This is a genomic window from Chitinolyticbacter albus, from assembly GCF_024437655.1.
GTDB lineage: Bacteria > Pseudomonadota > Gammaproteobacteria > Burkholderiales > Chitinibacteraceae > Chitinolyticbacter > Chitinolyticbacter albus.
The window spans coordinates 165724-220561 of sequence record NZ_JANBVF010000006.1 but is presented as its reverse complement, the minus strand read 5'-3'; the positions used below and the strand labels follow the sequence as shown (position 1 = coordinate 220561).

The 54838-nt window shown below is 61.3% G+C and carries 63 protein-coding genes (2 of these 63 running past the window's edge); 40 read left to right on the top strand and 23 right to left on the bottom strand.

Going from position 1 to position 54838, the window contains the following annotated elements; genetic code table 11:
* The 12 genes from rfbB to cysC all read left to right on the top strand — a co-directional run.
* A protein-coding gene (gene rfbB / locus NLI84_RS05670) for a dTDP-glucose 4,6-dehydratase (RefSeq protein ID WP_255988791.1) crosses the window boundary here: on the top strand, positions 1-904 show its 3' portion. 155 nt of this gene lie to the left of the window's left edge; only the last 904 of its 1059 coding nucleotides appear in the window; the start codon falls outside the window, past its left edge; it ends in the stop codon at positions 902-904.
* A 2-nt stretch (positions 905-906) separates the two neighbouring features.
* Entirely contained in the window at positions 907-1812 is a 906-nt protein-coding gene (gene rfbD, locus NLI84_RS05665; protein ID WP_255988790.1) for a dTDP-4-dehydrorhamnose reductase, read from the top strand.
* On the top strand, positions 1802-2686 hold the full coding sequence (gene rfbA / locus NLI84_RS05660; RefSeq protein WP_255988789.1) for a glucose-1-phosphate thymidylyltransferase RfbA: 885 nt from the start codon (positions 1802-1804) through the stop codon (positions 2684-2686). Before rfbD ends, rfbA begins: the two co-directional genes overlap by 11 nt.
* Positions 2686-3231: a dTDP-4-dehydrorhamnose 3,5-epimerase gene (rfbC, locus tag NLI84_RS05655; protein ID WP_255988788.1), complete on the top strand. Its 546-nt coding sequence runs from the start codon at positions 2686-2688 to the stop codon at positions 3229-3231. Before rfbA ends, rfbC begins: the two co-directional genes overlap by 1 nt.
* A 16-nt stretch (positions 3232-3247) precedes the next feature.
* Positions 3248-4375, top strand: coding sequence for a DegT/DnrJ/EryC1/StrS family aminotransferase (locus NLI84_RS05650; protein ID WP_255988786.1), 1128 nt, complete (start codon positions 3248-3250; stop codon positions 4373-4375).
* Positions 4372-4869, top strand: coding sequence for a GNAT family N-acetyltransferase (locus tag NLI84_RS05645; RefSeq protein ID WP_255988785.1), 498 nt, complete (start codon positions 4372-4374; stop codon positions 4867-4869). The genes NLI84_RS05650 and NLI84_RS05645 overlap by 4 nt, the downstream gene beginning before the upstream one ends.
* Before the next feature lie 70 nt (positions 4870-4939).
* Positions 4940-5662, top strand: coding sequence for an ABC transporter permease (locus NLI84_RS05640; RefSeq protein WP_373316895.1), 723 nt, complete (start codon positions 4940-4942; stop codon positions 5660-5662).
* Positions 5659-6390, top strand: a complete 732-nt coding sequence (locus NLI84_RS05635) for an ABC transporter ATP-binding protein (RefSeq protein WP_255988782.1) — start codon at positions 5659-5661, stop codon at positions 6388-6390. Before NLI84_RS05640 ends, NLI84_RS05635 begins: the two co-directional genes overlap by 4 nt.
* Before the next feature lie 3 nt (positions 6391-6393).
* Positions 6394-8958 (top strand): glycosyltransferase, encoded by a 2565-nt coding sequence (locus NLI84_RS05630; protein ID WP_255988780.1) that lies wholly within the window; start codon positions 6394-6396, stop codon positions 8956-8958.
* An 18-nt stretch (positions 8959-8976) separates the two neighbouring features.
* Positions 8977-10164, top strand: a complete 1188-nt coding sequence (locus NLI84_RS05625) for a glycosyltransferase family 4 protein (RefSeq protein ID WP_255988873.1) — start codon at positions 8977-8979, stop codon at positions 10162-10164.
* A gap of 46 nt (positions 10165-10210) precedes the next feature.
* On the top strand, positions 10211-11074 hold the full coding sequence (locus NLI84_RS05620; protein WP_255988779.1) for a glycosyltransferase family 2 protein: 864 nt from the start codon (positions 10211-10213) through the stop codon (positions 11072-11074).
* Positions 11075-11168: 94 nt separating this feature from the next.
* On the top strand, positions 11169-12452 hold the full coding sequence (gene cysC / locus NLI84_RS05615; protein ID WP_255988778.1) for an adenylyl-sulfate kinase: 1284 nt from the start codon (positions 11169-11171) through the stop codon (positions 12450-12452).
* Between the two features lie 27 nt (positions 12453-12479).
* Here cysC and NLI84_RS05610 read toward each other — a convergent pair whose 3' ends face one another.
* On the bottom strand, positions 12480-13535 hold the full coding sequence (locus NLI84_RS05610) for an acyltransferase family protein (RefSeq protein ID WP_255988776.1): 1056 nt from the start codon (positions 13533-13535) through the stop codon (positions 12480-12482).
* A gap of 278 nt (positions 13536-13813) precedes the next feature.
* Positions 13814-14653, bottom strand: a complete 840-nt coding sequence (gene kdsA, locus NLI84_RS05605; RefSeq protein WP_255988774.1) for a 3-deoxy-8-phosphooctulonate synthase — start codon at positions 14651-14653, stop codon at positions 13814-13816.
* Positions 14654-14922: 269 nt separating this feature from the next.
* Between kdsA and NLI84_RS05600 the strand changes: the two genes are divergently transcribed.
* The 13 genes from NLI84_RS05600 (at position 14923) to NLI84_RS05540 (ending at position 27446) form a co-directional block, all read left to right on the top strand.
* A complete protein-coding gene (locus tag NLI84_RS05600; protein ID WP_255988773.1) occupies positions 14923-15903 on the top strand; it encodes an NAD-dependent 4,6-dehydratase LegB in 981 nt (326 codons plus the stop codon).
* Positions 15904-15914: 11 nt separating this feature from the next.
* Positions 15915-17063 carry a LegC family aminotransferase gene (locus NLI84_RS05595; RefSeq protein WP_255988771.1) on the top strand — a complete coding sequence of 383 codons (1149 nt, stop codon included), beginning with the start codon at positions 15915-15917 and terminating at the stop codon, positions 17061-17063.
* Positions 17060-17731 carry an acetyltransferase gene (locus tag NLI84_RS05590; protein ID WP_255988770.1) on the top strand — a complete coding sequence of 224 codons (672 nt, stop codon included), beginning with the start codon at positions 17060-17062 and terminating at the stop codon, positions 17729-17731. Before NLI84_RS05595 ends, NLI84_RS05590 begins: the two co-directional genes overlap by 4 nt.
* A 108-nt stretch (positions 17732-17839) precedes the next feature.
* On the top strand, positions 17840-18856 hold the full coding sequence (neuB, locus tag NLI84_RS05585) for an N-acetylneuraminate synthase (protein WP_255988769.1): 1017 nt from the start codon (positions 17840-17842) through the stop codon (positions 18854-18856).
* Positions 18850-20016, top strand: a complete 1167-nt coding sequence (gene neuC, locus NLI84_RS05580) for a UDP-N-acetylglucosamine 2-epimerase (protein WP_255988767.1) — start codon at positions 18850-18852, stop codon at positions 20014-20016. Before neuB ends, neuC begins: the two co-directional genes overlap by 7 nt.
* A 13-nt stretch (positions 20017-20029) precedes the next feature.
* A complete protein-coding gene (locus tag NLI84_RS05575) occupies positions 20030-21088 on the top strand; it encodes a nucleotidyltransferase family protein (protein WP_255988765.1) in 1059 nt (352 codons plus the stop codon).
* Entirely contained in the window at positions 21081-21782 is a 702-nt protein-coding gene (locus tag NLI84_RS05570) for an acylneuraminate cytidylyltransferase family protein (RefSeq protein WP_255988764.1), read from the top strand. Before NLI84_RS05575 ends, NLI84_RS05570 begins: the two co-directional genes overlap by 8 nt.
* Positions 21779-23041, top strand: coding sequence for a lipopolysaccharide biosynthesis protein (locus NLI84_RS05565; protein ID WP_255988763.1), 1263 nt, complete (start codon positions 21779-21781; stop codon positions 23039-23041). The genes NLI84_RS05570 and NLI84_RS05565 overlap by 4 nt, the downstream gene beginning before the upstream one ends.
* Positions 23038-23979: a glycosyltransferase family 52 gene (locus NLI84_RS05560; protein WP_255988762.1), complete on the top strand. Its 942-nt coding sequence runs from the start codon at positions 23038-23040 to the stop codon at positions 23977-23979. The genes NLI84_RS05565 and NLI84_RS05560 overlap by 4 nt, the downstream gene beginning before the upstream one ends.
* Positions 23976-24749, top strand: coding sequence for a glycosyltransferase family 25 protein (locus tag NLI84_RS05555; RefSeq protein WP_255988760.1), 774 nt, complete (start codon positions 23976-23978; stop codon positions 24747-24749). The genes NLI84_RS05560 and NLI84_RS05555 overlap by 4 nt, the downstream gene beginning before the upstream one ends.
* Positions 24746-25501, top strand: a complete 756-nt coding sequence (locus tag NLI84_RS05550; RefSeq protein ID WP_255988758.1) for a glycosyltransferase — start codon at positions 24746-24748, stop codon at positions 25499-25501. The genes NLI84_RS05555 and NLI84_RS05550 overlap by 4 nt, the downstream gene beginning before the upstream one ends.
* A gap of 4 nt (positions 25502-25505) precedes the next feature.
* A complete protein-coding gene (locus tag NLI84_RS05545) occupies positions 25506-26303 on the top strand; it encodes a glycosyltransferase family 2 protein (RefSeq protein WP_255988757.1) in 798 nt (265 codons plus the stop codon).
* A gap of 3 nt (positions 26304-26306) precedes the next feature.
* Positions 26307-27446, top strand: coding sequence for an MraY family glycosyltransferase (locus NLI84_RS05540; protein ID WP_255988756.1), 1140 nt, complete (start codon positions 26307-26309; stop codon positions 27444-27446).
* Here the strand turns inward: NLI84_RS05540 and NLI84_RS05535 are convergent.
* The 8 genes from NLI84_RS05535 to NLI84_RS05500 form a co-directional block, all read right to left on the bottom strand.
* Entirely contained in the window at positions 27443-27898 is a 456-nt protein-coding gene (locus NLI84_RS05535) for an acyl-CoA thioesterase (RefSeq protein ID WP_255988755.1), read from the bottom strand. The two genes, NLI84_RS05540 and NLI84_RS05535, sit on opposite strands and share 4 nt — an antisense overlap.
* Before the next feature lie 86 nt (positions 27899-27984).
* Positions 27985-28956: a lipoyl synthase gene (lipA, locus tag NLI84_RS05530; protein ID WP_255988753.1), complete on the bottom strand. Its 972-nt coding sequence runs from the start codon at positions 28954-28956 to the stop codon at positions 27985-27987.
* A gap of 37 nt (positions 28957-28993) precedes the next feature.
* Positions 28994-29650, bottom strand: coding sequence for a lipoyl(octanoyl) transferase LipB (gene lipB / locus NLI84_RS05525; RefSeq protein ID WP_255988872.1), 657 nt, complete (start codon positions 29648-29650; stop codon positions 28994-28996).
* Between the two features lie 39 nt (positions 29651-29689).
* Positions 29690-30010, bottom strand: a complete 321-nt coding sequence (locus tag NLI84_RS05520) for a DUF493 domain-containing protein (protein ID WP_255988752.1) — start codon at positions 30008-30010, stop codon at positions 29690-29692.
* Positions 30007-30876, bottom strand: coding sequence for an aminotransferase class IV (locus NLI84_RS05515; protein WP_255988751.1), 870 nt, complete (start codon positions 30874-30876; stop codon positions 30007-30009). Before NLI84_RS05515 ends, NLI84_RS05520 begins: the two co-directional genes overlap by 4 nt.
* A gap of 5 nt (positions 30877-30881) precedes the next feature.
* A complete protein-coding gene (locus NLI84_RS05510) occupies positions 30882-31127 on the bottom strand; it encodes a DUF1272 domain-containing protein (RefSeq protein WP_255988749.1) in 246 nt (81 codons plus the stop codon).
* 180 nt (positions 31128-31307) lie between these two features.
* On the bottom strand, positions 31308-32444 hold the full coding sequence (locus NLI84_RS05505; RefSeq protein ID WP_255988748.1) for a D-alanyl-D-alanine carboxypeptidase family protein: 1137 nt from the start codon (positions 32442-32444) through the stop codon (positions 31308-31310).
* A gap of 95 nt (positions 32445-32539) precedes the next feature.
* The gene (locus NLI84_RS05500) at positions 32540-33385 is read right to left on the bottom strand and encodes a PhzF family phenazine biosynthesis protein (RefSeq protein WP_255988747.1); all 846 of its coding nucleotides are present in this window, start codon (positions 33383-33385) and stop codon (positions 32540-32542) included.
* Between the two features lie 381 nt (positions 33386-33766).
* Between NLI84_RS05500 and pcnB the strand changes: the two genes are divergently transcribed.
* From pcnB to panC, 6 genes are all read left to right on the top strand, one after another.
* Positions 33767-35101 (top strand): polynucleotide adenylyltransferase PcnB, encoded by a 1335-nt coding sequence (gene pcnB / locus NLI84_RS05495; protein WP_284699831.1) that lies wholly within the window; start codon positions 33767-33769, stop codon positions 35099-35101.
* Positions 35088-35594 (top strand): 2-amino-4-hydroxy-6-hydroxymethyldihydropteridine diphosphokinase, encoded by a 507-nt coding sequence (gene folK, locus NLI84_RS05490; RefSeq protein ID WP_308445819.1) that lies wholly within the window; start codon positions 35088-35090, stop codon positions 35592-35594. The genes pcnB and folK overlap by 14 nt, the downstream gene beginning before the upstream one ends.
* A gap of 67 nt (positions 35595-35661) precedes the next feature.
* Complete coding sequence (panB, locus tag NLI84_RS05485) at positions 35662-36453, top strand: 3-methyl-2-oxobutanoate hydroxymethyltransferase (RefSeq protein ID WP_255988741.1); 792 nt, start codon at positions 35662-35664, stop codon at positions 36451-36453.
* Positions 36453-37064, top strand: coding sequence for an HD domain-containing protein (locus NLI84_RS05480; RefSeq protein ID WP_255988739.1), 612 nt, complete (start codon positions 36453-36455; stop codon positions 37062-37064). The genes panB and NLI84_RS05480 overlap by 1 nt, the downstream gene beginning before the upstream one ends.
* Positions 37064-37651 (top strand): transglutaminase-like domain-containing protein, encoded by a 588-nt coding sequence (locus NLI84_RS05475; RefSeq protein ID WP_255988869.1) that lies wholly within the window; start codon positions 37064-37066, stop codon positions 37649-37651. Before NLI84_RS05480 ends, NLI84_RS05475 begins: the two co-directional genes overlap by 1 nt.
* An 8-nt stretch (positions 37652-37659) precedes the next feature.
* Positions 37660-38499, top strand: coding sequence for a pantoate--beta-alanine ligase (gene panC, locus NLI84_RS05470; protein WP_255988737.1), 840 nt, complete (start codon positions 37660-37662; stop codon positions 38497-38499).
* 19 nt (positions 38500-38518) lie between these two features.
* Here the strand turns inward: panC and NLI84_RS05465 are convergent, their stop codons facing one another.
* The 4 genes from NLI84_RS05465 to NLI84_RS05450 all read right to left on the bottom strand — a co-directional run bounded on the left by NLI84_RS05465 (position 38519) and on the right by NLI84_RS05450 (position 42120).
* Positions 38519-40045, bottom strand: coding sequence for a sensor domain-containing diguanylate cyclase (locus NLI84_RS05465; protein ID WP_255988735.1), 1527 nt, complete (start codon positions 40043-40045; stop codon positions 38519-38521).
* Positions 40046-40257: 212 nt separating this feature from the next.
* Positions 40258-40872: a LysE family translocator gene (locus NLI84_RS05460; protein WP_255988729.1), complete on the bottom strand. Its 615-nt coding sequence runs from the start codon at positions 40870-40872 to the stop codon at positions 40258-40260.
* 200 nt (positions 40873-41072) lie between these two features.
* Complete coding sequence (locus NLI84_RS05455) at positions 41073-41624, bottom strand: 2OG-Fe(II) oxygenase (RefSeq protein ID WP_255988728.1); 552 nt, start codon at positions 41622-41624, stop codon at positions 41073-41075.
* Between the two features lie 115 nt (positions 41625-41739).
* The gene (locus NLI84_RS05450) at positions 41740-42120 is read right to left on the bottom strand and encodes a Rid family detoxifying hydrolase (RefSeq protein WP_255988726.1); all 381 of its coding nucleotides are present in this window, start codon (positions 42118-42120) and stop codon (positions 41740-41742) included.
* Positions 42121-42317: 197 nt separating this feature from the next.
* On the opposite strand from NLI84_RS05450, the gene NLI84_RS05445 reads away from it, so the two are divergent.
* The 4 genes from NLI84_RS05445 (at position 42318) to NLI84_RS05430 (ending at position 44042) form a co-directional block, all read left to right on the top strand.
* Positions 42318-42530, top strand: a complete 213-nt coding sequence (locus NLI84_RS05445; RefSeq protein ID WP_255988725.1) for a CsbD family protein — start codon at positions 42318-42320, stop codon at positions 42528-42530.
* Positions 42531-42603: 73 nt separating this feature from the next.
* Positions 42604-43131 (top strand): hypothetical protein, encoded by a 528-nt coding sequence (locus NLI84_RS05440; protein ID WP_255988723.1) that lies wholly within the window; start codon positions 42604-42606, stop codon positions 43129-43131.
* Between the two features lie 180 nt (positions 43132-43311).
* Entirely contained in the window at positions 43312-43446 is a 135-nt protein-coding gene (locus NLI84_RS05435; RefSeq protein ID WP_255988722.1) for an entericidin A/B family lipoprotein, read from the top strand.
* A 56-nt stretch (positions 43447-43502) separates the two neighbouring features.
* Positions 43503-44042 (top strand): hypothetical protein, encoded by a 540-nt coding sequence (locus NLI84_RS05430; RefSeq protein ID WP_255988720.1) that lies wholly within the window; start codon positions 43503-43505, stop codon positions 44040-44042.
* On the opposite strand, the gene NLI84_RS05425 is transcribed toward NLI84_RS05430, so the two are convergent.
* Positions 44039-45475, bottom strand: a complete 1437-nt coding sequence (locus NLI84_RS05425) for a CHASE3 domain-containing protein (protein ID WP_255988718.1) — start codon at positions 45473-45475, stop codon at positions 44039-44041. The genes NLI84_RS05430 and NLI84_RS05425 overlap by 4 nt on opposite strands.
* 161 nt (positions 45476-45636) lie before the next feature.
* Here NLI84_RS05425 and NLI84_RS05420 point away from each other — a divergent pair, with 161 nt between their 5' ends.
* The 4 genes from NLI84_RS05420 (at position 45637) to NLI84_RS05405 (ending at position 48998) form a co-directional block, all read left to right on the top strand.
* Positions 45637-46182, top strand: a complete 546-nt coding sequence (locus NLI84_RS05420; RefSeq protein WP_255988717.1) for a ferritin-like domain-containing protein — start codon at positions 45637-45639, stop codon at positions 46180-46182.
* A 20-nt stretch (positions 46183-46202) separates the two neighbouring features.
* On the top strand, positions 46203-46841 hold the full coding sequence (locus NLI84_RS05415; RefSeq protein ID WP_255988716.1) for a response regulator: 639 nt from the start codon (positions 46203-46205) through the stop codon (positions 46839-46841).
* 79 nt (positions 46842-46920) lie between these two features.
* Positions 46921-47346, top strand: coding sequence for a response regulator (locus tag NLI84_RS05410; protein WP_255988715.1), 426 nt, complete (start codon positions 46921-46923; stop codon positions 47344-47346).
* A gap of 14 nt (positions 47347-47360) precedes the next feature.
* Positions 47361-48998 carry a PAS domain-containing sensor histidine kinase gene (locus NLI84_RS05405; protein ID WP_255988714.1) on the top strand — a complete coding sequence of 546 codons (1638 nt, stop codon included), beginning with the start codon at positions 47361-47363 and terminating at the stop codon, positions 48996-48998.
* Between the two features lie 19 nt (positions 48999-49017).
* Here NLI84_RS05405 and NLI84_RS05400 read toward each other — a convergent pair whose 3' ends face one another.
* The 3 genes from NLI84_RS05400 to NLI84_RS05390 are packed head-to-tail and all read right to left on the bottom strand — an operon-like array spanning position 49018 to position 49869.
* Entirely contained in the window at positions 49018-49209 is a 192-nt protein-coding gene (locus NLI84_RS05400) for a hypothetical protein (RefSeq protein ID WP_255988712.1), read from the bottom strand.
* 10 nt (positions 49210-49219) lie between these two features.
* Positions 49220-49660, bottom strand: a complete 441-nt coding sequence (locus NLI84_RS05395; RefSeq protein ID WP_255988710.1) for a BON domain-containing protein — start codon at positions 49658-49660, stop codon at positions 49220-49222.
* Positions 49661-49689: 29 nt separating this feature from the next.
* Positions 49690-49869 (bottom strand): hypothetical protein, encoded by a 180-nt coding sequence (locus NLI84_RS05390; RefSeq protein WP_255988709.1) that lies wholly within the window; start codon positions 49867-49869, stop codon positions 49690-49692.
* Between the two features lie 193 nt (positions 49870-50062).
* On the opposite strand from NLI84_RS05390, the gene NLI84_RS05385 reads away from it, so the two are divergent.
* Positions 50063-50983, top strand: coding sequence for a YihY/virulence factor BrkB family protein (locus NLI84_RS05385; protein ID WP_255988708.1), 921 nt, complete (start codon positions 50063-50065; stop codon positions 50981-50983).
* Positions 50984-50989: 6 nt separating this feature from the next.
* Here the strand turns inward: NLI84_RS05385 and NLI84_RS05380 are convergent, their stop codons facing one another.
* The 5 genes from NLI84_RS05380 to NLI84_RS05360 form a co-directional block, all read right to left on the bottom strand.
* On the bottom strand, positions 50990-53008 hold the full coding sequence (locus NLI84_RS05380) for an AsmA family protein (protein ID WP_255988706.1): 2019 nt from the start codon (positions 53006-53008) through the stop codon (positions 50990-50992).
* 25 nt (positions 53009-53033) lie between these two features.
* Complete coding sequence (locus NLI84_RS05375; RefSeq protein ID WP_255988705.1) at positions 53034-53192, bottom strand: DUF3309 family protein; 159 nt, start codon at positions 53190-53192, stop codon at positions 53034-53036.
* Between the two features lie 35 nt (positions 53193-53227).
* Positions 53228-53518 (bottom strand): hypothetical protein, encoded by a 291-nt coding sequence (locus NLI84_RS05370; protein ID WP_255988704.1) that lies wholly within the window; start codon positions 53516-53518, stop codon positions 53228-53230.
* 87 nt (positions 53519-53605) lie between these two features.
* Positions 53606-54814: a hybrid sensor histidine kinase/response regulator gene (locus NLI84_RS05365; RefSeq protein WP_255988702.1), complete on the bottom strand. Its 1209-nt coding sequence runs from the start codon at positions 54812-54814 to the stop codon at positions 53606-53608.
* Positions 54811-54838, bottom strand: partial view of a chemotaxis protein CheB gene (locus NLI84_RS05360; RefSeq protein WP_255988701.1) — the 3' end only. Its footprint extends 563 nt past the window's final position; 28 of the gene's 591 nt are visible here — the last part of the coding sequence; its start codon lies beyond the right edge, outside the window — the gene reads right to left on this strand; it ends in the stop codon at positions 54811-54813. Before NLI84_RS05360 ends, NLI84_RS05365 begins: the two co-directional genes overlap by 4 nt.

Here is a 54838-nt window from a genome sequence, read left to right as displayed (position 1 = left end):
ATTTGTGCGGGGTGATATTGGAGAGCGTGAGCTGGTCAGCCGCCTGCTGGCCGACTACAAGCCAAGAGCCGTGATCAACTTCGCGGCTGAATCGCATGTCGACCGTTCCATTCACGGTCCAGGCGACTTCATTCAGACCAATGTAATGGGTACATTCAATCTGCTTGAGGCGACGCGCCATTACTGGAACGATTTATCTGTAGTGGACAAGGCGAGATTCCGTTTTCTGCATGTCTCGACCGACGAGGTATATGGCACCTTGGCTGCAGATGACGCCCCATTTGCCGAAACCAACGCCTACGAGCCCAATAGCCCATATTCAGCTTCCAAGGCAGCGTCTGACCATCTGGTTCGCGCTTGGCACCATACCTATGGCCTGCCGGTATTGACGACCAATTGCTCGAACAATTATGGCCCTTACCACTTCCCCGAGAAGCTGATTCCGCTGGTGATTCTTAACGCGCTCGCTGGCAAGCCGCTGCCTATCTATGGCGACGGCCAGCAGATTCGCGACTGGCTCTATGTGAAAGACCATTGCAGTGCGATTCGCCGTGTGCTTGAGTCGGGCTCGATCGGGGAAACCTACAACGTGGGGGGCTGGAACGAGAAGGCTAACCTCGAAGTCGTCCATACAATTTGCGCGCTGCTCGACGAGTTGCAACCTCGTGTCGATCGAAAGTCGTACTCTGAGCAAATTACTTTTGTCCAGGATAGGCCAGGCCACGACCGCCGCTATGCGATCGATGCGCGCAAGCTCGAGCGGGAATTGGGTTGGAAACCGGCCGAGACTTTTGAAACCGGCATTCGTAAGACGATAGAGTGGTATTTAGCCAGCCACGACTGGATCCAGAATGTAACTTCCGGTGCATATCGGGATTGGTTGTCTAAGCAGTACGGAGCATAGCAGTGAGTCCTGTATTTCTGATAACTGGAGCAGACGGGCAACTGGGGCTTGAATTGGCTCGTGCCCTTGCGCCATATGGGAAGGTTTGGGCACTCGGAAGGTCTGAATGCGATCTTGCCGACGCCAGCAAGTTAAATGCAACATTGGAAAATATACGGCCTGATTTTGTGTTCAATGCGGCTGCATTTACAGCGGTAGATCTTGCGGAGTCGCAGCAGGTGGCGGCGTATCGCGTCAATGCGGCGGCTCCTGCAGAAATTGCAGATTGGGCCGAAAAAAACAATGCCATATTGCTTCATTATTCCACTGATTACGTTTTTGATGGGAAATCAACGACGCCTTACCTGGAAACAAGCCCGACGCATGCACTTTCAATTTACGGGGATAGTAAATTAAAGGGTGAGTTGGCTGTTTTGGATCGATCTGCCAAGGCCTTTGTGCTCAGGACGAGCTGGATGCATTCCCCACATGGGCACAACTTTCTCAAGACCATGCTGCGGCTGATGTCTGACAGAGAAAGTATAAATGTCGTTGCGGATCAATATGGGATACCGACGGCAGCTTCTCTGGTTGCGAATCTCTCAGCACTGGTTGTACAGCGTTGCCTTCAAAAAGACGATGTTGAATTCGGCTTGTATCACGTTTCCTCGTCGGGGCTGTCAACTTGGCACGAATATGCAAGGCAGATCCTCCTTCTCGGAAAAAAATACAATCTGCCGTTACTTTGTAAGGCCGATGGCGTGAAGGCAATTCCTGGTTCGGAATATCCGCTTCCAGCCAAGCGCCCTGCTTATTCTGCGCTGAACTCCGCGAAGTTTGAGAAAGCTTTTGGTGTGTATATGCCCCCTTGGTTGGAAGAGGTAGAACAAACTGTGCGAATAATTGCGGAGGCACATTATGAAAAATAGGAAGGGGATTATTCTTGCCGGTGGTTCCGGTACACGGCTGTATCCCGCCACGATCGCGGTTAGTAAGCAATTGCTGCCGATATACGATAAGCCGATGATCTATTACCCATTGAGCACGCTAATGCTTGCGGGAATTCGCGAAATCCTGATCATCTCCACGCCGCAGGACACGCCGCGCTTTGAGCAGCTGCTAGGCGATGGTAGCCAGTGGGGCGTTTCGTTGCGGTATGCGGTGCAGCCGAGTCCAGATGGCTTGGCACAGGCGTTCATCATCGGAGAAGACTTCGTCGGCGATGACAACGTCGCGCTGGTGCTTGGCGACAATATTTTCTACGGGCACGATTTCGCCGAGCTGCTGCAGGATGCCTCCGTCCGGCAATCGGGTGCCAGTGTATTTGCCTACCACGTCCATGACCCAGAACGTTACGGTGTGGTCGAATTCGATGAGAATGGCCGAGCATTGTCGATCGAAGAAAAACCGGCCCAGCCCAAATCCAACTATGCAGTGACCGGGCTGTATTTCTACGATAACGACGTCGTCGAAATCGCGAAAAGCATCAAACCATCATCACGGGGTGAACTGGAAATTACGGACGTCAATGGCGAGTATTTGCGGCGCGGCGCGCTTGATGTCAAAACGATGGGGCGTGGATATGCATGGCTAGACACAGGCACGCACGAGTCGATGCTTGAAGCCAGCTTGTTCATCCAGACTATTGAACAACGTCAAGGGTTGAAGGTCTGTAGCCCTGAGGAAATTGCCTATCGCAGTGGATGGATTGATGCTGCGCAGGTCGTAAAATTGGCGCAGCCCCTTAGAAAAAACGGTTACGGTAAATATCTGCTCAACATGCTTGAAGGAAAGGTTTTTTAATGAAAGTCATCGATACCGCCATTCCCGATGTGAAAATCATCGAGCCGCAGGTTTTCGGTGACGAGCGTGGATTTTTTATGGAGAGCTTTAACCAAAGCAAATTTGAATCCGCAGTGAGCGGGCCAGTAAATTTTGTACAGGATAATCATTCCAAGTCAGCTCATGGAGTGCTACGCGGATTGCATTATCAAATACAACGTCCCCAAGGCAAGCTGGTCCGTGTAGTTGAGGGGCGTGTTTTTGATGTGGCCGTAGACATGCGTTTGTCATCGGCTTCGTTTGGAAAGTGGGTTGGTGTAGAGCTTAGCGCGGAAAACAAGCGTCAGCTATGGATTCCAGAAGGGTTTGCACACGGGTTTGTCGTGCTGAGCGAATCGGCGGAATTTCTATACAAAACCACTGATTATTGGTTTTCAGAGCACGAGCGATCTTTGCTTTGGTGCGATGAGAAACTGGCCATTAAATGGCCGCTGTCCATTTCGCCTATATTGTCCGTTAAAGATGAAGCCGCGCCGGGTTTTGATGCGGCCGAGAAATTTGCTTAAATATCAGGGAAGAATCATGGCTATTCAATTGTTTGTGCCGAATTTTCGAGTTGAAGAATGTCTTGAGCAAGTCCGCGAGTGCTTGGAAAAAGGCTGGACAGGGCTGGGATTCAAGACGCAGCAGATCGAAGAGGAATGGAAGGTATACACAGGGCTGCCATACGCCCATTTCCTTGCTTCGAACACAGTCGGCCTGCATCTGGCCTTTCATATGTTCAAAACAAAATATGGCTGGAATGATGGGGATGAGGTGATTACCACGCCCCTTACATTCGTATCTACCAACCACGCCATCATGTATGAAGGGCTTACCCCGGTATTTGCGGATGTGGATGAATCCCTATGCCTTGATCCCGCGGACGTGGAGCGCAAGATTACCGCTAAAACACGTGCTGTGATATTTGTCGGGCTTGGGGGTAATGTGGGGCAATACGACAAGATTCGCGAGCTGTGCGAGAGACATGGAATCAAACTGATTCTGGATGCCGCGCATATGGCCGGATCGCGTAACCATGGCAAGCATGTTGGGCATGACGCCGATGTGGCCATTTTCAGCTTTCAAGCTGTAAAGAATATGCCGACTGCCGATTCGGGGATGATTTGTTTTCGCGAAGAAGAAGATGATGCCCGCGCTCGCAAGCTATGCTGGCTTGGCATCAATAAAGATACCTTTGCACGGACTACGACCCAAGGCGCGTACAAATGGATGTACGACGTTGAAGAAGTGGGTTTCAAGTATCACGGTAATTCGATCATGGCGGGCTTGGCTCTTGTTTCCCTGAAATACCTCGATCGGGACAACGCATACCGCCGTCAACTGGCCAGCTGGTACGAAGAGCGGTTGGAGGGTGTTGATCAGATCAAGCTCGTTCCGATGACCAAGGGCTGCGAGTCGTCGCGTCACCTGTTCCAGGTCCGCATCAAGAATCGTGATCAAGTCATGATGGCGCTGCATGAGCACGGGATTTTTCCCGGTGTTCATTATCGCGATAACACCGAATACCGTATGTATGAATATGGCAAAGGAACCTGCCCCAGATCAGCAGCAGCCAGCAGCGAAATCCTTTCCATGCCTATGCATATGGGAGTAACACGCGCCGATGTCGATACAATCTGCGATTTGCTTATCCGCTACATAGCATGACAAAGCCCACCCTTAGCTACAAAGCGAAGGGTGTGCGCTTGCGCCCCCTTCGCGACGACGATCTTGAATTCACCTTGGCCTGGCGCAATCGCGAAGGTGTGCGCCAGTGCTTTATCTATTCGGATTTAATTACGCTGCCTCAGCATTTGCGTTGGTTTGAGCAATATACGCTTAAATCCGATGATTGCGTTCTGATCGCAGAAACGGCAAACGGTGAAAGGATAGGGCAGCTTGCCATTTATGATATCGACGTTCAGAAAAAGACTGCGGAGATCGGGCGTTTTGTCGTTGCCCCTGAATTTGCTGGCCAGGGCCTTATGCGTAGCGCGATAGAGGCGCTCTGTGTTTTGGCAAAAGAATCACTGGAGCTGAACGAACTCTATCTCGAAGTGCTGCCCACGAATGCCAGCGCCTTGGGCCTTTATTTACGTTTAGGTTTCCAGGCGGGCGCTTCGGATGCGGATAAAATCAAAATGACAAAATCGCTTATCTAAATGAAAGGTATTTCAAGTGTCTGAGTATTGGAATGCACTAAAATTGTGGCGGGTTTGGCTACATATGGGCTTGCAGGACGTTAAAACTCGTTTCCAGCGATCATTGTTAGGCCCGTTGTGGATATTTCTGAATTTAGGGTTGATGATGCTGGCGATTGGGCTGATTTTTGGTCGGCTTTTTCATCAGCCCATGGCTGAATTCTTGCCTTTCCTCTCCCTTGGGTTGGTGATTTGGGGAACGATAGGCGCCTCTCTTGGCGAAGGGGCAATCACCTTCGTTGGTGCCGAAGGCTATATAAAACAATTTCCGTTCCCGAAAGCGGTTTATATATTTCGCGCATTGGTATCGATGCATGTTGTTTTCCTGACGGGATTGATTATCTATTTTTTTGTGGCACTTAGTTATGGCAAATTTAACCTATTGGGGATTGTTTTTTCGCTGCCTGGGGTCTTGTTTTTTGTCCTGACAAATTTTGCCCACGTTGTAATTTGCGCGCACCTCGGGGCCAAATTTAGAGATGTGCCTCACATGATTTCGGCAGCATTCCAGGTGTTGTTTTATGTCACGCCCGTGATGTATACGGTTGAGATGCTTAAATCCAGGCACCTGGATTTCATCTATTTGTTCAATCCATTTTATTACATGATCGAGATCATCAGAAGGCCCATGTTGCAAGGTGTTATGCCCGGCTGGGATGTTTATCTGCCAGCTCTCGGTTACGCTGTTTTTGTCCTGGCGTTTGCTGCATTTATCGTTAAAAAATTGTCCAATAGGATCGTGTACGTTCTATGAATGATATTGGAATAAGCTTGCGCGATGCGGGTGTCCGTTTTGAGATAGACTCGGCGGGCGAGAGTTTAAAGTCGAAAATACTGTCGCTTGGTAGAAATAAAAGTGAGGCGCGCTATGTCGATGCGCTTTCAAATATTGATATCGAAATCAAGCATGGGGAAAGGGTGGGCTTGATTGGTTTAAATGGCGCCGGGAAAAGCACCTTGCTGAAAGTTATGGCAAGAATTTACCCCGTAACCAGTGGAAACGCCGAAACCCACGGTCACGTATGCCCTATGTTCGAGTTTGCGACCGGTTTTGAAATGAACCAATCGGGCTGGGATAACATCCGGATTCGCGGCATGTTGTTGGGTATGACGCCCGACGAAATTGAAGAGAAGCTGCCTGAGATTGGGGCGTTTACTGAATTGGGGGAGTTTCTGGACTATCCAGTGCGAACTTATTCTGCCGGGATGTTCATCCGTTTGGCATTCGCGGTTTCCACCTCTATAAACCCGGAGATACTGCTTCTGGATGAGGTGATGGGGGCGGGGGATATAAATTTCGCCCAGAAAGCAAAAATAAGAATGAGTGAGTTCATGCGCCAGGGCAAAATTCTGGTTTTCACCAGTCACTCCATGGACTTGATCAGGGATTTTTGCGAAAGGACGATATGGATCAACAAAGGACGCATCATGATCGATGCACCTACTGATATTGCAATTTCACAATATTTGAAGAATTCCTAAACCATGAAAATACGTGATCTGATTGCTGATACGATTTGGACTCCCGGTTTGGACTACGACGTTGAAAGGCCGGTGGATATCAGTGTTTTGCTGCCAACCTTCAGAAGGGCCCAGAGCGGTCTCTTTCAGAAGGCTGTCGAATCGGTATTGAATCAATCACACGAAAATATCGAACTAATCATTATTGATGATGCAAGTACCGATGGCACGGCTGCGATCATAGAGAAGTTCATGAAGGCAGATGGCAGGATCAGCTGCCTTCGACATGCCGCGAATATCGGGCTGCCCGCAGTGTCTGAATATGAAGGCTTGATTCGCGCTCGCGGGAAATATATTGCCTTTGCGTTCGATGATGACTTTTTTTATCCAGATGCCTTGCAGGAGTTGTTCCAGAGTGCAGAGGCCAGCCCTGGGTGCCTGGTTTACGGCTATGTAGAGATGCATGTGCAAGAGCCAAGATCGCCCCTGAAATATAAAATGAGGCTAGGCCAGGATGCGGATCAAAGAAGCATCGATGGTGGCAATTTCATACCGAATAATGCAGTGTTGATGCCTAGGCATATTATTGACCATGTGGGATTTTATGATCCGCATATTCTAATGACCAGGCAGTGCGATTGGGATTTGTGGCGTCGCGTTGCCCAATACTACAAGCTGAAATTTGTTCCTGTCGCCGTTGGGGAGGTGTCTGGGCCCGCGACGAATGACTCTCTGGGCAAGACCTATTTGATAGACACATGGTCTTCCGAGACGTGGATGCGCTCTTGCCGGCTTGAGTCATTGCGCTTGGAGAATTTCGAGAATTATGACGTATTTAGCTCTCCGGATGGCTTGCCCGGCTTGACCTCCGACACGATTCAAGAAATGGCTTCGCTGCATGCGAAGAAAAGAGGCTGGAAGAGTGTAGAGGCAGGTCCAAGGCGCGAAGAAAATAAGAGCGTACTGGTGATAAGTGCTTCATATGATGCGTCCACAGCCCTCAGCTTTGATTATCTCAAGATTGAAGATAGGCGGCGAGTGCGTGTAATCACGAAAGATTGGCCTATTTCAGAACTTGCTAGGGCATCCTGCCTGGTCGTGGTTCGGTCAATAGAAAACTATCGTGAATGGATAGATTGTGCCAAGTTGTTGGGCATTCCCGTTTTCTTGTTCGTGGATGATAATTTCACGGAGCTGCAAAATGAAATTAAAATTCTTGAGGACTGGTCTTTAGATCATCTCAGGAAAGAGTTGAAGTCATTTGCTGGCGTGCTGACATCTACCACCCGGCTGCAACAATATTATTTGGAGCATTTGCTTCATAAGAATGTCTATTTATACAGTCCTACCGTGCACGATTCGGGTTTGCCGCACCCCGTCGGCGGCAACGAGCCACAAGAGTATTTTACGGTGGGCATCATGGCGGGTAGCCACCGGTTCCAATCGCTCAGAAGTTCAATTATCCCGGCATTGAATCATCTAGCTGAAGAAGTCGGCGCTATCCGGGTGGTGATTTGTGGAATTTCCGCTGAGCAAGCAGAAATATTTTTTGCTGATTGCCCCGATTCGCTTGAGATCATCTCCGTGCCCTTTGTGAATGGCTGGCGCCAGGCGATGATCGGGCTTTCGAACTATCGACCCGATGTTGTAGTGCATCCACATAGTGATTCCGTCAATTCTCCCTACAAGGCGGATACCGTTGCGGTGACTGCCTGGATGGTGAACGCGGCATTGGTCGTTTCTGATGTCAGCCCTTATTCCGAGATGGCTAAATCCGGAAATACCATTCTTGTTGATCGATACGACAAACCGCTGGGATGGTATGAGGCAATAGCGGGCGCTTATCACCAGCCTGACCGGCTTGAAAGCATCAGGGCTGCGAATGTGCAGTACTGCTCTAGAACATACAGCGGCGAGGCGGCTGGCAATGTGATTACCAAGATGCTCGCTGATGTCGACAATCTGTCGTGGCTTTTGCTTGAAACCAGATATAAGTCCGTCAGCTGGTGGTTGTCGACGCGTAACCTCGGGCTTGGCGCACAAGCGGTGCCACTGGATATGGCGAATGAAGTGGCTGCCTTGCGCGGGGTGCTCAAGAATTCAAGACGATTCCGGATTTTCAGAAGGAACGGCCTTGGTTTGTGGCCCGACGTTTCGGCCGGATTTGACGCATTGAAAGCCTATGTGAAACGTTTATATAAGAATGAAGCAATGTCGCTGGAGCTCGGCGAAACGATACACGGTGGCAATTACGCGGAATATGCAGTCGATCTCGATATGGCTGTAGTGGATTCAATCGATGTGGCGTTTTCCACCGTGGCCGGGGCGGATGGGTATGTCGGGGTTGAAATGGTCTCACCATCAGGGGAGATTTTGCGACACGAAATCTGTGCGATTGGAAATATCGGGCCAGGCGGCCCCGCGCGTTTTGATATGAGCAAATTGGCAGTCCGGGAGCAAGGAAAGCATTTGTTGCGTGTTTTTGCTAAGTCTACTTATCCAGTTTATGGTTATGAACTGGTGAAGTATTCCATTTTCGGCTTTAAGCGGAAATCCATATGCCCCTTTTTCTGCGTCAACTACTGTTAGCATACTGGCGTGGATTTGATGCTGAAAATACAGATGATGGTCGAGGCCGATATTGCCACGACACAGTTGCTGGAGCGGGTTTTAATGGAATGCGCAAGCTACGGGCTGAGCTATAAAAAAACCTATATCAATGGCCAGAAAAAGGCACGGCTCGATGACGATGCCCTGCCTTTGTTTGTGCGCAATGCGGATCCGATTGCGGCCAGCCTGTGTAAATGCCTCAAGCAGAACGGCTGGCCATACTGCTACTATCTGGATGATAACTTCTGGGAGATTTCCGGCGATACGGCGCTTGCTCGTTACTATCAGGATGCGTCGATCCGGCGCTCACTTGGCTATATTGTACAAAATGCAGCCTTGGTACTTGTCAATTCCGAGCAACTGGCAAAATATATCCGGAACAAGTTTGGCTGCGTTGTTCAATATTTGCCGCCCATGTTTGATTTTTCCTTATTGAATGGGGTGCAACCTTACGCTGGCGATGAAGTTCGCATCGGCTTTGCCGGGAGCTCTTCCAGGGTGGCCGATCTGGAAGTGCTTGCTCCATTGGTAGGGCCCATATTGGAAAAATTTCCCGAAGTGGTATTTGAATTTGCTGGGGCCATGCCAGCTTCAGTTGGCACTTCGGACCGAGTCCGGTTTTTCAGCTATGTGGGCAATTATCAGGAATTTATCAAATTCCAATACGCCAGGGGATGGAAAATCGGTTTGGCGCCGCTTGTTGCAGATGGCTCCAACGGGTTCAAGACAAATAATAAATTCAGAGAGTATGCGGCGTGCGGTATTGTCGGTATTTATTCTGATTCGCCATCGTATCGCGATAGCGTCAAGCACCTGGATAATGGATTTGTCGTCGCTTCCTATTCCGCGCCGGCGTGGATGGCGGCGATTGAGTGTTTGTTGAACAATCCCGAACTTAGGGAGAACATGGCGGCGAAGGCCTTTCAGTACGTATCCGCCCATTATGCTTTGAGCGTTATCACAAAGGACTGGGTCGCGGCTTTAATGTCGTTCTCCCCAAAAATAGCTGAACTGAAATCGGGGGGAGTGAATCCCGGATGGATTTCTGCCTGGAGCTACGTTCAGTCGCATGTTTTGACGTACTGGTTGTTGACGCAGCAGGCTCGTACCGAGGGTGGATGGCGTTTGGTGCTAAAGAAAATATTGTTCTTGTTAAAAAAACGCCTGGCCCATGCAAGAGAGTAGCTGTTCCCATTTCAATGGCGTTGTAGATCGGCTCGGGATCGTGGTTGTGGCTTATTATCCCGATGCCGAGGTGCTCAATCGCGCGTTGAAAATGTCCACTTGGGTGGATGATGTGGTGGTGGTCGATAACACGCCTGGCGGATCGCCATTGTTTTCAGGCCCGCCGCCCTTGAATGTTCGCTATATCTTGAATATGAATAATGCCGGCATTGCTGCTGCCCTGAATCAGGGAGTGGAGAAGCTGTTTTCTCTCGGTTGCGCTTTTGCTTTTTTGTTTGACCAAGATAGTGAGCCAGACGAGCTTTTTTTTCAATCGATAAAGAGTGGCTTTGCTCGGGCTGGAAAAGTGAGCGACAAAACAGCACAAATGGCGCCGGCCTATTTTGACCTGAGAATGCAACAAATTGCCCCTTTTATTCGTGTCGAAGGGTTACGAGTTCGACGCATTGCGGCAGCGGGCGATGAGCTCATTTGTGCAGATTACGTCATTACTTCAGGGGCTTGTGTCAGTAAGGCAGCCTGGAAAGCTATCGGCCCAATGGATGAGAGCCTGTTTATAGACTGTGTTGATATCGAGTGGGGGCTAAGAGCCAAGGCTAAAGGTTGGCAAACATATGCATTGCCTTCTGTCGTGATGCGCCACTGCCTGGGTGAAGAGCCGCTGCAGGTGTTTGGGAGGAAATTCCCCCTGCATACGCCATTGCGGCATTATTATTTCTTCAGAAATACGGTTGCCCTTTTAAAGCGTGGCTATATACCAGTTGGGTGGAAGGTTGTTGAGCTTTACAAGCTGCCTTTGAGATTTTTTGTTTATACGATATTTGCAGAGCATGGTGCGAAGCACGCTGCAATGATGCTCAAGGGCGTATTGCATGGCGTTATTGGGAAAATGGGGCGCATGGATGGTTGATGCTACAGGGCCCATGCCCGAATATTGATAAGCAATGGCACCAAGTCCGTTTGCTGGCCTTAAATTGAGCCGCTTGTGACTATTTCATTCTTTTATGGGTCTCTTCAAGATGACTGATCAACAGTTTCGCATATTGCTGGCGTGCATGCCCAAATCCGGCAGTACGTTTCTATCATCGTTAATTGCTGCGCTCCCAGGTTTTTCTCAAGTGGATTTGGTGCCCATATATGGGCATCGCGAACAGGAGTTGTGTGCGAAAGCATTGCAGAAGCATGAGGGGGCGATGGGCGATGCTTCGTATGTTGCGCAAAATCATGTCCGGTATTCCGAGGCAACGGACATGTATATGAAAGAGTTCGGGCTACGCCCGATCGTTCTGATACGCAATATTTTCGATGTAGTGCCGAGCTTGGTTGACCACCACACCATAGAGAACCACATCTATCCATCTGCTTGGGCGCCGACCGATATTGCTTCCCGCTCTTTTGAAGAGCAAGCACATTTCGTCACACAAATGGCGATTCCGTGGTACTTCAATTTTTTTATGTCCTGGCAAGACTGTGAGGACAAACTTTTGGTCCACTACGAAGACTTAGTGGCTGAGCCAGGGCAAGTACTCAGAAGAGTCTGCGCTCATTTTAATATCGAGGTGTCGAGCGAGCAGATAGCCGCTGCCATTGAGCGGGCGAGCACAAACGGAAGAAGAAAAAACAAGGTTGCACCAGGGCGCGGTAAAATGCTTCCGCCCGAGGATATTGCAGCAATCGTCAAGATGTCCAATCACTATCCTCATGTCGATTTCACGCCGATAGGGATAACGCATCCCATGCGGCAGATGCAATCGGGCTGTGGCCAAGCAATTACGCTGGAAAAAGGTGTATTCTGGTTGACCGGCCTTCCGGGGGCAGGGAAAACGACGTTGGCGCGCGCTTTCAAGGAGCGGCTGGACGCGGGCGGCGTAAAAAGCATCATTCTGGACGGAGATGAATTGCGATGCGGCATTAACTCCAATCTGGGATTTTCTGAAATTGACAGAAATGAGAACGTTCGCCGGGTGGCAGAGATTGCCTCTCTCTTTGAGCGACAGGGTTATATCGTCATTGTGGCGCTTGTGTCTCCAATGCCAGAGCAACGCAAGATGGCGCGGCTGATTATTGGGGAGAGGTTTACCGAGGTCTATATTGATACACCTCTCGAGATTTGTGAGTCACGCGATCCGAAGGGCCACTATCTTCGGGCGCGACAGGGGCGAATTGGCGGCTTTACCGGCGTGTCCGCACCATATATACCGTCCGAGGCGCCGGACGTGGTGCTCCACGCGGGCAGTATAACGGTAGAGCAAGCGATTGATGTATTGCTGGGGCGCCCGAACCTTTAACTTGCGGCGTATTTTGCTAGAAAACGGTCACCGTACCAATTCTGCGACGGGCGAGGGGTCCAGCTCCACCATGCCGGGCTGAGCCCTCGTCCTGCGGAATATTCTTTTCAGCAGGCGGGTGTGGATCTGGAATTCTACCCAGCCATATGCCAGACCGCCGATGCCACCGACTGCCAGTAGTACCGCGCACACCGCGGCCAATTGCATGCCGGCAAGCGTCTCTGGCATTGCCCTCATTGCTGCGACAATCAGCATGGAGTGCGCCAGATAGGCCCCGTAGGACATATCACCTAGGCGCACCAGCGCACAGGGGAAGCGGAGTCGCATGGTGCCCAGCAATACCAGCGCGAAGGCTACCGCAGTAATGGTGATGGTCGGGGCTTGCAACGCTGATTTGTAGCTCTGGCCAAACACCCACAGCAATACGCCAATCATCAGTAATTGCGGGCCGCTAAAGCGCTGTAGCGAACTGATTCCAGCTGTCGAAATAAACAGGCCCAACACGAAGTAGATAGATTCCGGCGACAATAGGATCCACCAGCCTGGCACGTGTATATTAATGCCTGGTGCGTAGATGTCGACTATTGCAATTGCGGTCAACCACGCCACGCATACCATAGCTACCGTCTCGCGCTTGAGCCGCAGCAGGATCATCATATAGACCGCCAGGTAAAAAGCGATCTCATAACAAAGAGTCCAATAAGGGATCGAGTAGCTGTTGTTTAACTCCGCCAGGCTGGCGGGGGGCGCCAGCAGGAATGAATTCCAGCTAAATGACCAAGGGGTGGTACCGCTCAGCAAGAACCAGCTCAAGCCCACGGCCAGCCAATAGGGTGGATAGATGCGCAGAGCCCGGTTCAACATAAATCGCGGCCCCTGGTTCAAGCACTCCCCCATGACGTAGCCGGAGATCACAAAGAACATGGAAACGCCAATCTTGCCGAAGCGAATCAACAGGTATGGAGCGAAGTCCAGCCCCTTTGCGGTGCATGCAAAATATATCGCGTGCTGTATCAGTACCAAGATAAAGGCGATCGCACGCAATCCCTGAACGCCATCCCGCGCCGCAGTTGTTTGTGGCATTTATTTCCTTTACAGGTAGAATTGCGCCTTGGCGCATGCACACAAGGCGTTATTGTGTCAGCCTAATTAATAAAGCGAATCAGCATGCGACGTTCAAGATCTGGTGCGTGCCACCGTTATAGGTGAGCGGACGCTGTAGGCGGCATACATATTCTCAGCATTCGTATGCGAAGGTCGCGAGTGTGAGCTTAGCCCGAGTTTTTGACACAACCTGAATTAATTCCAGCATTTGCTTTGTTGATGTACAAAAAATGAGCAGCTTTATAGCTGCTCACTGCTTATTCAATCAATAGCGGTTCGAAACTCTTCACCAGATCATCGATGGCCTTCACCTGCGCGAGGAAAGGTTCGAGTTGCGCCAGCGGCAACGCACTGGGCCCATCGCACTTGGCCTCATTCGGATTGGGATGGCTTTCAAGGAACAGGCCGGCGACGCCGACGGCCATGCCGGCGCGGGCGAGTTCCAGAACCTGGCTGCGGCGCCCACCGGACGCCTTGCCGCCGGTTTCGCGCTGCTGCAGCGAATGCGTCACGTCGAAGATCACCGGTAGATCGTTGCAGGTCTTCTTCATCACACCAAAGCCCAGCATGTCGACGACCAGGTTGTCGTAACCCAGGCAGGTGCCGCGATCGCACAGGATCAGCTGATCGTTGCCGGCTTCGATGAACTTCTCGACGATGTTGCCCATCTGCGAGGGGCTGAGAAATTGCGGCTTCTTGATGTTGATCACGTTGCCGGTCTTGGCCAGGGCGACGACGAGATCGGTCTGGCGGGCGAGAAAGGCGGGTAGCTGTAGCACGTCGACCACTTCGGCCACGGGGGCGGCTTGCCAGGGTTCGTGCACATCGGTGATCAGCGGCACGCCGAATTCCTGCTTCACCGCTTCAAAGATGCGCAGACCCTCTTCCAGGCCCGGGCCGCGATAGGAATGGATGGACGAACGATTGGCCTTGTCGAACGAGGCTTTGAAAACGAAGGGGATGCCCAGCTTCTCGGTCACACGCACGTATTCGGCACAGACCTTGAGCGTGAAATCCTGGTCTTCCAGCACGTTAACGCCGCCGAACAGCACCATGGGGCCGCTGTTGCTGATCTCGATTTTGTCGGTGATTTTCATGGGGTAGACTCTGGGTTGGGCGGGCCGCTTGCGGCCGTAACAGCGAGGGATATGAGGCGAAATGCTACGCGTATTCGGCGCCAGAATGAAGGCTGGCACGACGGGCCTTCGGCAAAGGGCCTTCGGTAAATGTTCCGATTTAAACAGAGCGTTACCCTCTTAGCCCTCCGGTGCGACGACAATGCCGGCTTTGCCGATGCACTTGGCCGTATTGCATCTAGGCTGGATGACCTGATTGCTTGGTCGTTCGCACAGAACTGGACTCCTGTATGAAAAAAGCACTCGTCACCGGTGCCGATGGCTTCATCGGCTCCCACCTCGTTGAAATGCTGGTCAGCCGTGGCTACGAAGTCACCGCGCTGGCGCAATACAATTCGTTCAACTATTGGGGCTGGCTGGAGGATGTGGCCTGCCGCGATGCGATCAAGGTGGTGAGCGGCGATGTGCGCGATCCGCACTTCTGCAAGGCCATCACCAAGGGTCAGGATGTGGTGTTCCACCTGGCGGCGCTGATCGCGATCCCGTATTCCTATGTTGCGCCCGATAGCTATGTCGACGTTAACGTGCGCGGCACGCTGAACATCTGTCAGGCTGCCAAGGAAAATGGCGTGGCGCGGGTGATCCACACCTCGACGTCGGAAGTCTACGGCACGGCGCAATATGTGCCGATCGACGAGAAGCATCCGCTGCAGCCGCAGTCGCCGTATTCGGCAAGCAAGATCGGCGCCGATGCGATGGCGATGAGCTTCTACAACGCTTTCGGTCTGCCGCTGACCATTGCCCGCCCGTTCAATACCTACGGCCCGCGCCAGAGCGCGCGCGCGGTGATCCCGACCATCATCAGCCAGATCGCCGCCGGCAAGAAACAGATCAAGCTCGGCGACGTCAGCCCGACCCGCGATTTCAATTACGTCACCGATACCTGCCGCGGCTTTATCGCGCTGGCCGAGTGCGATGCCGCCGTCGGCCAGACAGTGAACATCGGCTCCAACTTCGAAATCTCGGTGGGCGATACGCTCAACCTTATCAAGAAGATCATGCAATCCGACGTCGAATTCATCACCGACGAGGCGCGTATCCGGCCGGAGAAATCCGAAGTGTTCCGCCTGTGGTGCGACAACGGCCTGATTCGCTCGCTGACCGGGTTCGAGCCGCAATACAGCATCGAGGCGGGCCTGCAGGAAACGGTGGAATGGTTCCTCGCGCCGGCCAATCTCGCCAAATACAAACCCGATATCTACAACGTCTGATGGGCCCGCTTATGTCTCCCCGGCTCGAAGCGCTGGTCGACTTTGTCCGTGAGCTCTACGGCTCGGCCGACTTCGTTCCGCTGCATGCGCCCCGTTTCGTTGGCAACGAAAAGCAGTATCTGCTCGATTGCATCGACTCCACCTTTGTCTCGTCGGTCGGCGCCTATGTCGATCGCTTCGAAGCGATGATGCGTGAGATCATCGGCGCGCAGTATGCGGTGGCGACGGTGAATGGCACTGCCGCGCTGCATATGGCGCTGATCCTCGCTGGTGTGACAGATGGCGATGAGGTGATCACCCAGCCGCTGACCTTTGTTGCGACCTGCAATGCCATCAGTTACCAGCGCGCGCACCCGGTATTCGTCGATGTCGACCGGCACACCCTGGGCCTGTCGCCCACTGCGCTCTCGGCTTTCCTCACCGAGCATGCCGAGCGGCGCGACGATGGCTGCTACAACCGCACTTCCGGCCGACGCATCGCTGCCTGCGTGCCTATGCACACCTTCGGCCTGCCGTGCGATGTCGATGAGCTGAACGCGATCTGCACAGAGTGGGGCATCGCCCTGATCGAGGATGCGGCCGAATCGCTGGGCTCCTACGTTGGCGAGCGCCATACCGGCGCCATCGGCCGTTTGGGCGCGTTCAGCTTCAACGGCAACAAGACGGTCACCTGTGGCGGCGGTGGCTGCATCGTCACCAACGATGAGCGCCTCGGCAAGCTGGGCAAACATCTCACTACCACCGCCAAACAGGCGCATCCGTGGGCGTTCTCGCATGACCAGGTTGGCTACAACTATCGGCTACCCAACCTGAATGCCGCGCTCGCCTGCGCGCAGCTGGAACAGTTGCCGAACATTCTCGCCGACAAGCGCGAGACCGCGGCACGCTATGCCGCGTTCTGCGTGGCGAACGACATCGAATTCGTCACCGAGCCGTCCGGCACGCGCAGCAATTACTGGCTTAACGCGGTGCTGCTTGAGAATGAGGCCGAGCGCGATGCTTTTCTTGCGTACAGCAATGGCCTGGGCGTGATGACGCGGCCGGTATGGCAACTGATGCAGACGCTGCCCGCGTTTTCCCAGGCGCAGTGCGGGCCGTTGCCCAATGCCGAATGGCTGGCGGCGCGCCTTGTCAACCTGCCGAGCAGCGTGCGGCCATGAGCGCGCTGGTATTCATCGGTGGTGGTGGCCACGGCCGCGCCTGTCTGGAAGCTGCGCGCAGCGCAGGGCTGACGGTGACCGGTTTCATCGACCGTGATTCGCGGGCCAATATGCAAGGCGCTCCCTGGCTGGGTGACGACGACTGGTTGCGCCAGGCCACCGACGGGCAGCGTTTCCTGATCACCGTCGGGCAAGTGAAATCGGCCGCGATACGCGTGCGGCTGTACGATCAACTGAAGGCGCTGGGCCTGCCGCTGGCCGCATTGGTCGCCGGCTCGGCCGTGGTGTCGCCATGGGCGACGCTGGGTGAAGGTTGCGCGGTGCTGCACCATGCGCTCGTCAACGCCGGAGCCGACGTTGGTGCCAATTGCATCATCAACAGCGGCGCGCTGGTCGAGCACGATGCGGTGATCGGTGCGCATAGCCACGTGGCGACGGGGGCCATCGTCAACGGCGGCGCGCGCGTCGGCAGTCGTTGCCTGGTGGGCACCCGTGCCGTGGTGCTGCAGGGCGTGACTGTTGCCGACGATGTGGTGATCGGTGCTGGCGCGGTGGTCACGGCCGATATCGAGGAGGCCGGCACCTGGGTCGGCGTGCCCGCCCGGCGCCTGGAGACTGCCGTGGACATCCATGCTGAAGCAGGCCCCGGGCAAAGCCCGGCGCAATGACGAGGTGGGTGTGCGAGTGTTGACTGTTGTTCTTGATACATTTTCCCCGCTTAGGCGGGAAAAACGGATGCGCCGCCCGGTTTGCACCGGACGGCTCGGGGGAATTCCATGACGCCATGGCAGGATCGCGTCTTTGTCATCGCCGAAGCTGGCGTCAATCACAACGGCGACACCGCGCTGGCGCTGCGGCTGGTCGATGCTGCCGCTGATGCCGGTGCCGATGCGGTGAAATTCCAGACCTTCCAAGCCGCTGCGCTGGTGTCGCGTGATGCGGTGATGGCCGATTACCAGAAGGCCAACACCGGCGTGGAGGAATCGCAATACGCGATGCTCAAGCGTCTGGAGCTCTCGCCCGAGGCGCACGACGCCGTGCGCCAGCGTGCGCAGGAGCGGGGCATCTTGTTCTTCTCCACGGCTTTCGATCTGGCCAGCATCGACTACCTGATCGCGCTCGATATCCCCTTGTGGAAGATACCGTCCGGCGAGATCACCAATTACCCTTACCTGTGCCGGATCGCTGCCTTGCAACGGCCGACCATCCTCTCCACCGGTATGGCGACGGTGGCAGAGATCGACGACGCGGTGCGGGTGCTGCTCTCGAACGGCCTGACCCGCGAGCAACTGGCCATCCTGCATTGCAATACCGAATACCCGACGCCGCTTACCGATGTGAACCTGCGCGCCATGCCCAATCTGGGCGCGTTGTTCGGCACTGCTTACGGCTATTCCGACCATACCGCTGGCGAGGAGATCTCGGTCGCCGCCGTGGCGCTCGGAGCGCGGGTTATCGAAAAGCATTTCACGCTCGATCGCAATCTGCCCGGGCCCGATCACAAGGCTTCGCTGGAGCCGGGCGAGCTCACCAGCATGGTCGCCGCGATCCACGCGGTGGAAACCGCGCTCGGCAACGGTATCAAGCAGCCGACGCCCTCCGAGGCCAAGAATCGACCCATTGCCAGAAAGAGCATCGTCGCCGCCCGCGCCATTCGTGCAGGCGAGGTGTTCAGCGCCGACAACCTGACGATCAAGCGGCCGGGCACCGGCATCAGCCCGATGCGCTGGCCAGAGCTGATCGGCCGCCTGGCAAGCCGCGACTACGCCGAGGATGAGGTGATCGCGTGGTAAGGCGGATCTGCGTCGTCACCGCCACCCGGGCCGAATACGGCCTGTTGCGGCCACTGATCGCCGCGCTACAGGCCGATGATGCAGTATCGCTGCAGCTGGTGGTGACCGGCGCGCATCTTTCGCCCGAGTTTGGCCTGACCTGGAAACAGATCGAAGCCGACGGCTTTGCGATCGATGCCAAGGTGGAGATGCTGCTCGCTGGCGATACGGCGACCGCCACTGCCAAGAGCATGGGCCTCGCGCTGTCCGGTTTTGCCGACGTATTCGCGCGCCTGCAGCCCCAGTTTCTGGTGATGCTGGGTGATCGCTACGAGATGCTGGCCGTGGCGGCTGCGGCCACGCTGTTCCGCATTCCCATCGCCCACCTGCACGGTGGCGAGACCACCGAGGGCGCGTACGACGAAGCGTTCCGCCACGCCATCACCAAGTGTGCGCACCTGCATTTCACCGCCACCGACGATTACCGTCGTCGCGTGGTCCAGCTCGGCGAAGATCCGGCGCGGGTGTTCAATGTCGGCGCCATCGGCATCGACAGCATCAAGACGCTGCCACTGCTCTCAAGGGAGCAGTTGCTGCCGCAGCTGGGGCTGACCGAGGATGAGCGCTACTGGCTGGTCACCTACCATCCGGTCACGCTGGCCGACGGTGACGCCGTCACCGAGGTTGATGCGCTGGTAGATGCGCTACTGGCGCAGGCCGGCACCCGCATCATCGTGACGGGGGCCAATGCCGACACCGGCGGGCGCGCAGTGAACGCGCGCTGGCAGCACTGGCAGGCGCAACATCCGGATCGGTTGGCGCTGTTCGCGTCGCTCGGCTCCTTGCGTTACCTCTCTGCCGTGAAGCACGCGATCGCCGTGGTCGGCAATTCATCGTCTGGCATCATCGAAGCGCCTTCACTCGGCGTGACTACGCTCGACATCGGCGCGCGCCAGCAGGGGCGGGTGCGTGCCGGCTCGGTCCATCACGTGGCGCCGACCGCCCAGGCTCTCGCTGAAGGCCTCGCCCACGTGGCGAGTGCCAGCGCGCGGCAAGCCGCAGCGAGCCAGAACAATCCCTATGGCGACGGTGGCACCACCGACCGCATCATGGCGGTGTTGCGCGAGACCGATTTCGCGAGCCTCCTTGTGAAACGCTTCCACGACCTGCCGCCGGCCTGAGACTAGGAATTCCATGCAGAAGAACTGGAAAGACATGCTGGTCGCACCGACCAGTTCCATTCGCGAAACCGTTGCCGTGATCGACCGGCTGGGCTCGCGCGCGGCGTTCGTCGTCGATGCCGACGCGCGGTTGCTGGGCTTGGTCACCGATGGCGACCTGCGGCGCGGCCTGTTGCGCGGCGTGTCGCTGGAGGCGCCGGTCACCGAGATCATGAATGCCACGCCGACCGTATTCGCCCCGAGCGAATTGACCTCGGCGCGGGCGCGCGAGCTGCTCGATACCCGTGGTTTCCTGCATCTGCCGGTGGTGGAGGGCGGGCGGCTCGTTGACGTGATTTTCGCCGAATCGCTGCTGGCCGTGCCCAAGCGCGACAACGCGGTGTTCCTGATGGCAGGCGGCTTCGGCACGCGGCTCAAGCCGCTGACCGAGACCTGCCCCAAGCCCATGCTCAAGGTGGGCAGCAAGCCCATCCTGCAGATCATCCTCGAGGGCTTCAAGGAAGCGGGTTTTCATCGCTTCTACATTTCCACGCATTACCTGCCCGAAGTCATCCATCAGCATTTCGGCGATGGCAGCCGCTGGGGCGTCAGCATCGAATACGTGCATGAGGCCGAGCCGCTGGGCACCGCCGGCGCGCTGGGGCTGCTGCCCGAATCGATCGGCGAGCTGCCGATGGTGATGATGAATGGCGATCTGCTGACTCGCCTCGATTTCGGCGGCCTGCTCGATTTCCACGTGGCGGAGGGCGCCGCGGCGACCATGTGTTTGCGCGAGTACAGCCACCAGGTGCCCTACGGCGTGGTGCGGCGCGATGGCAACAGTCTGACTGGCATCGACGAGAAACCGTCGCTGACCTTCCATGTGAACGCGGGCATCTACGTGGTCGGGCCGCAAGTTCGGCGCGCTGTCGCCGCCAGCCAGCGCATCGATATGCCGGATCTCTTGATGCAGCAGGTCGAGGTCGGGCGCAAGGTGGGTACCTACACCTTGTCCGAGTACTGGCTGGACATTGGCAAGATGAACGATTTCGAGCGGGCGCAACAGGATGTGGCGGGCTTGTTCGGTGGCTGAGTCGTCGCTGGCGCTGATCCCCGCACGGGCCGGCAGCAAGCGGCTGCCGAACAAGAACCTGCTGCCGGTGGCTGGCAAGCCGCTGATTGCCTGGACCATAACCGTGGCGCTCGACAGCGGTTGTTTCGACCGCGTGCTGGTCAGCACCGATAGCGAGGCGCTGGCGAAGATTGCGCGTGAGTACGGCGCAGAAGTGCCGTTCCTGCGCCCAGCCGAGCTTTCCTCCGATACCGCAAGCTCGATGGACGTGATTCGCCATGCGCTGGCCTGGCTGGAGGTCGAATCCGGTATGCCGCAGACGACGACCTTGCTGCAACCGACCAGCCCGCTGCGCACCGTCGACGACATCCGCGCGGCGTTCGCGCGCTTTCGCGATACCGGTGCAGATAGCGTGGTCTCGGTCTCCGAAGCCGAGCACAGCCCGCTGTGGAGTAACACCTTGCCGGGCGATGGCTCGCTCGCCGGCTTCCTACGCCCGGAGGTGCTGGGCAAACGCTCGCAGGATCTACCGACCTACTACCGCCTCAATGGCGCTATCTACATCGCCCGCACTGCCAGCCTGCAGGCGCAAGGCGGGTTCCTGGGCGCGAACAGCTACGCCTACGTGATGCCGGCCGAGCGTGCCATCGATATCGATTACCGTGCCGACTTGTTGCTGGCCGACATCCTGCTGCGTGAGGGCGGGCATTCATGAGCTCACGGCTGGCCCGTTCGGCCACCTGGTATCTGCTGGCCAATCTAGGCGGCAGTGCCATTCCGTTTCTTGCGTTGCCCATCCTGACCCGGCTGTTGACGCCGGAGCAGTTCGGCATCGCCGCGCTGTTCCAGGCGATCACCGCGGTGATGGTGGCGTTGGTTGGCCTGTCCGCGCCCGGTGCGCTCAATGTGTTCTATCACCAGCGAGCGCCCGAGGCCTTTCCCCGCTTCGTCGGCAGCGCGCTGACCTTGGTATGGACCTCGGCGCTGGTACTGACGCTGCTTACCTGGCTCGTCGCCGCGCTGTGGCCGGGCGAGACCTGGCTGCCACCCGAGTGGCTGGCGTTGTGTGTGGTGCTGGCGGCGCTGCAGATGGTGGCGCAGGTGCGGCTGGCGGCCTGGCAGACGGCAGGCCAGGCGCGGCCGTACGCGGCGTTCCAGCTGTCGCAGGCGGCGGGTAATGTGCTGCTGTCGCTTGGCCTGATCGCGACCGTTTTGCCGGACTGGCGCGGCCGGGCAACCGGCCTCTTGCTGGCTGCACTGTTCGCCGCCGCGGTAGCGCTGTGGACTTTGGCTCGCCGACAGCAACTGCGCTGGGGGGCGGATGGCGCATCGCTGCGCGAGCTGCTGCACTTTGGCGTGCCCTTGCTGCCGCATGCACTGGGGGGAGTGGCGCTCGCCAATGCCGATCGCTTCGTGATCGCCGGGGCGCTCGATGAACACGCGGTCGGCCTCTATATCGCCGGCCTGCAGCTGGGCATGATCGTGCAGCTCTTGGCCGATGCGGTGAACAAGGCCTACGCGCCCTGGCTCTTTGGCGTGCTGGCGCGCAACGACGCTGCAACGCTGCGCCGCGTGGTGCGGGCGACCTACGGCTATTTCGTCGCGATCACGGTATTTGCGCTGCTGTTGGGTTGGCTGGCGCCGCCGCTGGCAGCACTGGTGCTGGGCCCGCGCTATGCCGGCGCCGAGCAGGTGGTGCTGTTCATCGCGCTGGGCGGCGCCTTCCATGGCATGTATCTGATGGTGACCAACTACCTGTTCTACGCCAAGAAGACGGCGGTGCTGTCGCGCATCACTTTGTCGTGCGCAGTGCTTAGCGTGGTGCTGGCGCTGGCGCTGGTGCACGCCATTGGTCTTGTCGGCGCGGCGCTGGCGTTTGCGATCTCGAAGGCCTGTTTCTTCGGCGCGACCTGGTTCTTTGCCGCCCGCCACCATCCGATGCCATGGCGCAACGCTTTTGGAGCCGCCGCATGAGTGAGCGCCGATTGCTGATCTGTGCGACGCCCTTACACGCGCTGATCGCCGAGCGGCTGATCTCCGCCGAGCCGGCCCAGTGGCAGCTGCTGTTCTACACCACACACGACAACGACAAGGCGCGCCGCTACTACCAGCGGCTGGCCGCGCAGTGCGTGCGTTCGCGCTATGTGGTGCTGGGGCGCGGCAGCGCCGGCAATCTTGCCCGCATGCGCCTGGCCGCCTTGGGTTGGGGCCGGCTCGACGCGGTTTATCTCGGTTCGGCGCACGAATGGCTGGTGCATTACCTGCTCTCCAAGCTGCGTTATCGCCGGCTGGAGACCTTCGACGATGGCCTGGGCAATTTGATCCGGGGCGGGTTGTTCGACGTGCCCAAGCCGCGTGGCAACAAGCGGGCGCTGATCGCTACGCTGATCGGCGTGCGGCATGACCTCAACACCATCCGCGCTCAGTCGGCACGGCACCATACGATCTATCACCAGCCCAACACCTTCGAGCGCGCCAGCTATCTGCCGCTGTTTGATGCGCCGGCCGATGCGGCGGAGCCCACGCGCTGGCAGCGGGTGTTCCTCGGCCAGCCGCTGTACGAAGCGGATCGCGAGCGTAGCCGCGCTACCAACCAAGCGGTGGTTGATGCGTTGCGGCCTGATCTTTATTTCCCGCATCCACGCGAGGACTATGCAGTGATTGGCGTGGAACGCGCCGACGTGCCCGAGGTATTCGAGGACTGGCTGGCGCAGCGCCTGCAGGCCGAGCCGGAACTTGGCGTTGAGGTCAGCAGCTTCTTCAGCTCCAGCCTGCTTTCCGTTGCCGGCTGGCCACGGGTGCGTACGCTGGCGGTGGAGATTGCCGATCCGCGCTGGCAAGCGGTCTATGCCTTGTTGCGCGAGGCCGGCATCCCGTTGACGCCGCTCGATACGGTGAGTAGAGAACGATGAGTGACCCGATCTACCTGGTTTCGCTGGCGCGGGATGAAGCCCGGCGATCGGCGCTGGCAGCGCGTTTCCCGCAACATGCTGCCGCTTTTCAGCTGGTGGAGGCCGTCGATGGCCGCGCCATGCCGGCGCGTGCCTTCTTCGAGCGCACTGTCGATTTCTATCGCAATTACCGTCGGCTGATGTCGCCGGCCGAACTCGGCTGCACGCTGTCGCACCTGCAGGTGTACGAAACCTTCCTGCAATCGGCGGCCGAGCGCGCGCTGGTGCTGGAGGACGACGTCGAGGGCGACGATAAGGCGCTGGCCCAGGTGCTGGCGCTGGCTGTGCAACTACCCCAGGATGCCATCCTGATCGCCGGCGGCCAGCAGGGGCTGGTGTCGAGAAAACGCCTCTACGGCAAGCCGACTGCCACGCCGGGGTTGTACGAGCTGGCCGGCTACAGCTACCCGCATATCAAGCGCACCTGCGGCTACGTGGTCAGCCGGCAGAGTGCCGCGCTCCTGCTGCAACGCGGTCGGGCGACGACGCAGGTGGCCGATGGTTGGGATCGCTACGTGGCCGGCACAAGCATCCGGCTCTATTACGCGCCACTGCTGTCGCACCCCGAGCTGCTGGCGGGCAGCCATATCGAGCGCGATCGGCTCGATCTCGATCCCGGTTTTTGGCAGAAAGTATTCAGCCCGCGGTTGCCGCGCAAACTGCGGCAGTACGTGCAAGATATCTGCTTCCAGGTGACTCGTGCGCTGCACGGCTACCGGAGGCTGCCGTGAGTGCGTTGCTGACCGTGGCCGTCGCGGTGTTCGGCGAGCGCATCGCTGCCGTGCGCGACTGGGCGTTCGATTCACGCGTGCAGTACCTGCTGCTGTGGCAGCGGCCGGGCGAGGATCGCGGCGGCTGGCCGGACAATGTGACGGTGTTGCCACTGGATACCGTCGGCGTCACCCACAGCCGCAATGCGGCGATCGACCATTGCGCCACGCCGTGGCTGTGGTTCATGGACGACGATGTGGCGCTGCCGGCGACGTCGATCGACGTGTTGCTCGCCGAGCTGCCGCAACGCTTGGAGAATGAAATCCTGATCGCCTCGGTGCTGCTGCCGGATGGTCGCGCGATGAAGCGCCAACCCGACGGCCTGCGCTACAACCGCCGGCACATCCTTACAGTGGGCACCATCCAGATCATTGCGCAGTCCGACTGGCTGAGGCGCCATGCAGTGCGTTTTCCGCTGCGCCTCGGCGCCGGCGCCATCTACCCGGTGTGCGACGAGCCGGTGTTCCTGGCGCGTGCCTTGCGCGCCGGTGCGCGCATCTCGCACCTGGACCGGGTGACGGTAGTGCACCCCGAGCTGCGCTCGGGCCAGCAATTCGCCCGGCCGGAGTTCGTTCGTGCCCGCGCCATCGCTTTCTACGAGATTTTTGGTGTGCCGCTATGCCTGATCGCATCGCTGTATTTCTGGGCCCGACATGCGCGCCGCATCGGCGCGCGCTGGCCGGCGCTGTTCCACTACGGCAAGGCGGGCTGACGCGATGAGCGAAACACCTGTGCGTGACACCCTCGTCAGCATCGTGATGCCAGCGTACAACGCGTTGCCCTATCTGCGCGAGGCAGTGGCCTCGGTGCAGGCGCAGACGCATCAGGACTGGGAGCTGTTGATCGTCGACGACGGTTCGACCGACGACACGGTGGCCGTTGCCCGGCTGCTTGCCACGGTGGACCCGCGCATCCGCGTGCTGCAAAGCGCCGGGCAGGGCGGGCCGGCGCGGGCACGCAACCTGGCGATTGATGCGAGCGTCGGCCGCTACATCGCCTTTCTCGACAGCGACGATGCCTGGCTGCCGCACAAGCTCGCCACGCAGCTGGCGGCGATGCAGCAGCACGGCGCGTTGCTGTGCTATAGCGCCTACTACAAGATCGACACCGCCGGCGTGCGCAGCGAGCGGCCGGTGGTGCCGCCGCCGTGGGTCGATCACGTGATGCTGCTAAAGTCCAACCATATCGGCTGTCTGACCGGCATCTTCGACGCCGGCGCCTTGGGGCGCGAGCGCATGCCCGACATCCGCAAGCGCCAGGATCTGGCGCTGTGGATCCGGCTTACCCGTCGCATTGCTGCCAGGTTCGGGCCTTGTCGCGACAAGGTGATCGGTATCGCGGAGCCGCTGGCGCTGTATCGCGTGCACCAGGGCACGGTGTCGAGCAACAAGTCGAGTGCCGCCGCCTGGCAGTGGAAGGTCTACCGCGAGGTGGAGCGGCTGTCGCTGCCGGCGTCGATCTGGTATTTCATTCATTACGCCGTCAACGGCTGGCTCAAGTCACGGATACGCTGAACCATGCAGGTCCTGTTCATCAGTTTTTTGCTGTCCTTTCTCGGTACGATGTTCATCATCCGTACCAGCCACTGGCACGGCGACCTGTCGGCGGACCACGACCTGGGCGGGGTGCAGAAATTCCACGTCCACGCCGTGCCGCGCATCGGCGGCGTGGCGGTCATGTTGGGTCTGTTGGCGGTGGCGGCGTGGTATTCGTACAAGGGCATCATCGAGCGGCACGCTTTCTGGCTGTTGATCCTCGTCAGCCTGCCCGCCTTCTTCGGGGGCCTGGTCGAGGATCTGACCAAACGCGTTTCGCCGCTGGCGCGGCTGATCTTGACCATGATCGCGGCGATGGCGGGCTTCTGGCTGCTCGATGCCGGCATCGAGCGCATCGACATTCCGATGCTCGATCCGATGGTGGCGTTCTGGCCGGTGGCGCTGTTGTTCACCGCGGTAGCGGTGGCGGGCGTTGCCAACGCGGTGAACATCATCGACGGCTACAACGGCCTTGCTGCCATGGTGTCGATGATGATCTTTGCCGCCTTCGGCTACGTGGGCTGGCAGCTGCACGACCCGCTGATCTGGCGCACCGCGTTCGCCATGATCGGCGCCATCCTTGGCTTCTTCGTCTGGAACTATCCACGTGGCCATATTTTTCTGGGCGATGGTGGCGCCTACCTGATCGGCTTCATGGTCGGCGAGATGGCCGTGCTGCTGGTGGCGCGCCACGAGCACGTCACCCCCTGGTTTCCGCTCTTGGTGGTGATCTACCCGGTGTTCGAGACGCTGTTCTCGATCTGGCGCAAGAAATTCGTGCGCGGCATGTCGCCTGGCATGCCCGATGGCGTGCACCTGCATATGCTGGTGTACAAGCGCTTGGTGCGCTGGGCGGTCGGCAGCCCGGAGGCGCGCCACAAGACGACGCGCAATGCGCTGACCTCGCCCTATCTGTGGCTGCTGTGCTCGACCAGCGTGGTGCCGGCGGTGCTGTTCTGGAAGAACCCGCTGGCGCTGCAGATTTCACTCGCCGTGTTCGTGGTGCTGTACGTGCTGCTGTATCGCCAGCTGGTGCGCTTTCGTTCACCGAACTGGCTGGTGCTGCGCAAGCGGCTCAAGTCGCGCAAAGTGGTGCAGCATCGCCCCAAGGCCAGCAACTAGCCATGCTTGAGCCGGCGCTGACGGCGTGATTCTGCGGCGCGCCAGCGCGCGGTTTCAGCGTCGTCTGCTGGCACCAGCGGGGGTATCGCGGTCGGCTTGCCGTCGTCCCCGAGTGCCACCATGGTGAAGTAGCAGCTGTTGGTATGCCGCACCGTGCGGGTGCGGATGTTCTCGGCCTCCACCCGGATGCCGATCTCCATCGAGGTGTGACCCGTGTAGTTGACGCTGGCGCGGAAGGTGACGAGCTCGCCGACATGGATAGGCTGCTTGAACAGCACCTGGTCGACCGACAGCGTCACCACATAGGCGCCGGCGTAGCGGCTGGCGCAGGCGTAGGCCGCCTCGTCGAGCAGCTTCAGGAGTTGACCGCCATGCACATTGCCGGAGAAATTGGCCATCTCGGGCATCATCAGTACGGTCATCGAGAGCTGGTGGCGGGGCAGGTCGGACATCGGTGTCGGCTCGTGAACGGATACATCAGTGTGCATCGCAGCGGCGCAAAACAGCCGGCACGTGGCCGGCTGTCGCGTCGAATCGGCTATAGCCCGGCGCCGTGCGCCTGCTGGTCCGCGTGGTAGGAACTGCGCACCATGGCACCGACGGCGGCGTGCTTGAAGCCCAGTTCGTAGGCCAGCGTTTCCCAGGCTTTGAACTGGTCCGGGTGCACGTAGCGCAGCACCGGCAGGTGGCCGTTCGAGGGCTGCAAATACTGGCCGATGGTGATCATGTCGATATCGTGGGCACGCATGTCGTGCATCACCTGCACCACTTCCTCGTCGGTTTCGCCGAGCCCCACCATGATGCCGGACTTGGTTGCCACGTCCGGGTACATCGCCTTGAAATCCTTGAGGAGCTTGAGCGAGTGCAGGTAGTCCGAGCCCGGGCGCGCCTGCTTGTAGAGGCGCGGCGCAGTTTCCAGGTTGTGGTTCATCACATCCGGCAGTGCCTGGCCGAAGAGTTCGAGCGCCACTTCCAGCCGACCACGGAAATCGGGCACCAATACTTCGATTTGCGTCGCGGGTGATAGCGTACGGGTGTGGCTGATGCAGTCGACGAAATGCTGGGCGCCGCCGTCGCGCAAATCGTCGCGATCGACCGAGGTAATCACCACGTAGCGCAGCCGCAGCGCGGCGATGGTCTCACCCAGGTGCTTGGGCTCGTCCGTATCGAGCGGGTTGGGGCGGCCGTGGCCCACGTCGCAGAACGGGCAACGGCGGGTGCAGATGTCGCCCATGATCATGAAAGTGGCGGTGCCCTTGCCAAAGCACTCGCCGATATTGGGACACGACGCTTCCTCGCACACCGTGTGCAGCTTCTGGCTGCGCAATATGTCCTTGATCTCGTAGAAGCGGCTGGTGGTGCTGGGCGCCTGCACGCGGATCCACGACGGCTTTTTCAGCTTTTCCTCGAGCGGAACGATCTTGATCGGGATGCGGGCGGTCTTGGCTTCGCCCTTCAGTTTCACGCCCTGCAGGGTGGATTGCGGGGCGGTCTTGACGGAGTCGGTCATGTGCGTGGGGGCCAGTGCCGCGCGGGTCGGCGGCTAATCAGCTGATTTGTTGCAGGATTTTGTCGGCCATTTTACCGGCAATCGCGCCCGGTGTGCTCGTGATGCCGAAGTCGGCCAGTTGCGCCACCTTGAGACCCTGATAGCCGCAGGGATTGATCATGGCGTAGGGCGCCAGATCCATCGCTACGTTGAAGCACAGGCCGTGAAAGCAGCAGCCGTTGCGCACCCGCAGGCCGAGCGCAGCGATCTTGGCTTCCTCGCCCACCGCATCGCGCACGTAGACGCCGGGCGCATCGACCTTGCCGTAGGCGGGAATGTCGTAGTCGGCAAGCAGCGCGATCACGCTGTTCTCCAGCCGCCGCACCAGCTCGCGCACGCCGATGCCGAGTCGCTTGAGATCGAGCAGCGTATACGCCATCAACTGGCCCGGACCGTGGTAGGTCACCTGGCCGCCGCGATCGATCTGCACGATGGGAATGTCGCCGCGTTGCAGGATATGTTCGGGCTTGCCGGCCTGGCCGAGCGTGAACACGGGCGGGTGTTCCAGCAGCCAGATCTCGTCCGGTGTATCGGCATTGCGGGCATCGGTGAACGCCTGCATCGCATGCCAGGTCGGCTCGTAGGGTTGCTGACCGAGCAGGCGGACGGGCGAACCAGCGGAGGAGACGGCTGGATGACCACCCGCCCATGGCAACGCGGCGGGGATGGCCGGCACGATCTTGACGAGCACGCCTTACAGCACCAGCTGCACGTGCGGATGCGCGCGCAGCGCGGCGTCGAGCAGGCGGAACTGGTCCGCGCTCTCGAAGGTGATGCTGAGCGTGGCCGAGTAGTAAGAGCCCGAGCTCGATGCGCGTATCGTCACCAATTCGCCCGCGGTGAAGCCCGGCACATGGACGATGGTCACTGCGACCACCGTGGCCTCGAATTCGGCTGCGTCCGCGCCCTTCAGGCTGACGGCCTTGACCGGGATCACTGCGGGGAAGGTCAGCAGGTCTTCGAGTTTGCCGCCAGTGGGCTCGCCGGCGTTGGGTTGGGTGGGTTTCAGGCTCATGGGGTGTTGCGCCGCGCTTGCGCGGCCTCCTGGTAGTGCGTGTACATCGTAAGGTAAATGGGGCCGGGCACGCCGTTTCCAACCGGGTTGCCGTCGAGCGCGACGATGGCGAGGATTTCCTTGGAAGACGACGTCAGCCACAGTTCGTCGGCATTGCGTACTTCAACCTCGCTCACGTCACGGATCTGCAGTGGCAGGCCATGCGCCCGGGCGAGTTCGATCATCACGTCGTAGGTGATGCCGGTAAGCATGCGGGTCGATGGCGCTGGGGTGGTGATCACGCCGTCTTTCACCACGAAGAGGTTGCTGGCCGCGCCCTCGGTCAGCCAGCCATCGCGGAACATCACCGTTTCCGCCGCGCCCGCCGCTACTGCCGCCTGCTTGGCGAGCACGTTGGCCAGCAGCGAGATCGCCTTCACGTCGCACCGCCCCCAGCGGATGTCGGGGATCGAGACTGCGGTGACGCCTTGCTCGACCGCTTCGCGCGCAGGCGGCGTCAGCGGATCGGCGAAGGCGAATACGGTGGGCGTGACGGTGGCGGGAAAAGCGTGGCTGCGTGGATAGGCCGGGCCGCGCGTCACTTGCAGATAGATAGACTGGTCATCGAACGGCTGGGCTGCGACGAGCTGCGCGACGATATTGGTCCACTCGGCATCGCTATGCGGATTGGCCAGCGCAATCGCGGCGAGGCTGCGATCCAGCCGGCGCAGATGCTCGGCCAAGCGGAACGGCTGGCGGGCGTAGACCGGGATCATCTCGTAGACGCCGTCGCCGAACAGAAAGCCACGATCGAGCACCGACACCTGCAGTGCGCCGAGTGGCGCATAGCGGCCGTTCAGGTAGGCGGTGAGCGTGGGGACGTCCATGGCGTTCAGTGCGTGGTGCAGCCGGTCGGCTTGTAAGTGCGCGCGGTCGATGCCGGGTTGTTGGCGAGCTTGGCGCTGGGCCGGCGTGGGCGCGCCACCAGCTCGCCGCCACAGTTGGGGCAGATGCCCGACAGCACGCCGGTGGCGCAATCGACGCAGAATGTGCATTCGAACGAGCAGATCATCGCGCCGGGCGCGTCGGCGGGCAGGTCACGGTCGCAGCATTCGCAGCCGGGGCGCATCTCGAGCATGGGCATCTCCTGGGCTAGGGGCTTCCAGTTTAGCGCCGCGGCGGTGGCATGGGTGACCGAGGTTGCTCGATGCAGCACCGGGGCGTGACGCGCGAAGGCTGGCGAGCAGCGGCGAGACTGTGCGTGAGGTACGCCACGCCGCCGCGTCGACAAAGTGTCAGGCCCACAGGCGCGGTGGGATCAGCCGAACAGCTTTTTGAACCACAGCCGGATGCTGTCCCAGGCGCGGCCGAATATGCCGGCCTGCTCGACCTTTTCCAGTGCCACCACCGGGTAATTGCCGATGGCCTTGCCCTCGACGCTGACCTTGAGCGTGCCAATCTGCTGCCCGAGCTGAATCGGCGCGATCAAGGGCTGGTTGCTGGTGAAGTCGAGTTTCAGTTTCTTGGCGTCGCCGCGCGGCAGCGTGATATAGCGGTTATCGAGGAAGCCGGCCTTTACCTGGTCGGCCGCGCCTTTCCATACCGGCACGGTGGCGATCGCCTTCTTGGCTTCATAGAGGCGCGGCGTTTCGAAGAACTGCACGCCCCAGTTCAACAGCTTGGCCGATTCGGCGGCGCGCACCTGGTCGCTGGCGGTGCCGACCACCACCGAGATCAGCCGGCGCTCATCGCGATGGGTCGAGGCCACGAGGTTGTAGCCGGCCGATTCGGTGTGACCGGTCTTGAGGCCATCGACGAAGGGATCGCGGTGCAGCAGCAGGTTGCGATTGGGCTGCTTGATGTTGTTGTACGTGAACTCCTTCATCGAGTAGATCGGGTAGAACTCGGGGAAGTCACGGATGATGGCGGCGGCGAGCTTGGCAAGGTCCGCCGTCGTCGTATAGAGGTTGGGGTCGGGCAGGCCGGTGGAGTTGGTGAAGTGGCTGCCGGACAAGCCCAGGCGCTTGGCCTCGCGGTTCATCAACTGGGCAAACACCTCTTCGCTGCCGGCTATCGCCTCGGCCAGCGTCACGCAGGCGTCGTTGCCGCTTTGCACGATCATGCCCTTGATCAGGTCGTCCACCTTGGCCGGTACCTTGGGATCGAGGAACATGCGCGAGCCCTCGGTCTTCCAGCCCTTTTCCGATACGGTGAGCTGCTGGTCGAGCTTGAGCTTGCCTTCCTTTACCGCCTTGAAGGTGAGGTAGGCGGTCATCAGCTTGGTCAGCGATGCCGGCTCGACGCGCGCGCTGACGTCGTCCGCGGCCAGCACGGCGCCGCTCTGGTAGTCCAGCAGATAGTAGGACTTGGCGACGATCTCCGGCACCTGCGGGGTGAAGGCGTGGGCGAGCAGCGGGGCGGCGGCGAGGGCGATGACGAGGGGGGCGAACTTCATGGCAGGCGGGAACATGGAGGCGGGAAAGGTCGAAGTATAAAGACCCCAGTGACTTCACCCAACCCGCAACAGTTCCGTTTTCCCGTTTGGATGCGCTATGCGGTTGCTTGACCTGGCAGCGTCAGCACCCCTTCTCCCACCTGCACCACCCGGCCGCTGACACGGATGGCGCGATCGGCCTCGATGGCGACGCGTACATGCGCCAACCGGCCGATGCCACGCCCTTGCACCATGGTGCAGGTATAGGGCAGGGCGGTGAGCTCGGCCAGCAGCCAGCCGGCGAGGTTGGCGCCGGCCGAACCCGTGCCGTAATCCTCGCCGATCGCACCGTATTGCACCCAGAAGAAGCGGGCCGTGATCTCGTCGCCGTCGCGTGCCCATACCAGCATCTGCGCGACGCCAACGGCGTTGGTCGCAATGGCTTCGAACTGCTCGACCGTGGGCGCGCATGCCGCCACAGCCTCGGCGCTGGCAAGCGGCACCACCAGCTGCTCGGTGCCGGTATTCACCCAGCGTGGTGTGCCGGATACGGATTGCAGCGGCAGATGCAGCGCGGCGGCGATATCGGCCGCGGTGGCCGCGTCGCGGTAACGCGGTGGCTGGGCGGTCAGCGTGGCGATGTCGCCGGCCACGTGCACCGGTATGGTTCCGGCCGGCATCGCCAGCGTGACGTCTGTCCGGCCCTGCGCCACCACCCAGGCCGTGCCCAGCGTCGGGTGACCGGCGAACGGCAGCTCGTAGTTGGGCGTGAAGATGCGCACGGCGGCGTCTGCTTGCTGGTGCGGCGTGACGAAAGTGCTCTCGGACAGGTTGAGCTGCTGCGCCAGTTGCTGCATTTCGGCGTCGGATAGCCCCGCGGCATCGGGAAAGACAGCGAGCGGGTTGCCGGCGAAATGCGTTTCGCTGAACACATTGAGGATCTGGTAGCGGAATGCGCGCATCGAACTATCCTGTGCAGGGTATGGCCAGGCTGCAGTTCACCACTTGGCGCGCCTGGCAGACAGTGACAGCGGCGCAGCCAAACCGACCGTACAGCGCATGGCTTGTGCGTCGTGTCCATCCGCCCGCGCGTGTCTGCCAGCACCGTAGCACCGGGTTTTGTTGGTGGCGACTAGGGTTCGGAGCTGGGCCGGTGCTTGCGGATTGCAAGCGGCGTTCGGTATTGCAACCGCGGCGCTTTGCGCCTAGGAACACACCGGCACTGGCCCATGTGCTGTAGCGAAAAGATCGTAAACAGGCTCTGATGCGAGTGGCGACATCGGATTGCCTAGGTGCCCTGTATAATGGCGGGTTTTCCAGTGTCGGTTCCCACTACTCCCACGATGATACGCAAGCTGATCGGCAAGGTACTGCGTCGCCCTGGTCGCCAGGTGTTGCACGCCAAGCATTACGGCGTGCGCCGCGAGCACATTCACCATGGCGCGCTCAAGGTGTGCGATCGCTTGCAGGATGCGGGCTTCGAAGCCTACGTCGTCGGCGGCGCGGTGCGCGACCTGATCCTGGGCAAGCATCCCAAGGATTTCGATGTCGCGACCAATGCCACGCCCGAGCAGGTGAAGCACGTGTTCCACCGTGCACGCATCATCGGCCGGCGCTTTCGCATCGTGCATGTGCCGTTCTGGGAGCATGGCGAGGAAGAAATCATCGAGGTCACCACCTTCCGTGGCGCCTCGGATGCCCCGACCGATGCCACTGGCCGCATCCTGCGCGACAATGTTTACGGCAATATCGAGGAAGACGCCGCACGCCGCGATTTCACCGTCAACGCGCTCTATTACGACCCCAGCCGCGAAGAGATCCTCGATTTCCACCACGGTGTCGATGACCTCACCGGGCGTAAGCTTGCCATGATCGGTGACCCCAGCCTGCGCTATCGCGAAGACCCGGTGCGCATGCTGCGCGCGGTGCGACTCTCGGCCAAGCTGGGGCTGACCATCACCCCACTGACCCGCAAGCCCATCCCCGAGTTGGCGCCCTTGCTGGAGAACATCCCGTCGGCGCGACTCTTTGACGAGATGATGAAGCTGCTGTTCTCGGGCAAGGCGTGGGATTGCCTGATGACATTGCGTGAGCACGGCCTGCACAAGCCGCTGTTCCCGCTGCTCGACAAACTGTTGTCGGAGCCTGCGACCAAGGCCTTCTTGCAGAAGGCGCTCGCCAACACCGATACCCGCATCGCCGAGGACAAACCGGTTTCCGCGGGCTTTCTCTTTGCCGCCCTGCTCTGGCACGAGGTTGAAGCGTTGTGGCAGAAGAAGACCGCCGCCAGCGAATACCCGGTTCCGGCGCTGGTCGACGCGATGAACGAGGTCGAGGACAAGGTGGAGAAGCGCCTGGCGATTCCCAAACGCTATGGCACGGCGATGAAGGAAATCTGGATGCTGCAGCCGCGCTTCGAGCAGCGTATCGGCCAGCGCCCGTTCCGCCTCATGGAGCAGCCACGCTTTCGCGCCGGTTACGATTTCCTGCTGCTGCGCGCCGAATGTGGCCTGGTCGAGGCCGAGCTCGCCGAATGGTGGACGCAGTTCCAGATGGTCGACGGCGACAGCCGGCTGGCGATGATCGCGCGCGTGGCCAACCCGGCCAAAAGCGACAAGAAGCCGCGCAAGCGCCGCCGCAAGCCACGTGCGGCGGATGCCGCGGGTGACGCCGAATGAGCGATCGGGTCTGACGATGGCGCGTGCCTTTATCGCGCTCGGTGCCAATCTGGGTCGCCCTGGCGTCCAGGTGCAGCGTGCGCTCGAATTGCTGGCGCTGCTGCCGCAAAGCTGGCTGGTCAAGCACTCGCGCCTGTATTCATCGTCCCCCGTGGGGTTTGCCGATCAGCCCGATTTCGTCAACGCGGTGGCCGAGCTCGAAACCCGGCTCTCGCCCGATGCGCTGATGGAGTCGCTGTTCGCGATCGAGGCGCTGCTGGGGCGCATGCGCACCTTCAAGAACGCGCCGCGCACGCTGGATCTTGACCTGCTGCTCTACGACGACCTGATCGTCAGGAGCCCCGACCTCATCTTGCCGCACCCTCGCATGCATGAGCGCGCCTTCGTGTTGGTGCCGCTGGCCGAAATCGCGCCCGATGCCGTGATCCCCGGCCATGGCGTGGCAGCCCGGCTGCTGTCCGGCGTGGCGGACCAATTGCTGTTTCCCCTATAACCGCGGCTGGCCGCCTCGGCTAAACTCATCTTGCAGCGCAGCATTGCTGCCCAGACTGGGACTCGCCATGAAAACCACACTCTCCACGCTTGCCAAGATGAAGCAGGACGGTCAGAAGATCGCGATGCTGACCTGTTACGACGCCAGTTTTTCCACCTTGCTCGACGAAGCCGGAGTCGATGTACTGCTGATCGGCGATTCGCTCGGCAACGTGATCCAGGGCCGCAGCAGCACGCTGCCGGTGACGATGGAACAGATGGTGTACCACACCGAATGCGTGGCGCGTGGCGCCAAGCAGGCGCTGGTGGTCGCCGACATGCCGTTTGCCAGCTACCAGCTATCGCCGCAGCAGGCGTTCGAGAACGCGGCGCGACTGATGGCGGCCGGCGCCGAGATGGTCAAGCTCGAAGGCGGCATGGTGATGGCCGAAACGGTGGATTTCCTCACGCAGCGCGGCATTCCCGTTTGCCAGCACATTGGTTTTCAGCCGCAGTCGGTCAACGCCTACGGTGGCTACAAGGTGCAAGGCAAGACCGAGACCGAGGCCGAGGTACTCAAGCGCGACGCGCTGGCGCTGCAGGCGGCCGGCGCCGCGTTGATCCTGATGGAAATGGTGCCTGCCAGCGTGGCGCGCACGGTGACCGCGTCGCTGGCGGTGCCGACCATAGGCATAGGCGCCGGCGCCGATTGCGACGGCCAGGTGCTGGTGCTGTACGACGCAATCGGTGTGTTCCCCGGCAAGAAGGCGCGCTTCGTGAAGAACTTCATGCAGGGCGCGTCGAGCATCCAGGCTGCGGTCGAAGCGTATGTGAAGGCGGTGAAGGCTGGCTCCTTCCCGGCCGACGAGCATAGTTTCTGATGAGCGACACGCTGGCCTTGGCGAGCCAGTTCGGCGCGGTGCGCCGCTTCATCCTGGAAACGGATGGCCTCAAGGGCGTCACCCGCAAGAGCCGGCCGGTCGGCATGGACCGGCTGGAAAACGTGGCCGAGCACAGCTGGCAGGTGGCGCTCCTGGCGCTGACGCTGCGGGACGAGGCCCCAAGGCCCGTCGATATCGACACCGTGATCCGCATGCTGCTGATCCATGATGTGCCCGAAGTCGAAGTGGGCGACGTCAATGTCTACGACACCGCCGGCATCGCCGCGCGCGAGGCCGGCGAAATCCGCGCCGCCTCCCGCTTGTTCGGCCTGCTGCCAGGGGCGCAGGGCGAGACGCTGCTGGCGCTGTGGCACGAGATGGAAGCGGGCACGACGGCCGAGGCGCGCTATGCCAAGGCGGTCGATCGGCTGATGCCCATCCTGCTCAACCTGGCGCAAGCCGGCCGCAGCTGGCGCGAGAACGGGGTGAAGCTGTCGCAGGTGCTGACGCTCAACCGGCAGCGTATCGCGCCGGTGTTCCCGGTGCTGTGGGCCGAGCTCGAGGCCGAATTGATCAACGCCGCCCGTGCGGGCTGGCTGAGCGAGGCGTGATGCATTCCTATTTGCAAGACAGTGAGGTGCTCGATTTCACCCATCCCGCAGTGGCCGCGCTGGCGGTGGCACTGCGTCGCGATACGGTGCAAGCGTCGGCGCAGGCCGCGTTCGAGTGGGTGCGCGACGAGATTGTCCACTGCAACGACGCCGGCCGCGAGGAAGTCCCGGTCAGCGCCAGCGAAACGCTGGCCATCGGCACCGGCTTCTGTTTTGCCAAGAGTCATCTCTTGGTGGCGCTGCTACGCGCCAATGGCATTGCCGCCGGCCTGTGTTACCAGCGCCTGACCGTCGATGGCCCCACGCCGCCGCACTGCCTGCACGGCCTTGTCGCCATCGCGTTGCCGGAGCACGGCTGGTATCGCTGCGATCCGCGCGGCAATACCCGGCCTGGCGTAAATGCCCAGTTCACGCCCGGTGTCGAACGGCTGGCGTATCCGGTCCTGCACGCCGGAGAATGCCTGTACCCCGGCATCCATGCGCAGCCTTTGCCCGAGCTCGTCGCCTACCTGCGCTCGATCTCGGCGGTGAGCGAATACCGCAAGGCGCCGTTCGATCTGGTGCCGCCCCCCATCCCCCAAGCTTGAGATCCGCAATGCGCATCATCCATACCATTTCCGAGCTGCGCGAATGGCGCAAGAGCGCCGGCCGCGTCGCCTTCGTGCCGACCATGGGCAACCTGCACGCCGGCCATATCGCGCTGGTGCGCGAAGCCAAACATCGTGGCGACGCCTTGGTCGTCAGCCTGTTCGTCAACCGCCTGCAGTTTGGTCAGGGCGAGGATTTCGATCGCTATCCGCGTACGCTGGACAACGACGCCGCGCTGATCGCCGCCGAATGCGACAACGCTGTCGTGTTCGCGCCGGACGAGAAGGAGCTGTATCCGCATGTGATCCAGCAGTACAAGGTCGAGCCGCCCGCCATCCAGGACGAGCTGTGCGGCGCCTTCCGCCCGGGGCATTTCCGCGGCGTGGCCACCGTCGTGACCAAGCTCTTCAACATCGTGCAGCCGGATGTCGCCTGCTTCGGCAAGAAGGATTTTCAGCAGCTCTTCGTGATCCAGAGCATGGTGGCGGATCTCAACATGCCGATTGAGATCGTGCCGGTGGATACCGGCCGCGCCGACGATGGCCTGGCGCTGTCGAGCCGCAACGGCTACCTCAGCGCCGAGGAGCGCAAGGAGGCGCCGCGTCTCTATTGGCATCTGTCACGCATGAAGCAGGCGATCGAAGCGGGCGAGCGCGACTATGCCAGGCTGGCGGCGGAGGTGGTGATGGATCTGCGCATCCGTGGCTGGAACGAGGTCGACTATGTGGAGACGCGCAATGCCGATACGCTCAAGCCTGCCACCCACACCGATCACCACCTGGTGATCCTGATCGCCGCCCGCCTTGGGCACACGCGGCTGATCGACAACGTCGAATTCCGCTACTGAGACGATGGCCGGGCAAAACCTAGCCGCGCGCCAGTTCCGGCGGCGGCGGGGGCGCCATGGGGTTGGCGCGGCGCAGTGCCTTGTGCTGGTACATGCGTGCATCCGCGGCCTGCAACACTTGCTTCGCAGTGGCGCCGTCCTGCGGATAGTGGGCAACGCCCAAGCTCGCGCCCAGGGTCAGGCAGCGATGCTGCCAGCTGATCGGCTCCATCAGCGCCTGGGTCAGCCGGCGCAATAGCTCGCGCTCGCGCGCGGCGTTCATTTCGCCTGGCAACAACAGCGCGAACTCATCGCCGCCCCAGCGCGCCAGCGTATCGTCGGCACGCACGCACAGTGCCAGCCGATTGGCGATGGTCGTGAGCACATGGTCGCCCGCATCGTGGCCATGCTCGTCATTGATCGGTTTGAAGCGATCTAGATCAAGGAACACCAGCGTGCAGGGCGTGTTGCTGGCCAGGCTCGCGTCGAGTGCGTCATCGAGCACGCGGCGGTTGGCAAGGCCGGTCAGCCCGTCGTGCGTGGCCAGGTGCGCCAGTTGCTCCGCGGCACGCAGCTTGGCATCCTGCCTCGCGCGCACCAGTCGCACGACACCCAGCAGCGCGGCGAGCAGCAGGCCCAGCGTGACGAGCAAGGTGCCGAGCAGCGATGTCTCGAACGCGCGCCAGCCCAACTGCCAGCGGGTCTGCAGCACATAGGGCTGGGTGTCGCTGGCGATCGGCGTGGTCAGTTGCAATTGCGGGAACCAGCGGGCCTCGAAGGCGCTGACCGGAGCGGCGACGAGATCGAACAGCCGCGCGCCACGGTCGTTTGCGCGCCAGGACCGCGCCGAGACGCCGCGTGGCAGCAGGCTGGCGTCCGGTGCCAAGGCCGCGATGCGCACGGCGACGCCGACGAACAGCGCGGGGCGCTTGTCGGCGCCCTCGATAGCCCAACTGGCCGCGGGCCGGAGCAAGGCATAGCCGGGTAAGCCATCGGCGAGCTGGAAGGGGAAGGCCGCGATGCGCGCATCGGCCACATTGGCCACGGTGGGGGGCGCGAAGAGCGGGGCCACGTCGATATCGAGGCCGAGTTGCTGTTCCGCCCCGGGGGGCATCGGCTCGATGAATACGATGGGATGGTAGTCGGCGCGTCTTGGCAGTGGCTGGGCCTCGCCGGCGAGATCAGCGGCATGGATGCGAAAACGCGGCTCGCCCAGTTCGCGCATGGCCCGGGTGAAGCGCGTGGCTTCGCTGGCGGGCACGCGCCGGATCAGCTGCAGGCTGTCCAGATGCGGGTAGCGCGCGAGCAGCCTGCGCGCGTAGGCGCGGTCGACCGCCAGCGTGCGGCTGCGCGGGTTGCTCTGAAAAGCGGCGAAGGTTTCCAGCGCGGTTTCGGCGCCGACAAACTGATACCACAGCTTGTCCTGCAGTTGCTGGTGCAGGGCGTGATGACGCTGGCGCGTGGCGTCGAGCGTGAGGCTGAAGTACACGGCGAGTACGGCGGCGGCGATGATCAACCAGAGCAACAGGGCGGCGAAGTAGGAATATTTGTAGCGTAGCAAGCGCATTACAAGCCGGGTGCGGTGTTGTGTTGGCAGCATACGCGCTTGCGCTGCGTCGCGCTGTGGCGAGGTTCGCCTTGAGGCAGACGATGGGTTGCGCGTGCGCTCGATGAACCCGCGTCGCCGCCCGGGTGGCCCGCCCAACGCGTCCGGCTAGGCCGTACCCTCATGGTGTCGATGCGTGCACCAGGGGGGCTGTCAGCGCAGGTCTGGTGCCGTCAATGCCGCGCAGCGGCTAATAGACCGCCCGCCGCGAAGAAGGTGGCGCCGCAGCCGCGATTGAAGGCGCGTACGCGTCCCGGCGCCGCCAGCCAGCCAGCCAGCCGGCCGCCGCCCCACGCATAGACGGCCTGCCAGCTCACCTCGATCACGAAGAAGCTTGCCAGCAGCACTGCCCATTGCGGGCCTTGCGGCAGCCGCGCATCGATGAATTGCGGCAGGAAGGCCGCCGCGAACAGAATGGCCTTGGGGTTGGACAACGCCACGGCGAGGCCGGTGCGAAAGCGGGCACGGGCGCTGTCGGCTGCGGCGCGCGGCAGATGCAGCGACTCACCGGCGCGCCAAGCTTGCACGCCCAGATAGATGAGATAGGCCGCGCCGACGAGCTTGAGCGCGGTGAACAGCGTGACCGAGGCGGCGAGGATGGCGCCGACCCCGAGCGCTGAGAGACCGATCAGTACCAAGAGCCCCAGCAGCGCGCCGGCCATGGTGGCCAAGGTCGCGCGCAGGCCGTAGCGCACGCCGTGCGACAGCATCAACAGCATATTGGGGCCGGGGGTACCGGAAATGAGCAGCGTCGCGGCGACGAAGGCAAGCCAGAGATCGAGGCGCATGGCGGGCGTCCTGGAAAATCAGCAGCCCAGCATGCACCTTCTGCCGTACGACGTCCCGTCACAGTGGCTGAGCGGCACGGGCAGTGCAGTACGTGTTAGAGGTTTGTTGACGCTTGATGGTTTGTTTACGCGGTCGGTGGTTTTGCCTCATTGCCAGGCATTCGCGTTGGCTAACCAGTTAGCCGGCACCTTCGCTTCGATCACATTGCATCCTGAGAGAGGACGTCCGTGCGAAGCACATACTTCGCTCCGGAGATGATTTCTCCCCCTTCGTGAATCTGCTCGTGATCAAAGATCAGCGCGAGCCCCTCCAGTGGCGTAATGGCGGTGAAGCGGAATTTGGTTTCCCCGCCCTCGTACCCCCCGTTCAAATAAATCATGAACGTGAGGATGCTGCGCGTACCCCGGCCGTCATCATAGGCGCCATCCATATGCCATTTGAATCGTTGGCCGGGCACGTAGCGGTAGTAGCGGAATCTTGGATTCAACCCTACGAGCTTGCGGCCAAGCATGTGCTCGGGCATGCATGGTGCGGCCCGCTCCCACAGCATCGCCGCCAGGTCAGCGTTGTCTTCGATGACGCGGTCGTTGTTGCGGATCCGTTCATCGATGATCGCGCTCCCGTTACGCGAGATCTTTGCGCCCTCGAACCCTGTGGTTTCTGCGTGCGCAATCAAATCGCGGCATTCCGATGCCGACAGAAAACCCGGGATGGTGTACACGCCGATGGCTGCCATCTGCAGTTTGCGCATGGTGTGGCTCTCTTTGATACGGGTTGGCGCTGCAATGGGGCTCGGAGTAAACGCTTTTCCTCACGCCTCGACGACTTGTCGGGGAGACGAAAAACGAATCAGGCGTCAACCGCGCCTAGCCCAGCACCATCACCGCATCGGCCTCGACCAGCGCGCCCTTGGGTAGCGCGGCGGCCTGCACAGCGGCGCGGGCCGGGAAGGGCTGGCTGAAGTATTCGCCCATGATCTCGTTGAGCTTGGCGAAATTGGCCAGATCGACCACGAACACGCCCAGTTTCACGATGTCGGACAGATCGCCGCCGGCGGCCTGGCACACCGCGCGCAGGTTGCGGAACACCTGGTGCGCCTGCGCTTCGAAGCCATCGACCAGTGCGTTGTTCACCGGATCGAGCCCGATCTGGCCTGAGAGATAGACGGTATCGCCGACCTTCACGGCCTGCGAATAGGTGCCGACGGCGGCGGGGGCGTGGTCGCTGTGGATGATGGATTTGCTCATGGCGCTCTCCAGTATGGGCGTTTGAATCGCTGTGATTGTAAAGCCTGGCGGGCTTGAACGCTGCTGTAGGACGCTGCCGACGCAGGACGACGGCGCTGTCCGTCGGTGGGAGCCGGAGCGCGCTGACATAGGCGACAACGCGAAGTCCCTAACATGGACTCCAAGGTCAATCCGGCCTGCAACCTAGGAGTAAAGCCATGAATCGCGATCAAGTCGAAGGCAACTGGAAGCAGTTCAAGGGTAAGGTCCGCGAACAGTGGGGCAAGCTGACCGACGATCAACTCGACAAGATCGAGGGCCGTCGCGAACAGCTGGCTGGCCAGATCCAGGAAGCCTACGGCACCAGCAAGGAAGAAACCGAAAAGCAGATCAAGGAATTTGAGCGTCGCACCGACTGCAAGTGGCATTGATCGCTCTCCATCCCATGCGCTCCGTCGCCCGGGCCCGGCCTGGGCGACGCCGAAACCCCCGAGGAGAAACGCCATGAACAAGACCCTCAAGACCCTGATGTGTGCCAGCCTGCTTGCCGTATTCGGCACCGCCACCGCCGATAGCTACGACGTGCAGGAACGTGCGGTGAAAGACCGGTACGATGCCAGCGCCAAGCGCTGCGACGGTTTGTCAGGCAATGCCGAGGATGTTTGCGAGCAGCAAGCGAAGGCGGATCGGGATATCGGCCTTGCCGAAATCGACGCGAGCCGCAAGAACACCGATGCCGCGCGTCTCGAATCGGCCAAGGTCAGAGCCAAGGCCAACTACGCGGTCGCCAACGAGCGTTGCGATGACCTCGCCGGCAACAAGAAGGATGTGTGTCAGGAAAAGGCCAAGGCCGAACGCGACAAGACGCTGGCCGAAATCGAGGCGCGCAAGGAGGGCGGCAGTGCGCTCGACGAAGCGGCCAAGGAAAAGCGCGAGGCGGACTACAAGGTCGCCAAGGAGCGTTGCGATGACCTGGCGGGCGATGCCCAGACCACCTGCGTCAATGAGGCCAAGCGCCGCTACGCCCAGTAATCGTGCTTAGCCCAGAAACACCGGCCACGGCCGGTGTTTTGCTTTGTGCCGCGCAGCAGTGTCAGCTCTTTCTGACGCGAATATGGGCTTCTTTAGGATGGTGGCATGTCTGCTGGGGCGGCAAAGTGCTTATGCGCATATCCGGCACGGGTCCGGATGCCTACCAGTCGGAGACTCATCATGAAACGCCTCATAGCCCTTATCAGCCTGGCCGCCTTCACCCTGCTCACCGCCTGCAACACCGTCCATGGCGTGGGCAAGGATATCGAGAAGGGCGGGGAAAAAGTCCAGGACGCCGCAGAGGAGGCCAAGTAGTCATCCGGATGCCGGAATGGCGTGCTGAGCCATTCCGGCGCCAGGGAGCCACCACGATGAACAGAACGACCAGCGCTTGCTGTACCACCTTGCTGCATCTGTTGTTGCTTGCCGGACTGCAACCGGCCGCTGCCGGCGGTGGTGGCCAGGATAGAACCGGCGCGGACTCCGCGATCGAGCGCAATTACCGGGCACAGCTGGCAGAGTGCCAGCGCGCGAGTGACCTGGCCGATTGCCGCGCCGAGGCGCTGCTGGACAAGCGTATTGCACTGGCGGATATGGCTGCCGAGGTGGCAGGGACCGCCGAGGCGCGATTGCAGGCTGCGTTGAGCAAGGTCGATGCCGGGTATCAGCTGGCGCTCTACCGCTGCCAGCGCTGGCGGCTAGGGTCGGCCTGTGGCGCGGCGGCACGGACGCAGCGCGATGTCGAGCGCACGCAGATCGCCGCAGATCCGCGGGTTTTCGTGTCCTATGAAACGCTGCTGCAGGATGAGGCGTATCGCCTGGCACTCAAGCGCTGCGCTGGCGAGGATGCCGCCACACGCGCGTCGTGCGTCCAGGCGCGCATGCACCTGGGCGTGCTTGGTGGCCTCTAGCCGAACAGGCGCCGCTCGGCCTGGTGCTCGGCTTGCAGCGTGCGCGGGATCAATGCGCAGAGGAATACGCCGTCGCCCGGCGCGCTGGCGATGGTGATCTTGCCGCCAATGGCGGTGACCCTGCGGTGCATGCCGCTGATGCCGTATGTGCCTTCCGGCAGGCGGTTGAGATCCATGCCGACGCCGTTGTCGGCGATTTCCAGCTTGAGATAGTCCGTATCGACGAGCAGGCTGAGCGACAGCTCGGTGGCGTGCGAGTATTTCACCGCATTGTTCAGCGTCTCCTGCACCACGCGATAGACGATCAGCCCCTGTACCTCGTTGATATCGTTGTTGTTCTCGTCCGGCAGGTTGAGCGTCAGCGCCCAGTTGCCGCGCGCGGCCGCATCCTCCGCCAGCGTGCGGGTCGCGGCGATCAGGCCGAAGGTCGACAACAGCGAAGGGTGCAGGTCGAGCACGAGCTGGCGCTTGAACTGGATGCCGTGGTCCAGGTTGCGTTGGGTCTTGGCGAGCTTGTCGGCGATGGCCGGATGCTGATCCTGGACCTGCCGTTGCACCCAGTAGAGGTCGATCTTGGTCGCGGTGAGCACGGCACCCAGCTCGTCGTGCAGTTCGCGAGCCAGCCGGTAGCGCTCGCGCTCGACGTCGAGCTGGTAGTCGAGCGCGAGTTGCTCCATTTCACTGGTGCGCTGCTTGACCAGGCTATCGAGCTCGGACTGGTGCTGCAGCAGTTGCTGCTGCTCGCGCCGGTTTTGCGCCGTATCGCGTAGCACACGGCGCAGCATGAGGATCACGCACAGCAGCACCAGCGCCGTCGTTGCCAGCAGCGATAGTCGCAGCACATTGAGCAACATGACGCGCGCTTTGCGCTGCTCGATCAGGTTCTGCTGCTCGAAGTGGATCAGCGCGTCGATGCTGCTGGAAATCTTGATGCCCTTTTGCAGCCCCACCCTGGTATTGAGCACGTCGTGTGCCTGGGCGAGATTGCCATCGCGAGCGAGATTGATGGTGACGTCCATCTCCGAGAGTTTTTCGCCGACGGTCACTGCCAGCCGGCGCACCGGGTCGCCAAGCCGGGCTTCGCTTTCCTCGTGTCGCGCGATCGATTGCTGCAAGCGGGCCAGGACGTCACGCAGGCGGGTGACGCGATCCTGGTAGGGCGCGAGATAGCGCGCATCGCCTTGGATCAGGAAACCGCGTTGCGCGCTTTCGGCGCGCGCCACCGCGTGATCGACCTCGCGCAAGAGTTCGATACGATCGCGGGCATCGATCACCCGTTGCAACTGTGCTTCGCTGCGACTGAGCCAGAGAATATTGATCAGAAGCGCGAACAGCGCCGCCGCGACGCAGCCGGCCAGTGCCAGCGCGAGCGGCCAGCCGACTTGGTCCGCCCAGTTCCTGAGCGCGGTGAGGTGATGACGGAGATGACGCACGTGTCGGCAAATTCCTACAAGGGCTTCAGCCTGCCCCCCCTTTAGCCAGGGGAAGCCAGGGCCTACAGTGGGAACAGGATTGAAACGACTGGCAAGCCGGTCAAACTTGTATAACACAGCGCCGTGGCATGGGCGAGTGCTGTGCCCCTTGGAGATCGGTCATGAACGGCGGCTTTCACCTCGACATCGATACCATACGCCAGCAGGCCCGACAGCGCGTGGCGGATGGCGCCAGAACCGCCACCTATGGCGGCAGCATAAGCGAGGTCATCCACATGCTGAACGACGCGCTCGCCACCGAGATCGTGTGTTCGCTGCGCTATCGCAGCCATCACTATTGCGCGACCGGGCTCAACAGCGAGCCGGTGGCAGCCGAGTTCGCCGTGCACGCCGACGAAGAGGCGGCGCACGCCGCGCAGCTCGCCAAGCGCATCGTGCAACTGGGCGGCATGCCGGATTTCTCGCCCGATACGCTGGTTGCGCGCAGTCACGCCGATTTCGTGCAGCCCGACAACTTGCAGGCGATGATCCGCGAAAACCTGGTTGCCGAACGCATTGCCATCGACAGCTATCGCGAGATGATCCGCTATCTGGGTGACAAGGATCCGACGACGCGACGGCTGTTGGAGGATATCCTCGCCACCGAAGAGCAACACGCGGACGAGCTGGCCGACTGGCTGGCCACGAGCGCTCCCACCATACGCTGAGCAGGTACATGGAGCGGAACATGATGAAAAAACGCGTACTGCTGGTCGACGATCACAAGATCGTGCGCTCCGGCTTGCGTACGCTGATCGAACTGGAGGATGACCTCATGGTCGCGGGCGAAGCGGCCTCGGGCATTGAAGCGATCCAGCTCGTGCGCAACAACGAGTACGACATCACCGTGCTCGATATCTCGATGCCGGACAAGAACGGGGTCGATACGCTGCACGATCTGCAGCGCATCCGTCCGGCGCTGCCGGTGCTGATTCTGTCGGGCTTCGCCCAGGAGCAGTACGCGCTCAACCTGATCCGCTCGGGCAGCCGCGGGTATCTATCGAAGGATGCCGATCCGGACGAGATCATCAAGGCGATCCGGGTGATCTGCGCCGGCCGGCGTTACCTGTCGATGGAGCTCGCCGACCTATTGGCCTCCGAGCTCACGCATCCGAGTGGCAAGCGCCTGCATGAGACCTTGTCCGACCGCGAGTTCCAGGTGTTCTTCAAGCTGGCCAGCGGCAAATCGCCGACCGAAATCGCCGAAGAGCTGTTCCTCAGTGTCAAGACCGTCAGCACCTACCGCGCGCGGGTGCTGGAAAAAATGAATCTGAAGACCAATGCCGATCTCACCTATTACGCCATCAAGAATGAATTGATCAGCTGACGACCAGGGCTGCTGCATCTGGCCTCCCCGGGATACCGCCCTGTCCGCTTCGCTGCGGCCCTGCATGAAGTACTGGACCATGACTACATACCAAGAGGTTTCGACCGACAACAAGGAAGTTTGTGTCATGTTGATCGAGGATTCGCCCGTTATCCGGGATGCGCTCAAGGATGCCCTGTCGGGCATCAGCTATATCCGTTTCGCCGCGACGGCGGCCACTGCCGACGAGGCCATAGCCTGGCTCAAGAGCACGCATTTCGATCTACTGGTCATCGATCTGGAGCTGCGCGAGGGTACCGGGTTCGACGTGCTGCACTTTCTGCGCGACCAGGCTCGCCAGACTCCGCCGCCGGTGCGCGTGGTGCTCACCAACCACGCTTATCCAGTCTACGAGCAGCGCGCGCGCGCGCTCGGCGTCGATTATTTCTACGACAAATCGATGCATTTCGAGGAAGCCATTGGCACCATCGAAACCGAGGCCGCCAAGCTGCACACGGCCCACTGACGACGGCCGTTGCCATGGACTATCGCGCCCTGTTCCGGCTGTCGCCATCGCCGCTGATGGTGATGGATGCCGGCTATGTCATCCGTGAAGTGAACGCCGCTTATCTTGCCGTGACCGGGCGCGAACGCGCCACGTTGGTGGGGCGTCATGTGTTCGACGCTTTTCCGCTGGCGGACGATGCGCTGGAGGACGCGCCGCTGCACCAGCTCCAGTTGTCGTTCGAGCGGGTATTCGCCACGGGCGCCACCGACATCCTGCCATTGCTGCACTATCCGGTACCGCGCCTTGGCGAGGGTGGCGAAGCAATCGGTTTTGACGATCGCTACTGGAGCTGCACCCACGTGCCGCTCCACGACGACGAAGGCCGGGTTTATGCGCTGCTGCAGCAGACGGAGGACGTCACCGCGCTGCAGCGGCTGCGCCAGCAGCTCGATGGCGATGGTGGTCCGCAGATGCAAGACGAGCAGACGCGGGTGAGCTGCACCGTATGGCGCCGCGCCGAGCAGGTGCAGCAGCTCAATGCGCTGCTCGATGCCGAATCCCAGCATCTGCGCCGGCTGTTTGCCCAGGCGCCGGGCTTCCTCGCGGTATTGCGCGGCGAGGAACAGGTGATCGAACTGGTCAACGATGCATTGATGGAACTGGTGGGGCCACGCACCTTGCTCGGTCGACCATTTTGCGCCGCCCTGCCCGAAGTGGCGGAGCGCGGATTCGGCGACCTGCTGGCGCGGGTACTGCGCACCAGCGAGCCCTATGTCGGCCGCGCCCTGAGCGCGGAATTGCAACGGGAACCCGGCGTGCCGCCGAGCAAGGTGGTGGTCAATCTGGTGTGCCAGCCGGTGATCGAGGCCGATGGCCACGTTTCGGGGATCTTCATCGTCGGCCAGGACATCACCGTGCAGCACCGGGCCGAGGCCGAGCTGCTGCGCTACCAGGAGCGGCTGGAAGCGCTGGTGGGGGAGCGCACAGCCAAGCTCTCCGAGCTTGCCGGCTACCTGCAACGCATCAGCGAGGACGAACGCAGCCGGCTGGCGCGCGAGCTGCATGACGAGCTGGGCTCCTTGCTCACCGCGATCAAGCTCGATCTGTCGTGGGTGCGGCGCCAGCTGCCCGAGAAGGGGGCGTTGCATGACAAACTGATGCGTACGATGTCCGTGCTCGACGAGGGCATCCTGCTCAAGCGCAGGCTGATCGAGGATCTGCGTCCATCCGCGCTGCTGCACCTGGGGCTCTACGAAGCGTTGCAACTGCTGCTCGACGAGCATGCCACCCGTCAGCAATGGCGCTGCGTGCTCGATGTTGAACCCGATCTGCCGCGGCTGAACGACGAGGCGGCGCTGGCGCTGTACCGGATCGCGCAGGAGGCGCTGCACAACGCAAGCAAGCATGCCAAAGCGAGCACGGTGACTGTCGCGTTGCGGAGCAGGGACGAGTGGCTGGAGATGTCGATCAAGGACAACGGTCGGGGATGCGAGCCGGACGACGTTCGTGCGCGCCCGGTCGGCCATCATGGCCTGATCGGCATGGAGCAACGCGCGCTCGCCTTCGGTGGCGAGCTCTCGCTGCGCAGTCGCTCAGGCCATGGCTGCACCGTGCTGGCCCGGGTGCCGTTGGCGCGCGTGGCGCGCCCCAGCATGCCGGACGAGGACTGAGTCTGGCCCGGGCAGGCCCTTACCCGGGCTGGCCGGGGCCGGATCCGGGCCTGGCATTGCCGCCTTCCCCTTCCCAGCGGTGGTAGGGTTCGTGCGGCGCTTCGGCGTCGTCGCGCCGGCGGCAGGCATCGCGCCGATTGCGTGCGCAGTAGAGCGCCGCGATGCCGAGCCCCGCGAGCAGCGCCCAGGTGGTGGTTTGTTTGCGCGTCATGTCCTGGCCCTCAGCTCTTCTTGACGGTGAGGCGGTTGTTCACCGAGGTGACGCCTTCGACGGTGCGCACCGCGGTTTCGGCCTGCGTGCGTTGCGCTTCGCTTTCAACGTCGCCGGTGAGCGTGACGGCGCCATTGTCGCTGTCGACATCGATCGCCAGCGTTTTCAGGCTGACCTGATCGGCCAGCGCGGCCTTCACCTTGGTGGTGAGCCCGGCGTTGTCGACGGCATCGGCCACTGCGCGGGTCCCGCTCGCCGTGGCGCTGGCGGCGCTGTCCATCGCGTCGTGCGCCATGGTGGAGGCCTCGGCAAGGTTGCCAGGCGTGCTGGCTTCGGTACCGCTGAGGGTGCTGTCGTTGGCGGCGGGCGCATCTTCACGGCCGCAGGCGGTGAGCATGCCAGCGAGCAAGAGCGGGGTTGCGATCAAGGCGAGGGTACGAGTGGCTTGCATCTTGGGTACTCCAGCTATTGAAAACGGGGTCAGAAACGGGCTTGTTCACGCAGCGCCTGACGCCCTGCGTAGCGTGGTGGGTGCCGCAGCACCTCCGGCCGTTCCTCGTCGCGCACGCGGTCGTGTTCGCGGCGCTTGCGGCGCAGCTGCCGGTCCAGCGTTTCTTCCAGTTGTTCGAGCTCGTCGTTGTTCCAGATCGGGGCTTGCATGGCGCCTCCAGTCCTGTTCAGGGGTAGTCCGGGAGCGTAGTCCGGCCAGACCAGCGCTACATGGAGCCAGCTTATCGAGGCGCCGTGCGCGACGAAGGCGGAGTGTGTCCTAAGCTTGCGTCAGTATTACCAGTTGGTTCATGTCGGTCTGGGCCTACAGTGGCGCCTGATCGGCACGGAGGAGGATCGGCCCATGCGTGACGCGTTTTGGCGCTTGCTGCATCAGTCGCGGTTGCTCTACCGGCTGCTTGTCGCCACGGTGACATCGTGGAGCGAGCACCGGGGGGCCTCGATGGGCGCCGCGATCGCGTTCTACACGCTGTTCTCGATGGGCCCGGTCTTGATCATCGCCATCAGCATCGCCGGCTACTTCTATGGCGAGAACACGGCGCGCGTCGAGCTGCTGGCCGAGATCGCCGCGCTGATGGGGCCCAACGCGGCCAGCGCCGTGTCCGCCGTGATCGACAGCACGGCGTTCGCGCCGCGCGCCAGCTGGCAGGCGCTGCTGGCCGTGCTGACCAGCGTGTTCGCGGCGACCACCGTGTTCAACGAACTCAAGAGCAGCCTCGACGTGATCTGGGGCCAGCGCAGGCACCGCCATGGCAGCATCTTCCAGCAAGCGCGGGCACGCCTGCTGTCGTTCAGCATCGTCGTCAGCGCGGGCTTCCTGCTCTTGGTGTCGCTGCTGCTGTCCACCGCGCTTGCCCTGCTGGAGAGCCGCTACGCCGCCTGGTTCGGCGATCTGCTCTGGGTGCTCGATATCGTCAGCACCACCATCACCAGCATTGTGGTCACGCTGCTGTTCGCCGCGATCTACAAGCTCTTGCCCGATCAGCAGATTGCGTGGCGCGACGTCTGGCTTAGCGCGGCGATCACCACGGCACTCTATATGGGCGGCAAGAGCCTGCTAACGTGGTATCTGAGCACCACGGCCGTCGGCTCGGCCTACGGCGCGGCCGGTGCGCTGGTGTTGGTGCTGGTGTGGATTTTCTACGCGACGCAGATCTTTTTGTTCGGCGCCGAGCTGGCACGCCAAGTCACGCTGTTGCGCGCGGCGGAGCGTGCACGTCGCCGCGATCGGGCGGCACTGGAACGCGCGTGCGCCACCGGCTGACCACTTTCAGCGCGTGCTGCCCGGATAGCGATTGCGCTCGTCCTGAAGGTGGCGCTGTGGCTGCCCCTGCGGTGTGGGCTTCACCGGTGGGGTGGCGCCCTTTTGCGCCGACCTGGTCTGCGGGTGGGCGAGCAGCGCCGCGCAAGGCGCGTCATCGGCGCCGCCCAGCTCCACCAGCGGCAGCAAGGCCAGCCAAGGCGCAACGGTGGCGAGCGCCGCTGCTACCGCTACCCGTCCGGTGGGCTGGGCCAGACTGGCGCGCACGCGAGGCTGGCCGAGCGGCCCGTCGACGAGGATGGGGCCGCGTAACGCGACGAGGCTGACATCCTTGGGCCGGGCCTTCAGCTGCAGCAATAGCCGCTCCGCCTTGAGATCGATCCAGCCCTGGCCGTCGATCAGCTGTTTCTCGGTATCGAGCACCAGCGTGTTGGCGTCAAAGCGTCCATCGCGCCCGGTAAAACCTGCGACGGCGCAACGGATATCGATCTGTTCATCGCCGAACAGCAGGATGGCCGTGCTGTAGGCGAGGTCAAGGTTCGCCAGCCGCATCAAGAGTTTGCTGGTCTTGCCGCCGCGCATCAGCATGGCCACTTCGCCATCGGCCGACGCGGCCATCTGGGCGACAGAATCCCCGCGCATCGCCAGCTGCGCCCGCCCGCCGATGAGGCCGGCGCTGGCTTTCTCATTGAGTGCGAGCTTGGGGGCGAGCCGGCGCAATGACAGGCGGCTGGCTTCGAGTTGCAGGTTGGTACGGATCGGCGTCGCGCGGCTATCCAGCTGCAAGCGGGCCTTGAGATCGCCCCCGGCCATGCCGAAATCGAGTGGATCGAGCGTGAGCACGCCGTTCTTCAGCAGCAGGTGGGCGGAGAAATCGTCGAGCGGCAGCTTGCCGGTCAGGATGCTGCGACCACGCAGCGTCACGTCGGCATCGGCGACGCTGAGTTTTTCCACGCTGAGGTGCGCCTGCGGCAGCACCTTGCTGCCTGGCACTTCGCGGACCTTGCCGCTCTGCGGCTCGCGCGCGCCGAGAAAACCCGAGAGATCGGCGAAGTCCAGCCGTTGCGACGTGAGATGGGCGCGAATGAACTGCCGCGGCTGACGCCCGCGATCGACATGGAAGTCGCCGGCGATATCGCTCTGACCCACGCGGCCGATGATGCGGGTCAGGTTCCACACCGCGCCGGCATGTTGCAGCCGGCCCTTTACGGCGTAGCGCGGGCTGGCGGGCAGCGGCACGCCGATCAGCGGGTAGAGCTCGGCCAGGCTCGCGCCCGAGAGCGAGAACCGCGTGTCCAGCCCCTCCAGCCGTGTCAGGCCGCGTACCGTGCCGTCGGCATAGACCCGGGTGGCGCCGATGCGCCCGCGCGCCATCACGGGATAGGTTTGCCGTTGATCCGCCAGCGCGCGCTGCAATCGCTCGGGCGAACCGACATGGCCATCGAGTGCCAGCGGCAGGCGCTGATAGTGGCCTGCAGCGCGGATGAGCAGGCTGCTGCTGCGTGCATCCATCCCGCTCGATTGCAACTGCACCACCACGTCGCTGCCTTGCAGGCGATCCAGCCAGCGCAGTTTGCCGTCATTCACGCGGATGGCGCCCGGCGCCACTACCCAGGCCGAATCGCTTCTGGCCGGCAGCAGGCCTTGCCAATTGCCCTCTCCACGCGGGCTACGTTCCAGCAGCAGTCGTGGTGCATCGACGTCGATCAGCGGCAATACCACGCGGCGCGAGAACAGCGGCCACGGATCGAGTCGCACCGAAACCGAGCGCACCGCGACCATGGGGTGCTCGGTACTCCAGCTGGCATTGCTCAAGATGATGTCGCGGGCGGTGATGGTCGGCTGGCGCCCCCAGCGTACGGTGAGATCACCGCGTATTGCGAAGTCTCGCCCTGTGGCCGCGCTGATGCGGCTGGCTATCGGGCCGCGCAGCATGTTCCACTCGAACAGCACGACGGCCGCCACCATGCACGCCATCACGATCAGCCCGAGGGCGAAGCGAGCGTGGCGGGTGCTGGGGCGGCGCATGGGTGCGGGCGGCCTGGCCACTGCGCTACAGGCGGCCCATCAGCATCAGCACGATCAGCACGACCAGCAGCAGGCCGACGATGCCGCTGGGCCCGTAGCCCCAGCCGGAACTGTAGGGCCAGGCCGGGATGGCGCCGAGCAGGATGAGGATCAACACGATCAACAGGATCAGACTGAGTGACATGGCGGCTCCTTGCGCCGGCAGGCGCGGGTTGAGGATCAGATGTGGATCACGTCGCCAGACCAGGGCGCGCTGCGGGGGTCCAGTTCCCGATACTGGTCGCCGCCTATGGCATGGCGCTGGCGGCGGAACTGGGCGATGGCGCGGCGGTGGATCAGCTCCAGCTCGCCTTGCGGCACGGCAATGCCATCGAGGGCAAAGCGGGCGACGATGTCGCCGGACGACTGGTCGTAGATCGCCACGTGATGGCGCTGTTGATGCTTGCCGCCCCAGGCGCTGAGGTAGCAGCTATTGGGTTCGTCGTCGAAGTTGAATGTGCAGTAAAGCATGGATCCTCCGTTTTCTATTCCGCGTTCGCGGTTGTCGAAAACCATGATGCCCGCCCCATTGCAGGGCGGGCATCGTGTTCCGGATGATCATGCGGTCGGCGCTTGTCCTACAGCGGGCGGCGAGAGCGGCAGGTCGATGATGAAGGCCGTGCCTTCGCCGGGCAGGCTGTGCACGGCGATCTGGCCACCATGCGCGCTGATGATCTGCTGGCAGATGAAGAGCCCCAGTCCCAAGCCGCCGTTACCGCTGCCGGCCTGCTCGTACTGCTGGAAGATGCGGAAGTGGTGTTCGGGCGCGATGCCCGGGCCGTCGTCGCGGAAGATGATCTGGGCGTGGGCCTCGTCTCCGCTCACGCAGATCGTCAGTGGCACCGCAGGCGCGTAGCGCATGGCGTTGGTGATGAAATTGGCCAGCACCTGCTCGAGCCGGAAGCCATCCCACTGGCCGACGACGCCCGGCTGCAGCGTCATGCGCACCGGCATCTGCGCGCATTCGAGCTGCTCGGAGAACTGCTCGATCATGCCGGCCACCAGCTCGCCCAGGTCGGTCTGGGCCGGGTTGAGATAGAACTTGCCGGTGCGGATGCGCGAGATATCGAGCATGTCGTCGATCTGCCGGACCAGCGTTTCGACGAGGCGCGTTTCGCGCTTGACCATGCGCGCCGCCTTCTCGCTACACCAGGCGGCGGGGTCACCGGCTTCCAGCTGGCGCTCGCGCATCTGCGCGTGCAGCTTGAGCACGTTCAGCGGCGTCTTCAGCTCGTGCGCGGCGGCTGAAAGGAAGTCATCGCGGTTGCGGATGGCGATTTCCAGCTCGGCCTGCGTGGCCTTGAGCTGCGCCATCAGGATTTCCTGTTCGCGCTGCGCCGCCTGCAGCGCCTGCAGCTGGCAGGACAAGGTGCGCTTTTGCCGGTACAGGTCGACGAACACGTTGACCTTGCTGCGCACCGCGTGCACGTCGAGCGGCTTGTAGAGGAAATCGACGGCGCCGCTCTCGTAGCCCTTGAAGGCGTAGTTGAGCTCGCGCCCGGCGGCGCTGACGAACACGATGGGGATGTGCTTGGTGCGCTCGGTGCCGCGCATCAGTTCGGCGAGCTCGAAACCGTTCATGCCCGGCATCTGCACATCGACGATGGCCAGCGCAAACTCGTGCTGCAACAGCAGTTCCAGCGCTTCGGCGCCCGATGCGGCCTTGTGTACCGTGATGCCGGCATGGCCGATCAGCGCCTCGAGCGCGGCGAGGTTCTCCGGCAGGTCGTCGACCAGCAGCAGCTGGACCTTGTCGAGGGCGGTCATAGCGGTTCCTTGCCGGCCAGCGCG

Bases quoted from the DNA above. Each gene is read 5' to 3' on its own strand.
- rfbA (WP_255988789.1), top strand. From the start codon at position 1,802: ATGAAAAATAGGAAGGGGATTATTCTTGCCGGTGGTTCCGGTACACGG.
- rfbC (WP_255988788.1), top strand. From the start codon at position 2,686: ATGAAAGTCATCGATACCGCCATTCCCGATGTGAAAATCATCGAGCCG.
- NLI84_RS05650 (WP_255988786.1), top strand. From the start codon at position 3,248: ATGGCTATTCAATTGTTTGTGCCGAATTTTCGAGTTGAAGAATGTCTT.
- NLI84_RS05645 (WP_255988785.1), top strand. From the start codon at position 4,372: ATGACAAAGCCCACCCTTAGCTACAAAGCGAAGGGTGTGCGCTTGCGC.
- NLI84_RS05635 (WP_255988782.1), top strand. From the start codon at position 5,659: ATGAATGATATTGGAATAAGCTTGCGCGATGCGGGTGTCCGTTTTGAG.
- NLI84_RS05630 (WP_255988780.1), top strand. From the start codon at position 6,394: ATGAAAATACGTGATCTGATTGCTGATACGATTTGGACTCCCGGTTTG.
- NLI84_RS05625 (WP_255988873.1), top strand. From the start codon at position 8,977: ATGCTGAAAATACAGATGATGGTCGAGGCCGATATTGCCACGACACAG.
- cysC (WP_255988778.1), top strand. From the start codon at position 11,169: ATGGGTCTCTTCAAGATGACTGATCAACAGTTTCGCATATTGCTGGCG.
- NLI84_RS05610 (WP_255988776.1), bottom strand. From the start codon at position 13,535: ATGCCACAAACAACTGCGGCGCGGGATGGCGTTCAGGGATTGCGTGCG.
- kdsA (WP_255988774.1), bottom strand. From the start codon at position 14,653: ATGAAAATCACCGACAAAATCGAGATCAGCAACAGCGGCCCCATGGTG.
- NLI84_RS05600 (WP_255988773.1), top strand. From the start codon at position 14,923: ATGAAAAAAGCACTCGTCACCGGTGCCGATGGCTTCATCGGCTCCCAC.
- NLI84_RS05595 (WP_255988771.1), top strand. From the start codon at position 15,915: ATGTCTCCCCGGCTCGAAGCGCTGGTCGACTTTGTCCGTGAGCTCTAC.
- NLI84_RS05590 (WP_255988770.1), top strand. From the start codon at position 17,060: ATGAGCGCGCTGGTATTCATCGGTGGTGGTGGCCACGGCCGCGCCTGT.
- neuB (WP_255988769.1), top strand. From the start codon at position 17,840: ATGACGCCATGGCAGGATCGCGTCTTTGTCATCGCCGAAGCTGGCGTC.
- NLI84_RS05575 (WP_255988765.1), top strand. From the start codon at position 20,030: ATGCAGAAGAACTGGAAAGACATGCTGGTCGCACCGACCAGTTCCATT.
- NLI84_RS05565 (WP_255988763.1), top strand. From the start codon at position 21,779: ATGAGCTCACGGCTGGCCCGTTCGGCCACCTGGTATCTGCTGGCCAAT.
- NLI84_RS05560 (WP_255988762.1), top strand. From the start codon at position 23,038: ATGAGTGAGCGCCGATTGCTGATCTGTGCGACGCCCTTACACGCGCTG.
- NLI84_RS05555 (WP_255988760.1), top strand. From the start codon at position 23,976: ATGAGTGACCCGATCTACCTGGTTTCGCTGGCGCGGGATGAAGCCCGG.
- NLI84_RS05545 (WP_255988757.1), top strand. From the start codon at position 25,506: ATGAGCGAAACACCTGTGCGTGACACCCTCGTCAGCATCGTGATGCCA.
- NLI84_RS05540 (WP_255988756.1), top strand. From the start codon at position 26,307: ATGCAGGTCCTGTTCATCAGTTTTTTGCTGTCCTTTCTCGGTACGATG.
- NLI84_RS05535 (WP_255988755.1), bottom strand. From the start codon at position 27,898: ATGTCCGACCTGCCCCGCCACCAGCTCTCGATGACCGTACTGATGATG.
- lipA (WP_255988753.1), bottom strand. From the start codon at position 28,956: ATGACCGACTCCGTCAAGACCGCCCCGCAATCCACCCTGCAGGGCGTG.
- NLI84_RS05520 (WP_255988752.1), bottom strand. From the start codon at position 30,010: ATGAGCCTGAAACCCACCCAACCCAACGCCGGCGAGCCCACTGGCGGC.
- NLI84_RS05515 (WP_255988751.1), bottom strand. From the start codon at position 30,876: ATGGACGTCCCCACGCTCACCGCCTACCTGAACGGCCGCTATGCGCCA.
- NLI84_RS05510 (WP_255988749.1), bottom strand. From the start codon at position 31,127: ATGCTCGAGATGCGCCCCGGCTGCGAATGCTGCGACCGTGACCTGCCC.
- NLI84_RS05505 (WP_255988748.1), bottom strand. From the start codon at position 32,444: ATGAAGTTCGCCCCCCTCGTCATCGCCCTCGCCGCCGCCCCGCTGCTC.
- NLI84_RS05500 (WP_255988747.1), bottom strand. From the start codon at position 33,385: ATGCGCGCATTCCGCTACCAGATCCTCAATGTGTTCAGCGAAACGCAT.
- pcnB (WP_284699831.1), top strand. From the start codon at position 33,767: ATGATACGCAAGCTGATCGGCAAGGTACTGCGTCGCCCTGGTCGCCAG.
- panB (WP_255988741.1), top strand. From the start codon at position 35,662: ATGAAAACCACACTCTCCACGCTTGCCAAGATGAAGCAGGACGGTCAG.
- NLI84_RS05480 (WP_255988739.1), top strand. From the start codon at position 36,453: ATGAGCGACACGCTGGCCTTGGCGAGCCAGTTCGGCGCGGTGCGCCGC.
- NLI84_RS05475 (WP_255988869.1), top strand. From the start codon at position 37,064: ATGCATTCCTATTTGCAAGACAGTGAGGTGCTCGATTTCACCCATCCC.
- panC (WP_255988737.1), top strand. From the start codon at position 37,660: ATGCGCATCATCCATACCATTTCCGAGCTGCGCGAATGGCGCAAGAGC.
- NLI84_RS05465 (WP_255988735.1), bottom strand. From the start codon at position 40,045: ATGCGCTTGCTACGCTACAAATATTCCTACTTCGCCGCCCTGTTGCTC.
- NLI84_RS05460 (WP_255988729.1), bottom strand. From the start codon at position 40,872: ATGCGCCTCGATCTCTGGCTTGCCTTCGTCGCCGCGACGCTGCTCATT.
- NLI84_RS05455 (WP_255988728.1), bottom strand. From the start codon at position 41,624: ATGCGCAAACTGCAGATGGCAGCCATCGGCGTGTACACCATCCCGGGT.
- NLI84_RS05450 (WP_255988726.1), bottom strand. From the start codon at position 42,120: ATGAGCAAATCCATCATCCACAGCGACCACGCCCCCGCCGCCGTCGGC.
- NLI84_RS05445 (WP_255988725.1), top strand. From the start codon at position 42,318: ATGAATCGCGATCAAGTCGAAGGCAACTGGAAGCAGTTCAAGGGTAAG.
- NLI84_RS05440 (WP_255988723.1), top strand. From the start codon at position 42,604: ATGAACAAGACCCTCAAGACCCTGATGTGTGCCAGCCTGCTTGCCGTA.
- NLI84_RS05435 (WP_255988722.1), top strand. From the start codon at position 43,312: ATGAAACGCCTCATAGCCCTTATCAGCCTGGCCGCCTTCACCCTGCTC.
- NLI84_RS05430 (WP_255988720.1), top strand. From the start codon at position 43,503: ATGAACAGAACGACCAGCGCTTGCTGTACCACCTTGCTGCATCTGTTG.
- NLI84_RS05420 (WP_255988717.1), top strand. From the start codon at position 45,637: ATGAACGGCGGCTTTCACCTCGACATCGATACCATACGCCAGCAGGCC.
- NLI84_RS05415 (WP_255988716.1), top strand. From the start codon at position 46,203: ATGATGAAAAAACGCGTACTGCTGGTCGACGATCACAAGATCGTGCGC.
- NLI84_RS05410 (WP_255988715.1), top strand. From the start codon at position 46,921: ATGACTACATACCAAGAGGTTTCGACCGACAACAAGGAAGTTTGTGTC.
- NLI84_RS05405 (WP_255988714.1), top strand. From the start codon at position 47,361: ATGGACTATCGCGCCCTGTTCCGGCTGTCGCCATCGCCGCTGATGGTG.
- NLI84_RS05400 (WP_255988712.1), bottom strand. From the start codon at position 49,209: ATGACGCGCAAACAAACCACCACCTGGGCGCTGCTCGCGGGGCTCGGC.
- NLI84_RS05395 (WP_255988710.1), bottom strand. From the start codon at position 49,660: ATGCAAGCCACTCGTACCCTCGCCTTGATCGCAACCCCGCTCTTGCTC.
- NLI84_RS05390 (WP_255988709.1), bottom strand. From the start codon at position 49,869: ATGCAAGCCCCGATCTGGAACAACGACGAGCTCGAACAACTGGAAGAA.
- NLI84_RS05385 (WP_255988708.1), top strand. From the start codon at position 50,063: ATGCGTGACGCGTTTTGGCGCTTGCTGCATCAGTCGCGGTTGCTCTAC.
- NLI84_RS05380 (WP_255988706.1), bottom strand. From the start codon at position 53,008: ATGCGCCGCCCCAGCACCCGCCACGCTCGCTTCGCCCTCGGGCTGATC.
- NLI84_RS05375 (WP_255988705.1), bottom strand. From the start codon at position 53,192: ATGTCACTCAGTCTGATCCTGTTGATCGTGTTGATCCTCATCCTGCTC.
- NLI84_RS05370 (WP_255988704.1), bottom strand. From the start codon at position 53,518: ATGCTTTACTGCACATTCAACTTCGACGACGAACCCAATAGCTGCTAC.
- NLI84_RS05365 (WP_255988702.1), bottom strand. From the start codon at position 54,814: ATGACCGCCCTCGACAAGGTCCAGCTGCTGCTGGTCGACGACCTGCCG.